This window comes from Streptomyces sp. NPDC056373 (assembly GCF_042262425.1).
Classification (GTDB): domain Bacteria; phylum Actinomycetota; class Actinomycetes; order Streptomycetales; family Streptomycetaceae; genus Streptomyces.
On sequence record NZ_JBHJPX010000012.1, the window covers coordinates 56,176 to 101,912 of the forward strand.

Consider the following 45,737-nt stretch of genomic DNA (forward strand, 5'->3'; position numbering starts at 1 on the left):
GCGGCCGGGTTGTCTGGCGCGTGGTTGAGCGGTGGGTCCCCCCCCTCCCCGCTCCCGGGGCCCGCACCGGGCGCGGGCTCCCCGCCACTCACGGGAGTTCGCCTACCGCGCCTACTTCGGCTGCGGCTTGCGCACCGACAGGTGCAGCTCCTTCAGCCGGGCCTCGTCCAGCTCGGTCGGCGCGCCCATCATCAGGTCCTGGGCGTTGCCGTTGAGCGGGAAGGAGATCGTCTCGCGGATGTTGGGCTCGTCGGCGAGCAGCATGACGATGCGGTCGACACCCGGGGCGATGCCACCGTGCGGCGGGGCGCCGAAGCGCAGGGCCCGCAGCATGCCCGCGAACTTCTCCTCGACGGTCTCACGGTCGTACCCGGCGATCTCGAAGGCCTTGAGCATGATCTCCGGCTCGTGGTTCCGGATCGCGCCGGAGGACAGCTCGACGCCGTTGCAGACGATGTCGTACTGCCAGCCCAGGATGTCCAGCGGGTCCTGGGTCTCCAGGGCCTCCAGACCACCCTGCGGCATGGAGAACGGGTTGTGCGAGAAGTCGATCGCGCCGGTCTCCTCGTCCTTCTCGTACATCGGGAAGTCGACGATCCAGCAGAACCGGAACACGCCCTCCTCGAAGTGCCCGGCGCGCTTGGCGGCTTCCACCCGCACCGCACCCATGATCTTGGAGACCTCGTCGAACTCGCCCGCGCCGAAGAAGACCGCGTGGCCGGCCGCGAGCGACAGACGCTTGGTCAGCTCGGCGACGTTCTCCTCGGTGAGGAACTTGGCGATCGGGCCGGTCAGCGAGCCGTCCTCGGCGACGCGGACCCAGGCCAGGCCCTTGGCGCCCTGGGAGACCGCGAAGTCACCGAGCTGGTCGAAGAACTTGCGGGGCTGCGCGGAGACGTCCGGCACGGGCAGGGCACGGACGTGCTTGCCGGCGAACGCCTTGAACTCCGAGCCCTCGAAGATGTCGGTGATGTCGACGAGTTCGAGCTGGGCGCGCAGGTCGGGCTTGTCGGAGCCGTACTTCAGCATCGCCTCGCGGAACGGGATCCGCGGGAAGGGGGAGGTGACCTCCCGGCCGCCGCCGAACTGCGTAAACAGCTCGGTCATGAGCTGCTCGATCGGCTGGAACACGTCCTCCTGCTCGACGAAGCTCATCTCGACGTCGAGCTGGTAGAACTCGCCCGGCGAGCGGTCGGCACGCGCGTCCTCGTCCCGGAAGCAGGGCGCGATCTGGAAGTACCGGTCGAAGCCGGAGATCATCAGCAACTGCTTGAACTGCTGCGGCGCCTGCGGGAGGGCGTAGAACTTGCCCGGGTTCAGACGGGAGGGGACCACGAAGTCGCGGGCGCCCTCGGGGGAGGTCGCCGAGAGGATCGGGGTCGCCATCTCGTTGAAGCCGAGAGCCACCATCTTCGAGCGGATCGAGGCGATCACCGAGGAGCGCAGCATGATGTTCTTGTGCATGCGTTCCCGGCGCAGGTCGAGGAAGCGGTACTCCAGGCGCCGCTCCTCGTTGACCCCGTCCTCGGTGTTGATCGTGAAGGGCAGCGGGGCGGCCGCGCCGAGCAGCTCGACCTCGCCGACCTCGACCTCGATCTCGCCGGTCGGCAGCTCGGGGTTGATGTTCTCGGCACCCCGGGAGACGACCTTGCCGTCGATGCGGACGGTCGACTCCTTGGAGAGCTTGTCGAGGGCCTCGTAGGCGGGGGTGCCGGGACGGGCCACGAGCTGCGTGATGCCGTAGTGATCGCGCAGATCGATGAAGAGGATGCCGCCCAGGTCGCGCCGATTGTGCAGCCAGCCACTCAGCCGGACGTCGCTGCCGACGTCAGAGGAGCGGAGCTCGCCGCAGGTGTGGGACCTGTACCGATGCATCGTCGTTCATCCAGTCTTCGCTGATCGGGGTCTGTATTTCACGTGAAACGCCTCCCCAGCGTACCGGGCAGGCGAAGATCGACTCTCCCCAGTTGTCGATCGGGCACGCGGTCACCGCCGTTCGGGCCCGTGTCCCTATCGGTGGCAGCGTTCGAGCGTGTCTTCTTAAAGTAGGTCAATGCGCACTGGCGAGCCTCTGCCCGCCGTGGGGGAGGCCCTTGCCGCCCTCGCGACCGGCCTGTGGCACTGGGACACCGCCACCGGGCTGGTCACGGTCGATGCCGAGGCAGCCCGGTTGCTCGGGCTGCCCGCCGAGCAGGCCAGCCTCACGGAGGCCCAGGCACGGGCCCGGCTGCACCCCGTCGACTGGAACGAGATCACCGGTGTGATCCAGCTGGCCGTCGCCGAGGGCACCCTCGCCGAGGTCCGGATCCGGATCATGGACGAGCAGGGCCGGGTCGTCCGGGTCGTCCGCAGCCGCTCCAAGCCGTCCTTCGACCGGGCCCTCAAGGCGTACCGGATGATCGGCACGCTCCAGGAGGTCACCGAGCCGACACCCGGCACCCCGGCCGGGCGCAGTGCGGTGACCGGGGACTGGCGGCGCTCCCGGGAGGCGTTCCTGCTGGACGCGGGCCGGGCGCTGGCCGAGGCACGTTCCACGCAGGAGGTCCTGCGGGTCACGGCGAACCTGTCGATGCCCGGGTTCTCGCCGGACGGCCTCGCGGTGTTCGGCGTCTCGGGCGATCGCCTGACGGTCATCGGCCACCACGGGCAGCAACGGGGCACCGAGAACCCCTTCGCCGAGATGCCGCTGGACACCGACTACCCGGCCGCCGAGGTGGTGCGGACCGGCCGGGCCGTGTATCTGTCCTCCGCCGAGCAGTACAGGGCCCGCTACCCGCTGACCTGGCCGCTCGCCGAGCGCTTCGGCCGGCGCTCCTGGGCGTTCCTGCCGCTGACCGTGGCCGGGCGCACGATGGGGGCGTGGATGGCGGCGTTCACCTACCCGGTGGCGTTCACCCCGGACGAGCGGTCCGTGCTGGCGACGGTGGCCCGGATGCTGGCGCAGGCCCTGGCCCGGGCGGGCCTGGCCGAGAGCGAACGGGCACTGACCGACGGCCTCCAGCGCACGATGCTGCCGAGGCTCGGACCGCAGCGCATCCCGGGCATGAGCGTCGCCGCCCGCTACGTCCCCACCGGCGGCGGACTCCAGGTCGGCGGCGACTGGTACGACGTGATCCCGCTGCCCAGCGGGCGGTTCGCGCTGGTCATCGGTGATGTGCAGGGCCATGACGTGCAGGCGGCGGGCATCATGGGCCAGCTGCGGATCGCCCTGCGGGCCTATGCGTCGGAGGGCCACCGCCCGGACGCGGTGCTGTCGCGCGCCTCCCGCTTCCTGCACGGCATCAGCGACGAGGACCCGGCCGATCCACGCTTCGCGACGTGCGTGTACGTCGAGGTCGACCCGGCGACGGGGGTGCTGGACATCGCCCGCGCGGGGCATCCGGACCCGGCGATCCGGATGGCCGACGGCACGGTGCTGACGCGGCCGACATCGGGCGGGCTGCCGCTGGGCATCGACCCGGACGGCGACTACCCCACGACCCGGCTCACCCTGGAACCCGGCGAGACCATGCTGATCTGCACGGACGGCCTGCTCGAGACCGGTGGCCACGACCTGGAGAGCGGCTGGCGGCGGCTGCGCCTGATCCTGGAGGAGCACAAGGGTGATCTGGAGGAACTCGCCGACACCCTGGTGCAGGCCGTGCACGGACCCTCCTCGCACCACACCACCGGCCCGCTGGCGGACCGCCGCGAGGACGACATCGCGATGCTGCTGCTGAGCCGGGAGGGCGGGGGCTGCGGCTGCGGCGACGCGATGACCGTGCGGCCTCCGGTGCGGCGCTCGGTGCTGACCGTGGCGCAGGCCGAGCCCGAGCGGGTCTCGGTCGCCCGCCGGCAGCTGCGCGAGCTGCTGCACGACTGGGTCTCGCGCGACCAGGTCGACTCGGCGGTGCTGCTGCTGTCCGAGCTGCTGACGAACGTCCTCGTGCACACCGACTCCGACGCGCTGCTGGTCGCCGAGATGACAGGCGAGGTGGGCGGGCGGCGGCTGCGCATCGAGGTCACGGACGCCGGCGACGACCTGCCGCACCGGCGCAGCCCCGGGGAGCTGGCGTCCTCCGGCCGCGGCCTGGTCCTGATCGAACTGCTCGCGCACGCCTGGGGGGTGGAACCGCGCGGCGAGGGCAAGAGCATCTGGTTCGAACTCCACGAGTCCCCGGACGACCCGGTCGACAACTACCGGTCGCTATGACGGTCCCGAGTCCTCCGGGGCGTCCGGGCCGCCGTAGCGGTCGCGTCGCCTCGGGGGCGTCCGGGCCGCCGTAGCGGTCGCGTCGCCTCGGGGGCGTCCGGGCTGCTGCGGCCCCGGGCGGCGGCTCGCGCCCTGGACGATCGCGCCTCCGCCACAGCGGCCGGGACGGCGGCACGCGGACTCCGTGGGCTCACTCCTCACTCCTCCCCCCGACGCCGGCCCGGGCGGCAGCGGCTCCTGGCCGGCGCAGCGGTCACGCCTCCCGCGAGGGCGGCCCGGGTGGCGGCTCCTCGCCGTAGCGGGTGCGCAGTTCCTGGATGATGCCGAAGGCCGCCGCCGTGAGCGGGACGGCCAGCAGCATGCCGAGGATTCCGGCGACGGAAGCCCCGGCCGTGATCGTCACCATCACCACCGCCGGGTGCATCTGCACGGTCCGGCTCTGGATCATCGGCTGGAGCACGTGCCCCTCCAGCACCTGCACGGCGAGGACCACCCCGAGCGCCCACAGCGCGATGACGAACCCCCGGTCGGCGAGCGCGACCAGCACGGCCAGGGCTCCCGAGATGAACGCCCCGAGGTAGGGGATGTAGGCGCCGACGAAGACCAGCGCGCCCAGCCCGGCCGCACCCGGCACGTCCAGGACGAGCAGCCCGACCGTGATGCAGAGCGCGTCGATGAGAGCGATGAGGGTCGTGCCGCGCATGAAGCCCTCGACGGCCCTCAGGGCCCGCCGCGCCATGGCCTCCAGGGTGTCGGCCGCCCCGCGGGGCGACAGCGAACGCAGCGTCCCGGCGGCCTTGTCGGAGTCGCGCAGGAAGAAGAAGACGAGCAGCAGCGCGAGGACGGCCATGGCGATGGACTCGCCGACCACGCTGACGCCGCTGATCACCCCGGAGGCGGCCGTGCCGCCGAACTTCCCCAGCAGTTCCCGGGCGTTGGAGGCGAGGTCGTCCAGCGAGGTGCCGGCCGCCCCGAAGTGCTCGGAGACGCCCCGGGCGGCCTCCTTGAGCGAGGCGACGATCTCGTCGCCGGTGTCGATGAGCGCGGCGACCACGATGTACACGGCCCCGCCGACCACGGCGACCACCGCGACACAGGTGAGCCCGGCCGCGACCGACCGGTGCACCCCGGCCTTCACCAGCCGCCGGTGCAGCGGCCCGAGCAGCGCCGTCCCGAGCAGCGCGAGCAGCACGGGCACGACGGCGGTACGGAACTCCACGACGAGCCGGATCCCGACGTACACGACTCCGGCGAGGAGCAGCAGCACGGCACACCAGGCGGCGAACCGCCGGGCGGCTTCGGGGAGCACCGGGGTGGAGTCCTGCACGGTGCCAGCCGATCATGCCCGGGCGGCAATGTCGTGCGCGGGCGGCCACTTGGATGACTGCTGGTCACCTCATGTGCTACGAGTTGGATGCATGGTCACGGGGGAGTCCGATCAGGAAGAGTGCCGCGCGGTCGAAGGCAGGATCACCGACGCGCTGTCCCGGCTCACACGTTCACGGAAGGTGGCGGGTGATGACGTCTCCCCACCCGCCTACGTACGCCGCCACGCTGTGGAACACGCCGCCGCGGCGGGTGGCGTTGACCAACGGTTGATCACGTCTGACTTTCTGCCGTACATCGACGCCGAACGGCTGCGTTCACTCAACCCCACCGCCACGAATGCCTAGACCTCTGCCCTCCTGCGGCTGTGGCGGCAAGCGGCCCACGGATGGGAATGGGACGCGCCGGAAGCCAACGCGAGCGCCCTGGCGTTCTGGGCGCGATGCGCTGACACCCCGTTGCCGCCGGCCGGGCCGTCCAGGCATTGGAGGCCGCTGTGGGCGCAGTGGCCGTTGGGCAACGGGGAAATCCTCGCCCGGCTTCCCGCTGCGGTGGGCGCGGTTGCGACCGTGGCTCTGCCCGATGGCCAACTTGTCGTGGTGGTCAGCAGTGACGACGGAAAGGTACGGATCTGGGATCTGATCACCGGTCATCCGATCGGCGAACCGGTGACCGTCGGTGAGTCGCATGCAAGGCCGGTCGCCACAGCCGTGCTGTGGGACCCGGCCGAGGGCGGCCCGTCGGGTGAGCCGGTGGGAAGCGCTGTGGCTCCGGCCGTATCGCTGGTGACGACGATCCTGCCCGATCGGCGGGTCGTGGCGATCGTCGGAGACGTGATGGGGCGGGTGCACTTCTGGGACATCACGACTGGCCGGCCCGAGGCGTCTCCGCTCCTGACGCTGCAGGTGCACAACGCACCGGTTTCCCGTCTCTGCACCACCACCCTGCCGGACGGGCGCGCCGTACTGCTCTCCCGGACTCACCGGATGACCGTCTGCGTGTCGTGCACCTCCTACGTGCGGCGGCCTTCGCCTACGGGCGAGGACTACCGTGGCTGGGGATATGGCCGACGGTAGCGGACGTAGTGGCCGACGATCCGGCCCGGACCTACGGTGACGCGGACATCGCGTGGCTTCTCGGTTCCCGCCTCGGGGGCTATCTGATCACCGACCAGGAAGACGGAACCACCGTCTACCGGCTGTTCCATGACGCGCTTCGCATGGCCTTGCGTGAACAGTGGCGCGATCTATTGGCGAGGCCCGATCCTGGCATGGCAGGAGGGTGAGAGCTCGACCCCGCGCAGAATCGATGCGTCTGTCCACTATCGAGTGAACACCCTTGCCGCGAACGCAAAGTTACTTCACCTGCTGCCTAGCTTCCGGTGCGGAGGTGATGCTCGATGTACGAGCAGAACAACACGCGGCCGGACCCGTCGGCGCCACTGCGGCAGGACGCAATCGACATCAACGACTTCGTTTTCGCGGCTACGGGAGCCCGGGTGCGGAGGCTGACGACGCCGGACGGTGAGTACTGGTTTCCGGCAGTGGACGTGGCGCGGAACCTGGGGTACGCCAACACCCGCCAGGCCCTGCAGTTGCATGTTCCTGAAGACTGGCAGAAACGCCTGAGTGAGTTTGCGCGAGGTGTCTGTACAGCAGACACCTTGGGCAGACTTGCAGCTCACAGGCTGCAGAAGTCGATGAGGATGGTGAACCTGAAGGGGCTCGTCAGCCTGATCAACAGTTGCACCAAACCCGAGTGCGAACCATTCAAGGCCTGGGTGTGCGAGGTCATCCAAACCATCCAGACCGACGGCTCATACGCCCTCGACCCCGCCCCCGTGCAACCGTCCCCCACAGGCAATACCGCCTACGTCATGCCGCGACAAGTGGCTGAAGCCATCGTGCGGCTGGAAGAGCGCAACATTCGTGCGGACGAGCTTCTCGTGGCTTTCCAGGAGGAGAAGAACGACCTGCTGCGTCAGATCAGCCGCAGTCAGAACATGATGGCCGAGGCACTCCGGGACATCGCCCGTGCCCTCCGACGAACCACCGACCATTCCGGCCCCTCAGCGGACACAGGTGTGATTCCCCATCAGCTCCTTGCGATGTGGAGGGCGAAGAACCTCGTCGTCACCGAAGACGTACACGCGGTGGCGGCCTACCTGGCCCCGGCCCTTCTCCGGGGCGGGGCCAGTTACCGCGTGGAGGAGATCGCCGCTCGCACGGGGCTGTCACAGGACCGTGTCCATGACTGCCTGCGGATGCTGCTGAAGCGGGGATGTGTGCGACAGGCCGGATGCACCTCAGCAGGCGCCCCGGCTCTACGTGCTGCCGTAACGCCTCAGCCAAGCCCCAGGGACAGGCCCGAAGCCGCAATACGAGGTTGCGGCTTCGGGCCTCACAGCACCGTAGCGGTCTCCGTACGCACCGTCACCCACCCGCTGAACCGGTCAACAGCACGGGGACCGCGGCCGGGCGACGCCGCGCCCGACGACACACACTGAGACGCGGACGGCTTGGTACCGGGATCAAGCCTCCGGACCGCTCGCGGTCATCCCGTGCACCGCCGGAACCGTGCCCAGGCGGCCCTTCTGGAAGTCCTCGAAGGCCTGCATGAGCTCGTCCTTGGTGTTCATGACGAACGGGCCGTAGTGGGCCATGGGCTCGCGGATGGGCTGTCCGCCGAGCAGGACGACCTCCAGGTCCGGCGTGTGCCCGTCCTGCTTCTCGTCCGCGCGGACGGTCAGCGAGGAGCCCGCGCCGAAGACCGCGGTCTGGCCCATGTGGACCGGGCGCCGCTCCGCACCCACCGCACCCTTGCCCGCCAGGACGTACGCGAGGCCGTTGAAGTCCTCGCGCCACGGCAGGGTCAGCTCCGCACCCGGCGCGAGGGTCGCGTGGACCATCGTGATCGGCGTGTGCGTGATGCCGGGACCCTCGTGGCCGTCCAGCTCACCGGCGATGACGCGCAGCAGCGCACCGCCGTCGGGGGAGGTGAGCAGCTGGACCGAGCCGCTGCGGATGTCCTGGTAGCGCGGGGCCATCATCTTGTCCTTGGCCGGGAGGTTCACCCACAGCTGCAGACCGTGGAAGAGCCCGCCGGAGACGACGAGATGCTCGGGTGGGGCCTCGATGTGCAGCAGGCCCGAGCCCGCGGTCATCCACTGGGTGTCCCCGTTGGTGATGGTGCCGCCACCACCCTGCGAGTCCTGGTGGTCGAAGATGCCGTCGATGATGTAGGTGACGGTCTCGAAGCCGCGGTGCGGGTGCCACGGCGTACCCTTGGGCTCGCCCGGCGCGTACTCCACCTCGCCCATCTGGTCCATCATGATGAACGGGTCGAGGTGGCGGTAGTTGATCCCCGCGAACGCCCGGCGCACCGGGAAGCCCTCGCCCTCGAAACCGCTCGGAGCGGTCGTGACGGCAAGTACGGGACGGGCCACGGCGTCGGCCGGCGCGGTCACGCGGGGCAGCGTCAACGGGTTCTCGACGGTCACTGCAGGCATGTCGGTTCCTCCTCGTGTACGCCCAGTTTAGTTGAGCGTTGAACTTTCTGCCACCCTGAACGGAGAAATTCGGGAGGACATTCCCGCCCCGGGGGACGGCGCAGCGAACCACGGGAGACCGGCACGGCGAAAGGCCGTCACCCCGCGACGGGGTGACGGCCTCGGGTGCCGGGGTCAGGCGACCGGCTCGCGCACTTCGCTCGCGGCGCCTGCGGGAGCGGGCGCCTTGCGGTCCCGCATCACCAGCGTGGCGACGGCCGCCGCTGCCAGGACCCCGAGCGCGCTGATCGTGAAGGTCGTCGACATCGAGGCGGCGAAGGCCTCCCGGGCCGCCCGCACCAGCTCCGTGTCACCGCCGGCGACGGCCAGCGCCCCGCCGATGGACTCGCGGGCCTGCTCAGGGGCCCCGGCCGGCATCTCGTCCGCGTAGCCGCCGGAGAGCAGGGAGCCGAGGATCGCGATGCCGAGGGCGGTGCCGGACTGCTGGATGGTGTCGTTGAGGGCCGAGCCGACGCCGGCCTTGTCCTCCGGGATGGTGCCCATCAGGGCGGCCACCGCGGCCGGCATCGCCAGACCGGCGCCCAGGCCCAGGATCCCCAGCGCCACGGCCGGGACGGTGAAGCCGCTGTCGGCGCTGAGCGTGGTCAGCAGCCCGAAGGAGGCGGCCATCAGCAGCATCCCGCCGAGGATGACGAACCGGTTGCCCGCCCTGACGGCGAGCTGCGCCCCGGCCGTGTTGCCCGCCAGCGCGGCGACGGCCAGCGGCAGGAAGGCCAGGCCGGCCTTGACCGCGGACCAGCCGAGGACGAACTGGAGGTACTGGGTCAGCACCAGCAGCAGGCCGGCGTTGCCGATCTGGACGAGCGCCAGGGAGAGGGAGCCGCCGCTGAAGTTGCGGTGCTTGAAGAGGACGAGCGGGACCATCGGCGAGGGGGTCACGTTCTGCCAGGTCACGAAGCCGGCCAGGGCGAGCACCGCGACGGCCAGGACGATCAGGGAGCGGCTCTCGAACGCGCCGTGCTGCGGGATCTCGATGATCCACCACACCAGGGCCGTCATGCCCACCGCCGACAGCACCGCACCCAGCGGGTCCGGCTTCTGCCAGGGCGCCTTCGACTCCGGCATCAGCAGCACACCGGCCAGCAGGGCCAGGCCTGCGATCGGGACGTTGATCAGGAAGATGGCCTGCCAGGCGAAGTGGTCGATCAGCACGCCGCCGAGCACCGGGCTGCCGACCAGCCCCAGCATCGACACCGAGCCCCAGGCGGCCATGGCCTTGGGCCGCTCGTCCTCGTCGAAGACGGTGATCAGGATCGACAGGGTGGAGGGCATGATCAGCGCGCCGCCGACGCCCATCGCGATCCGCACCGCGATCAGCTCACCCGGCGTGGAGCAGAACACCGCCCCCAGCGAGGCCGCCCCGAACAGCAGCAGCCCGATCAGCATCACCCTCCGGCGCCCGAACCGGTCCCCGAGGCTTCCCGAGGTCAGCAGCAGCCCGGCGAAGACCAGGGTGTAGGAGTCGAGGATCCACTGCATGTCCTGGGCGCTCGCGCCGAGGTCCTCGGTCAGCGTGGGCACCGCGACGGTCAGCGCCATGTTGTCGACGACGAGCACCAGCGTGCTCAGGCACAGCACGATCAGGATCCACCAGCGGCGTGGATTGCGAGCTCCCATTTCCGTTCCCCTCCCGCGAACACCGTTCCTTCGATGCGAACACTGTACGCACAGCGGAACAGTGTGCGCAAGCCTTGAGTTCTGTACGCTGACTGCGCACGCCGTTCGCACGCAGACGTTCAACAGGAGGGACCCTGATGAGCAGGGCCAAGGACACGACCCCCGTCCCGTCCGTCTGGACCCGCGAGCAGCGCCGGGCCGACCAGCCCGCGCTCAGCCGGGCCGCGATCGTGCGCGAGGCGATCGCGATGCTCGACGCGGAGGGCATCGAGGCGCTCTCCATGCGCAAGCTCGGCGCGCGCCTGAACGCGGGCGCGACCTCGCTGTACCGGCACGTGGCGACGAAGGACGAGCTGATGGAGCTAGCGGTGGACGAGGTCGCCGCCGAGATCCACGTCCCGCCGGCCGGTGACGCCGACTGGCGCGCGGCGGTGACCGAGGCGGCCGGGTCCTTCCGTACGACGGCGCTGCGGCACCCGTGGCTGACCCTCGTCCTGGGGCAGGCCGGGCTCGCCTACCTGGGGCCGAACTACATGAGCTTCTCGGAGCGGCTGGCAGCCCTGTTCACCGCCGCGGGATTCCCCGAGCCGGGCCGGGCGATCGACGCCGTCTTCTCGTACGTCATCGGCATGAGCACGACCGAGGCCGCCTGGCTCACCACGGTCGCCCGCTCCGGCGAGAGCGAGTCGGAGTTCGTCGCCCGCCTGCTGCCCGCGGCCCGGCAGGCGTCGGCCGGCTACGACCACCTGGCGGCCGCCGAACCCGAGAGCAGCGCCCGGGCGGCCGACCCGGCGAAGCTGCGCGACGACAAGTTCGCCTACGGCCTGGAGGTCGTCCTCGACGGCCTGGCGCTGCGCCTGCCGGAGTGACTACGGCCTGGTCTCCACCGCCGTCCGAACAGCAACGGCGGCCGGCCGGCCGCGCAGCGACGGCGTCTAGCCATACATCCGGCGCATCGCGAACTCGACCATCTGCTCCACGGCCTTCGCGTCGAACACCATGCGGTGCTCGCCCTCCATGTCGAGGACGAAGCCGTAGCCGGTCGGCAGGAGGTCCAGCACCTCGGCACCGGTGATCACGAAGTACTTGGACTCCTTGCCCGCGTACCGGCGCAGCTCCTTGAGCGTGCTGAACATCGGGATGACCGGCTGCTGGGTGTTGTGCAGGGCGAGGAACCCGGGGTTGTCGCCGCGCGGGCAGTACACCTTCGACGTCGCGAAGACCTGCTGGAAGTCCTCGGCGGCCATCTGCCCGGTGGTGAAGGCGCGCACCGCGTCCGTGAGGGAGGGCGGGGACGGCTCGGGGTACAGCGGCGGCTGCTGCCCGTATCCGCCGGACATCGGCTGCTGCGGAGGGGCGTACTGCCCTTGCGGGCCCGCTGTCTGGTCGTAGCCGTACATGGGCGCAAGCGTACCGAGAGCGGACGTGCCTGCGGGCCGGTACGCCGGTCGCGGCAAACCGACAGCGAGTCGACAGCGCCCGGTCTGTGGATCGCCGGGGCGGGGGCTCGTAGCGTCGTGCCATGAACGGACGCCATGACGAGGGCCCGCCCGAGCACGGAGGCCTCTCGCACGACCTGCCCGTCCTCGCCCGCCGCCGGATGATCGGGCTGATGGCGGGCGCGAGCCTGGTCCCGCTGGTGGGCTGCGCACCGGAGGGGAAGACCTCGGCGTCGCCCGCCTCAGCGTCCGCGGGGTGCGCGCGGATCCCCGAGGAGACGGCCGGGCCCTTCCCGGGCGACGGTTCGAACGGCGTGAACGTGCTGAAGGAGAGCGGGGTCGTCCGCAGCGACCTGACCCGGAGCTTCGGCGACTTTGCGGGCGGCAGGGCCGAGGGCGTGCCGCTGACGATCAGGCTCACGGTGGTGGACGCGGCATCCGGCTGCGGGACGCCGAAGAAGGGCGCGGCCGTCTACCTCTGGCACTGCGACCGGGAGGGCGCCTACTCCCTGTACTCCGAGGGCGTCACGGAGGAGAACTACCTGCGGGGCGTGCAGGAGACCGACGACCGGGGCCGGGTCACGTTCACCAGCATCTTCCCGGGCTGCTACCCGGGCCGCCGGCCGCACCTGCACTTCGAGGTCTACGGCAGCCTGGCCGAGGCCACCGCGGCGGCGTCGATCACGAACACCTCGCAGCTCGCCTTCCCCCAGGACGTGTGCGACGCGGTGTACGCCACGGACGGCTACGGGGCGAGCGTGAAGAACCTGTCCGGCCTCTCCCTGGAGGACGACGGTGTCTTCGGCGACGGCCACGACCGGCAGCTGGCCACGATGACGGGCAGCGCGGCCGACGGCTACACCGCGGCGCTGACCGTTCCGGTGTGACCTGTCACAGATGACGGATCGGGGTTGCTTCTTATTACCGACGGGTAGCATCATCGTAGCTACTTGTTGGTACGTGAACTAGCGCGAGGATCCAGTGCCTCGCCGATCTCTCTACGGAGCCGGGAGCCGTCGCCATGGGGCACTACAAGTCGAATCTCCGCGACATCGAGTTCAACCTCTTCGAAGTACTCGGGCGCGACAAGGTGTACGGCACCGGCCCGTTCGAGGAGATGGACGTCGAGACCGCGAAGAGCATCCTGGAGGAGATGACGCGCCTCTCGGAGAACGAGCTGGCCGAGTCCTTCATCGACGCCGACCGCAACCCGCCGGTCTTCGACCCGCAGACCAACACCGCGCCGGTCCCCGCGTCCTTCAAGAAGAGCTACCAGGCCTTCATGGACTCCGAGTACTGGCGCCTGGGCCTGCCCGAGGAGATCGGCGGCACCACCTCGCCCCGCTCCCTGATCTGGGCCTACGCCGAGCTGATCCTGGGCGCCAACCCGGCCGTGTGGATGTACTCCTCGGGCCCGGCGTTCGCCGGCATCCTCTTCGAGGAGGGCAACGAGGTCCAGAAGCACATAGCCAAGGTCGCCGTGGAGAAGCAGTGGGGCTCCACGATGGTGCTCACCGAGCCCGACGCGGGCTCCGACGTGGGCGCCGGCCGCACCAAGGCCGTGCAGCAGGAGGACGGCTCCTGGCACATCGAGGGCGTGAAGCGCTTCATCACCTCCGGTGAGCACGACATGTCGGAGAACATCCTCCACTACGTGCTGGCCCGCCCCGAGGGCGCCGGCCCCGGCACCAAGGGCCTGTCCCTCTTCCTCGTCCCGAAGTACCACTTCGACTTCGAGACCGGCGAGCTGGGCGAGCGCAACGGCGTCTACGCCACCAACGTCGAGCACAAGATGGGCCTGAAGGCCTCCAACACCTGCGAGATGACCTTCGGCGACCAGCATCCCGCCAAGGGCTGGCTGATCGGCGACAAGCACGACGGCATCCGCCAGATGTTCCGCATCATCGAGTTCGCCCGCATGATGGTCGGCACGAAGGCGATCTCCACGCTCTCCACGGGCTACCTCAACGCCCTGGAGTACGCCAAGGAGCGCGTCCAGGGCCCCGACCTGGCGAACTTCATGGACAAGACCGCGCCCAAGGTCACGGTGACCCACCACCCCGACGTGCGCCGCTCGCTCATGACGCAGAAGGCCTACGCCGAGGGCATGCGCGCCCTGGTGCTCCACACGGCCTCCGTCCAGGACGAGATCCAGGTCAAGGAGGCCGCCGGCGAGGACGCCTCCGCCCTGGAGGCCCTGAACGACCTGCTCCTGCCCATCGTCAAGGGCTACGGCTCCGAGAAGGGCTACGAGCAGCTCGCCCAGTCGCTGCAGACCTTCGGCGGCTCCGGCTTCCTCCAGGAGTACCCGATCGAGCAGTACATCCGGGACTCCAAGATCGACACCCTCTACGAGGGCACCACGGCCATCCAGGGCCAGGACTTCTTCTTCCGCAAGATCGTCCGCAACCAGGGCGCCGCGCTGAACTCCCTCGCCGAGGACATCAAGAAGTTCCTGGCGCTCGGTGAGGGCGGCGAGGAGCTCGGCGCGGCCCGCGAGCACCTCGCCAAGGCCGCCGTCGAGCTGGAGGCCATCGTCGGCCTGATGCTCACCGACCTCGCGGCCACCGAGCAGGACGTCAAGAACATCTACAAGGTCGGCCTCAACAGCACGCGCCTGCTGATGGCCTCCGGTGACGTCGTCGTCGGCTACCTGCTGCTCAAGGGCGCCGCGGTCGCCGCCGCGAAGCTGGAGACGGCCACCGCCAAGGACAAGGCCTTCTACACCGGCAAGATCGCCGCCGCGAAGTTCTTCGCCGCCAACGTCCTGCCGGGCGTCACCCTGGCCCGCAAGGTCGCCGAGGGCGTCGAGCTGGACCTGATGGAGCTGGACGAGGCCGCGTTCTAGATCATCACGTCCTCCGTCCGAAGGCCCGTTCCCTTACCTCGGGAACGGGCCTTCGTCCGTCGTTAGAGTGAACCCATGACCGAACGAGCCCGCTTCGACCGCGGCCACACCGACGACCTCATGACCTTCCTGGCGGCGAGCCCCTCGCCGTACCACGCCGTGGCCACGGCCGCCGAGCGACTGGAGAAGGCGGGCTTCAAGCAGGTCGCCGAGACGGACGCCTGGGCCGCGGGGAGCGGCGGCAGGTACGTGCTGCGCGGCGGCGCGATCGTCGCCTGGTACGTGCCGGAGGGCGCCGCGCCCCACACTCCGTTCCGGATCGTCGGCGCCCACACCGACTCCCCCAACCTGCGCGTCAAGCCGCTCCCCGACACCGGGGCGCACGGCTGGCGCCAGGTGGCCGTGGAGATCTACGGCGGGCCGCTGCTCAACTCCTGGCTGGACCGCGATCTCGGCCTCGCGGGCCGGCTGACCCTGCGCGACGGCTCGACGCGCCTGGTCGACGTCGACCGGCCGCTGCTGCGCGTTCCGCAGCTCGCCATCCATCTGGACCGCTCGGTGACGGCCGACGGCCTCACGCTCGACAAGCAGCGGCACATGCAGCCGGTCTGGGGCCTCGGCCGCGACGTCCGCGACGGCGACCTGATCGCCTTCCTGGAGGAGACGGCCGGCATCCCGGCGGGTGAGGTCACCGGCTGGGACCTGATGACGCACTCCGTGGAGCCGCCCGCCTACCTGGGCCGCGACCGCGAGCTGCTGGCCGGCCCGCGGATGGACAACCTCCTGTCGGTGCACGCCGGCACGGCGGCCCTGGCAGCCGTCGCCTCGTCGTCGTCGCAGCCGGCGTCCATCCCCGTCCTTGCGGCCTTCGACCACGAGGAGAACGGCTCCCAGTCGGACACCGGCGCGGACGGGCCGCTGCTCGGCAACGTGCTGGAGCGCTCGGTGTTCGCCCGCGGCGGCTCCTTGGAGGACCGGGCCCGCGCCTTCGCCGGCAGCGTCTGCCTGTCCTCCGACACGGGCCACGCCGTCCACCCCAACTACGCGGAGCGGCACGACCCGACGCACCACCCGCGCGTCAACGGCGGCCCGATCCTCAAGGTCAACGTCAACAACCGCTACGCCACGGACGGTTCGGGGCGGGCGGAGTTCACGGCGGCCTGCGAGGCGGCCGGCGTGCCCTTCCAGTCCTTCGTCTCCAACAACTCGATGCCCTGCGGCACCACCATCGGCCCGATCACGGCCGCCCGGCACGGCATCAGGACCGTCGACATCGGCGTGGCCATCCTGTCGATGCACAGCGTGCGCGAACTGTGCGGCGCCGACGACCCGTTCCTGCTCGCGGGCGCGCTGGCGGCGTTCCTCGAGAGGTAGAACGGGCCGCCACCGCATGGGTGTTCCCTTCGGGGGTACCCGGTGTTCCGGGACCGGAACGACCGGACCGTACAGGGAGGCGACACACATGGGCCTCGGCGGATGCATCATCCTCATCGCCGTGGGAGCCATCCTCACGTTCGCGACCGACTGGGACATGCAGGGGGTCAACCTCGACCTGGTCGGCATCATCCTGATGATCGTCGGACTGATCGGCGTCACCACGTTCAGCAGCATCGCCAGGCGCCGGCGCGTGGTGGTGCCCCCCACGACCCCGGTCGTGGAGGACCCGGCGGTGCACCACCACCGCCGTGACGGCTACAGCGACGGCTACGGGGTCTGACCCCGCAGGCGCTCGGGTGTCCGTCGCATCACGGAGAGCGGAGATCTGCGGCACACCCTCCGGTACGGAAGGGTCGCGTTCGAGGGCGCGGGGCTATCGAGTCCCCGCGCCCTCTTCGTTGTGCGCTTCAACCCCCGTTCACCGCCTGGAATTCGAACGTAGATTTCAGACATAGAACGCATGAGCTACTGCTTTTTGCATATCTGCATTAAATAGATGATCTTGCTGCAAGGTGTGCCAAAATCAAGCCACGATCGGCACGAGGCGGGGGAGCCACCATGTCAGCACAGGCCCCGACGTTCGGTGAGGAACTGCGCCGGCGGAGGAACGAGTCCGGCAAGTCGCTGACAGACATGGGACGGCTCGTCCATGCGACGAGGTCGCACCTGAGCAAGATCGAGCGAGGCCACCGCAACCCCAGCATCGAACTCGCCCGCGCCTGCGACGCCAAGCTGCGCGCGGACGGAGAGCTGCTCGCCCTGGTCCCCGCCGCGGCACGGACACCCGAGGAACACCCCGCCCCGCGCGGCGACGACGGCGCACCCTGGTCACTGAGTCTGTCCGCCGACGGCGGCAGCAGCTTCACGGCCTGTGCCGCCGGGACCCCCGCGGACGGCCGCACACCGGCGGTCACGGCGCACTGGGCCGTCGCACCGGGCCGCCCTGACGCCGTCTCCGCGCAGGCGTCGCTCCCCGCGTTCCACGCCGTGTTCGACGAGTACCGACGGCTCGGCCAGTGCTCCGGCCCCGCCCTCGTGATCCCGCTGAGCAGCACGGCCACCGGGGCGCTGCGCGGCCTCGCCCACGCCGCCGCCCCCGCGAGCCGCACCGCCGTGCTCCGGCTCGCCGCGCGCTTCGCCGAGTACACGGGCTGGATGTGGCAGGAGGCCGGCGACGACCGGGCCGCCCGCTGGTGGACCGAGCAGGCGGCGCAGCTGGCCGCCTCGTGCGGCGATCACGAGATGGCCGCCTACACGCTGCTGCGCCAGGCCGAGCTCGCTCTCTACCAGGGTGACGCGCAGACCACCGTGGACCTCGCGGAGGCGGCCGGGCGACAGGCCCGCGGTCTGCGGACCAGGCAACTGGCCGCACAGCGCGAGGCCCAGGGATACGCGCTCATGGGCAGCGAGACGCACTGCCGGCGCGCCCTGGACCGCGGCGCCGAACTCATGGGCACCGCCCGGAGCGGGACGGACGACACCCCCGCCCTGGGCAGCACCCACCTCCCCGACCTCGCCGCCTTCGTCGCGGCCTGGTGCCTGCGGGAACTCGGCGAGTCCGAGGCCGCCGTCACCCTGCTCGACACGGGCCGGGACAGCATCGCTCCGCACGCCCTGCGGGCCCGCGCCCGCCACGGAGCCCGGCTGGCCCTGGCCCTGGCCGACGCCGACGAGGTCGACCGGGCCTGCGCGGTGGCCCGGTCGGTCGCCCAGGACGTCCGGGTCACCGACTCCGCCACCGTACGGGCCGACTTGAGGCAACTGAGGTCGTCGCTGGCCACCCGGCGGAAACATCCCGCGGTCCGCGACATCCTGCCGGTCATCGCAGCGAGCCTGCGCGGGGACCGCACGACCTGAGGGTCCCGTACCACCACGCCCGGGCAGCGTCGGCCGCCCGGGCCGACTCCGGATGCCGCTCCCGGCCGTCTGTGTCCTGTTGGCACCGGAAGTGTCAACAGGCAACGCGTTGACCGCCCTTACAGCGGCTGAAAACGTCGATTTCACTCACCGCCGGCAGTGCCCGGCGGTCGTCTCCCACCGTCCGCGGAGCACAGGGCTCCCGGTTTTCCGTCCCGCCCACCCGGACCTTCCGGGTGCGTGCCCTCTCGAAGCGAGGACCCATATGGCGCCCCGTATCTTCGTCAACTTCCGTCGCGCGGACACCGGTCCGACCGGTCCGCATCTCGACACCGCGCTGCGGCGGGAGTTCGGCGAGCAGGAGGTGTTCCGGGACCAGCGGTCGATCCGGAAAGGTGCTCACTTCCCCGCGGAGATCACGGGGGCTCTGCGCAGGTGCGATCTGCTGCTCGCGGTGATGGGCCAGCGGTGGGCGTCGGTGACCGACGACGAGGGCCGCCGCTGCATCGACGACCCGGAGGACTGGGTCCGCAAGGAGATCGCGATGGCCCTCACCCTGGGCATCACCGTGCTCCCGGTCCTGGTCGACGGCGCGGGACTGCCCGACGCGGCCGAACTCCCCGCCGAGATCCGGAACCTGACCGGCCACCAGGGTGTGTTCTTCCGGCCGCATCAGGAGCACATCGACTTCCCGCCACTGTTCGAGGCCGTCCACAAGGCGGTCCCCGACCTGCGCCGCAGGCGCCCGCGCCGGCCCCAGGGCGACGGCGGCGGAGCGACGAACCACATCGAGAACTTCCACCACGGCTCGGCGACTTTCGGTGGCACCGGCAACACGGCGAACACCTTCAACGACCCCGAGGACTACGACGGGAACGCCCATGAGCACGACTGACGACCTCCCCGCGCCCGGCGGCGCTCCGGAACCCGGACCCGCCCCCGAGCCGAGACACGAGGCCCCGCCCGCCGGCCACGACGAGCCGCCCCCGCCGCACAGCGCCGGCCCGGACGGCTCCGACGACGCCGCCCCCGGCCCGGACGGTGACCGCGGGCACGACGAAGAGCCCGGCGAGGCGGCCGACTCCCCTCCGGACGACGAGACCCCCCGGCCCGCCGAACCCCGGGCGCGCGATGCCGAGGACAAGTACCAGGCCGAGGCCCTGTCCGTCGCCGCCTTCAACGAGACGTTCAACAACGCCATGGCCTTCGGCGGAAACGCCTACACGCTGAACGTCGGCACGGCCAAGGGCGCCGAACTCCAGCTCATACGCCTGAACGCCACGGAGACGGCACGGCAGCACCAGCTGCACCACCCCGTCGCACAGCAGGACCGGATGGCCCAGACCCTGCGCGAGCACCACCTCGTCGCCCTGGCCGGGCCGACGGGCAGCGGGCGTGAGGGCACGGGCACCTTCCTGCTGGCCGACCGGTGCGGCAGCGACCACGTCGCCGTCCTGCACAGCGCGGAGGCCGACGTTCTGCAGGCCCTGATCGCGCAGGCCCGCCGCTTCCTGAAGCCCGGGGAGGGGGTCCTGGTCGGCCTGGGAGCCCGGCTCCCCGGCCAGAGCACGCTCAAGGCGCTCGGCCTGCTCGCCCGCGAGATCGGGGCGTACGTGGTCCTGGTCGTCAAGGAAACCGGCACCGACGACGACCTCCCGGCCCCGTACTCCTTCCGGCACCGGCGTGCCGAACTGAGGCCGGTGCTGGAGGCGCACCTGCGCTCCGCGCTCGACGTGCACCGCGCCCGGTGCACGGACCGCGACCGCTGCGACCGTGCGGGACTGCGCCGGTTCGCCGACGGGGTGCTGGACGACGCCCGGGTGAGCGGCAAACTCGATGCCGCCCGCACCGTCGACTGGGTCACCTCCTTCGCCCGGAACATCGCCGCGTGCCTGCACGGACCCGAGGACGCCCTGGACGTCCTTCTCGACACCCCGCACGAGGACCTGCGGAGCCTCGCCAGGCGGTTCCTGAAGCTGTCGGAGGCGCAGGACACCGACGAACCCTCCGCCTCGGAGGCCGAGACCCACCACCAGGCCGTGCGGATCTCGTACGTTCTCGGCCACGACCTGCCGCTGTCCGACGTCCTGCGGATGGGCACCCGGCTGAGCGCCGAGATGCTGCGCGCCGAGTACCGGGAGTCGGCACCCGCCCGCCCCGTCTTCGAGCTGGACCTGGACCGGCTGGTGGCGCCGGGCATGGGCATCGCCGCCGAACCCGGCGCCCACCTGGCCGACAACCCGCGCCGCGCCCGCCTCACGGACCCGGAGCTGATGCCGGCGGTCGTCGAGGTGATCTGGCACGGGTTCGGCTGGCTGCGCGATCCGCTGGTGGCATGGCTGCGGGCCATGGCCGACGACCGTCTGGAGCGGGTCGGCACCCGGGCCGCCGTGATCGTCGGCCACCTGCTCCGGCACGACTTCGACGGCGCCTACCGGGATGTGGTGAAGGACTGGGCGCGCAGCCCGTCGGTGCGGGACCGCCGCTACGCCGCCACGGCGCTGTCGGTGGCGATGGCGGCCGGTGACCCGCGGCTCACGGCCCAGGTCGCCCGTCAGGTACGGGACTGGGCCGGCAGCCCCCGCCCGCAGCTCCAGGACAGCGCCGCGCGGGCCTACGGGACGCAGGTGGGGACCCAGGACGTGCCGGGCACCCTGCGTGCGTTGCGGGACCTGGCCGGCAGGCCCGCGCTCGACCCCTACGCGTCCGTGGCCTACTCGACCGCGACGTTGTTCCTCGCGAAGGACGGCGCGGAGCCCGTCACCGAGGCGCTCGGGCAGTGGATCCGTTCGGACGACGGCCACCTGCCCCGCCACGCGGTCCGCACGCTGCTCGTCCTCGGCCCCTTGGCCGCGGGCCCCGAGCTGCTGTTCCGCTCGACGCTCGCACACCAGGCGATGGGGTCGCCCGCGCGTGAGGAGACGCTCCTGCTGCTGTGGCAGCGGGCGCTGATCGACCCGGCCCACTCGGGTCAGGCGTGGCACCAGTTGCGCGACTGGCTGGTGGCGGCCGACGAGGACCCGGAGCTGTCCCTGTTCCTGGAGAAGTTCGCCCTCAGGGTCTGGCAGCCGCGCGTTCTCAGCCGCCGTGCGGTCTTCCACCTGAGCATCTGGGCGCGCCAGCAGCCCGGGGCCCGGCTGGTGGCGCAGCTGCTGCGCGCCCTGCGCGGCCGGTGAGCCCGGCACACCCCGGCCCCTCTTCTCCCACCCACACCACCCGGCCCTCGGCACACGACACCCGAAACGGACAACCCCTCAGGAGGATCGACATGGCACGGCGCAAAGGACTGTTCGCCACGCTGCGCGAGGCGTGGCGCACCTGGCGCAGGAACCGGTACGACGACGGCTTCGAGGAGGAACCGGAGACCACCGGCTCCGACGACGGGGAGGGAACGGCTTCCCAGCCCCGCCGCAGGAAGGTTTTCGTGCAGTCCCCGCCCCCGGAGACACCGCTCGCCATGGCGGCGCGGGACGACGTCTTCTCCTACGAGGTGTTCCCGACGTTCCAGTGGAACAGCTCGGCGATGTCCCGGGAGACGCTGAAGGAACGCGTCGTCCACCACGAGGCGACCGCGCGTGAGGAACTGCTCAGGGTCGGCTGGTCGGCCGCCCGCGACTGCGACCCGGCCGACCCGGTCGCCGCCGAGAGCGCGATCAACAAGAAGCTGTCGATCGACGGCAACTGGTGCTTCGACGACACCGAGGGCCTCATCCGCTGCACGCCCTCGGTCCGGGTCCGGGTCGACCCCGCCCTGCGCGAACACGTGCTGCCGCACCGCCTGCACGAGCTGACGCTCCGCGAGACGCAGCGCCTGGGCCTGATCAGGGCCGAGCGGGCACGGGAACTCACCGAGGCCTGGCTGAAGGTCATCAGCGATCTGGAGCTGATCGGCGAGCTCGACGCCCATCAGCGGCGCCTGCTGGTCCCGTTCGCGGCCACCCTGGCCGACCAGGACTTCCGCAAGGTGATGGAGGGACTGCGCAGGCAGCGCCGTACGAGCGTCGACGCGCTGATCACGACACTGGAGGGGGCACGCGGCGCCCACCAGGAGGCCGGGCTGTTCGAGTTCGCCGACGCCTACGACAAGGCGATCAGCGCGTTCCGCCGGGAGATGGGACTCAGCGAGTCCTCCCTGATCGAGGACGCCATCGCGCCCGAGGGACCGGCCCGATGAGCGCCGCACGCGGTGCCCGGCAGCGGCACCGAGACGATCCCGCGGCCCTGTCCGCCCGGCCGCGGGCGCCGTACCGCCGTGGCCGCCGGCTGTCCGCCGCCGTCGCGGTGGTGGGGGTCCTGACGGCCGCCGCCACACTGACCGGATGCGAGGAGGAGGACGAGAGAGCCGGGTGCGCCTGGACGAAGACCCAGGCGCCCACCGCGGCCGCCGGGAGCACCGTCGTCCTCGTCGACGGTTCGGCGTCCGTGCACGTCAAGAAGGCCGGGGTCCGGGGCCCCGACTACGGGCTGACGATCAAGGACCTGCTCGCCAAGGAGGACGAGCAGGGGGAGACCGTCTCCATAGGCACCTTCGGCGGACCCGCGGGTGACGTCGTGTGGACGGTGCAGGACCGGCCCGGCGACTGGAAGGAGAGCAACGACAACCCCCGCAACCAGGAGCTGAACCGCCAGGCCGCGAACGGCTGTCTCCGCGACGACCTCGCCACCGCCCAGCGGACACCGCCCGTGGACGGGGGCACCGACGTCCTCGCCGCCCTGACGGCGGGGGCCGAGTTGCTCAGCGGCGCCGAGGGAGAACGGCGGCTGCTCGTGCTCAGTGACGGCCTGTCCACCGCGGGCTGCGCCGATCTGCGGGGGGCGCGGTTCGGCTCGCCGCAGGACCTCAAGTCCATCGTCTCGGTGTGCGCCGCGCAGGGGGAGTTCAGCGAGCTCCCCCCGCTGTCCGGGGTGAAGGTCACCTTCGTGGGCCTGGGGCACTCCGCGGGCGGGCAGCCCTCGGCCGACCCGACGCAGCGCCGCTGGCTGCGGAAACTGTGGACCACGCTGTGCGAGCGGGCCGGCGGCACGTGCGACGCCCGGGACGCCTCCGTCATGGCGGCCTCCCCCGCCCCGGCCCGGCCGGGTTCCCCGGGCGAGCCGGTGGTGCGCTACGGGACCAGCCGCTCACGCACGATCACACTGCCGGGCGCCGCCCTGTTCGACACCGGCTCGCCGCGGCTGCGGCAGGCGGCCGGCGGCACGCTCGCCGATGTCGCCGCGACCGCACGCACCACCCCGGCCCTGGACCGGGTCGTGGTCAGCGGCTACGTCGACCCGCGCGGCGGCACCGGCAACGACCGCGAGCTGTCCCAGGACCGTGCGGACGCGGTGCGGGAGGTCCTCGTCGACCACGGGGTGCCCGCCTCCCGGGTGACCGCGCAGGGCCGGGGCCGGTCGCCGGGCTGTCCCGAGACGGAGGAGAAGTCCGCCGAGGACATGACCCGGGAGCAGCGGTTGCAGTGCGACCGCCGCGTGGACATCGAGATCATCCGGAAGTGAGGCGAGGCACCGCCATGAAAGTGAACGGCAGCAACGGTTCACAGCACGGGGGCGCCCGCGAGGCGCCGATACCCTGCCCCAAGTCGTTCCTCCCCTTGGTGACTCCCGGCGGGCCGGGGTCCGCCGGGCGCCCGGCCGATCCGGTGGACAGCCGCGAGCGCGCCGTGCTGATGAGGGCCTTCGCACAGGCCAACACCGGCCTGGCGAAGGCCCAGAGGCACCTCGGGGAGCTGGGCACGGCCATGGTCGAGACGTTCCAGTCGGCGCTGACCGCGATCGACGCCGTGGAACGCTTCACGATCGGCCGGACCGCGGACGAGGCCCGGAGCCGGGTCGGCGTGGTACGGGCCCGGCACACCGCGGACGGGCCGGAGGGTCTGCGCCGCAGCCGGAAGCCGTGGTCGTGGCTCCAGTGGGTGATGCTGGGGCTGAGCGGCCTGTTCGACCTGCCCTTCGTCGGCCAGGCCACGGCACAGGCCCTGAGCGTCGGCCCGGGCGGCCTGTGGCAGAACGTGGTCTACGGCCTCTCCTTCCTCGTCGCCCTCGGGGTGTCCACCCTCCAGTTCGCGCTGAGCTGCTGGCTGGCGCGATCGCTGTTCCGGCTGCGGGTCCGCGCCGCTCACCGGACCGAGCGGGTGCGGCGCGCCCCGTGGCCCGCCCTGCGGCACGCGCTGCGGCTGGACGGCCCCCGCACCGAGACCCGGCGGCCGGACGACCTGCCCTGGTCGGCACCGGTCCTTCCGGTCCTCGCCAACCTGCTGCTGCTCGGGCTGCTCGCCACGACCGCCTACACGCGGGCGGACCAGAGCAACCCGCTGGCGTTCGACACGGCCGGCACGGTGATGGCGATGTTCCTCATCGTCTCGCTCGGCCTGGCCACGTCGGCGACGGCCGTCCTCGCGCACAACCCCTACGCCGAGGCCGACAAGTCGGCGGCGGCCACGGCGTCGGACGCCGAGGAGAGCGCGGACCGGCTGGTGTCCGAGGCGAGGCAGCGGGTCGTCGCGCACAGCACCTCCTGGCACCGGCTGCGCTCCGCTCTGGAACAGGCGGAGGCCGACGCGCACCGCGCCGTGGACGACGCCTGCGTCCTGATCGTCGAGGAGCGGGCCGACAGCGGCGTCGCCGGCAGCCTGGAGCTGCCGTTGCGCGGCTACGCGTGGCCGGCCGGCACGGACCGGGACCCGGCGGGGGCGGACGGCAGGTCCGGCCTGCCACGCCTGCGGCTGGAGATCCTGGAGCACGGCGACGGACTGCTGGACCGTTACGCCCCGGATCTGCTGGAGAACTGGCTGGAGGACACCGTCGACGAGCTGAACGCGCAGTTCGGGCAGCCGGACACCGAACCTCCGGCGCCCCCGGCACCCGAGGAAGCGCCCGGCGACCACGCGACGGGGGAGGACCCGCCCGGCCCCCTGCCGGAGCCGGACCGGGCACCGCCCGGGACCCGGGCGACAAGGGAAGCCCCGCCCGGGCCGGACCAGGCACCGCCCGGAACGCGGGCCGGAGGGGAGGACCCGACCCCGCCGGACGAGGCGCCCTCCGCATGAGTGGCGGCCCGGTCCTCGACGAACAGCGCCTCAAGCACCTTGAGCTGCTCCAGAACGTGATCGCCCGGCTCGGCAACAACTCGTTCCTGATCAAGGGCTGGTGCATCACGCTGAGCGGCGTGCTCGTGGCCGTCGCGGACCGGAGCCCGGGCCGCGAGACGATCCCCGTGGCCCTGGCCCTCGCCGTCGGCTTCTGGCTGCTCGACGGCTACTACCTCAGGCAGGAGCGCCTCTTCCGCGCCCTCTACGAGAGGGTCGTCGGCGACGGGGAGGACCCGCCGCCCCCGTTCACCATGGACGCCGAGCGCTACGGCGGGCCGGTGTCCTGGTTCGCCGTGCTGCTGTCCCGGCCGACGCTGTTCTGCTACGGCGTGCTGGCCGCCGCCAACTGCCTGCTGCTCGTGTTCACGCACTGACACACCGGCCCCTCCGGCCGGCCCGCCCTCAACCACTGACACGCACAGCGGCCCCTCCGTCCGGCCCGCCCTCCCCCGCTGACGCGCGCCGCGGCCCCCGCCTGCTCACCGGCCGGGCGGGCGGACCGACCAGGGCCGCCGGTCCGGGCCCGGTCGGCGGGTGCCGCCCGCGGCCCGTGGCGTCCAGGGCAGCGAAAGGCCGTCGCCATGGTGTCTGGGCACCAGGTGGACGTGCAGGTGCGGCACCGTCTGCGTGGCGGCGGCGCCCCGCGACGTGATGACGTTGCAGTCGCCCATCTCACCGGCGAGTTCCGCGACGCGCCGCATCGTCGCCGCGGACACCAGCGGGTCCGCCGCCACGTCCGGGACGTGCGTCTTGGGCAGGACCAGCACGTGCCCCGCCGTGACGCCCCCGCCCCGGGGCAGGATCGCCAGCGCGTCGGGCCAGTCGCGCAGCACCTCGGCGGGTGCCAGCCCCCGCACGATCCGGCAGAACGGGCACGAGCCCCCGACGCGCGGTCCGCCCGCGTCCGGCTCCTCGGGAAGATCGTGATCCTCTGCGGCCCGGTGCATGGTCCCCTCCAGGGTGCGGACGCGGCGGCTGTTCCCCCGTCACCGTACGGTCGGGCCGGCAAAGCCGGGCCGGGGGCGGCCACGGTGGCGGACGGGCCTCGGCCCTTCGGCCTATCGGCGGCGTTTCACCACCGGCCGCGGGGAAGCCCTGGTCTCATGAGATTCCTCGTGTACGACCGGCTCCTCGGCTTCGGTGACGACTACTGGATCGAGGACGAGCGCGGCAGCAAGGTGTTCCTCGTCGACGGCAAGGCCCTGCGGCTGCGGGACACCTGGGAGTTGAAGGACACCCAGGGGCGCGTCCTCGTCGACATCCACCAGAAGATGCTCGCCCTGCGCGACACCATGGTGCTCCAGCGCGGCGGGGAGCCGCTGGCGACGATCCGCAGGAAACGGCTGTCCCTGCTGCGCAACCACTACCGGGTGTCCCTGGCCGACGGCAACGAGCTGGACGTCAGCGGGAAGATCCTCGACCGGGAGTTCGCCGTCGAGTACGACGGCGAGCTGCTGGCCGTGATCTCCCGGCGATGGCTGACCCTGCGGGACACCTACGGCGTGGACGTCGTCCGCGACGACGCGGATCCGGCGCTGCTGATCGCGGTGGCCGTGTGTGTGATCCACCTGGCGGAGAAGGAGCGGGAGGACTGAGCCGCCCGGGCGTTCACCCGCGGAGGGGGCCTCAGGGCCTGCGCGGCGGCTCGAGCCCCAGCAGCCGGTCCTTCAGTGCCGGGAACTGCTCGCGGGTGGTGGCGACCTTCCCCGGGTCGAACTCCACCGTGAGGACCTCCTCGCCGGCACCGGCCTGCGCCAGCACCTCGCCCCACGGGTCGACCACGATCGAGTGACCGGCCTGGGGAACTCCGGCGTGCGTCCCGGCCGTTGCGCAGGCCAGGACGAACGACTGGTTCTCGACCGCCCGTGCCCGGGCCAGCAGCGTCCAGTGGGAGCGGCGGCGCTCCGGCCAGCCCGCCGACACCACGAGCGTCTCGGCACCGGCGTCGACCAGGCCGCGGTAGAGCTCGGGGAAGCGGAGGTCGTAGCAGGTGGACAGGCCCAGGGTCGTCTCGGGCAGACGCACCGTCACCAGCTCCGCGCCCGCGCCCATCAGCACGGCCTCGCCCTTGTCGAAGCCGAAGCGGTGGATCTTGCGGTAGGCGGCGGCCAGATCGCCGGAGGGGGAGAAGACGAGGGAGGTGTTGTAGAGCGGCCCGTCACCCGCGGCGGAGCCGCTGTCGGACGCGGTGCGCTCCGGGATGGAGCCCGCGTGCAGCCACACGCCCGCGTCGCTCGCGGCCTTCGCCATCGCCTCGTACGTCGGTCCTTCGAGCGGCTCGGCCTCGCGCCCGAACTCCTCGTAGGCGAAGGCGCCGGTGGTCCACAGCTCCGGCAGGACGACGAGATCGGCTCCGGCCTGATCCCGGACCAGCGCCGCCACGCGTCGGCGGCGCGCTTCGACCGATTCGTCCTCGTTCACGGCAATCTGGATCACAGAGGCGCGCACACTACCACCGTCCTGGCATTCGAGCCGTCCACACGGGCCTACGATCGTCACACGAAAGCACTGCCGGGGTGCCTCACAGCAGCGTAACTTAGCTCGCGAGACGCCCGCCGACAGCCGCCACCTCCCACTGGCAACGCCGCCACCACCTGCCCGTGACCGAACCGCCGAGGGGTCCCGTTCCGTGAGTCTGCATCCCGCCCTCCAGCCCTACGCCGACGCCTGGACCCACTCCATCGAAGCGATATCCGAGCTGCTCCAGCCGCTCCCGGAGGCCGAGTGGAACCGGCGGACGCCATGCCCCGGCTGGTCGGTGCGGGACGTGGTCTCCCATGTCATCGGTCTGGACTGCGAGATGCTCGGCGACCCGCGGCCCATCCACAGCCTGCCGCGCGACCTCTTCCACGTCACCAACGAGCACCAGCGCTACATGGAGATGCAGGTCGACGTCCGCCGTCACCACACGGCACCGGAGATGACCTCCGAGCTGGAGTACGTGATCATCCGCCGCAACCGGCAGCTGCGGAACGAGTCGCGTGACCCGGGCACGAAGGTGCGGGGGCCGCTCGGCAGCGAGCTCACCCTGGAGGAGTCGATGCGGCGGCACGCGTTCGACGTGTGGGTGCACGAGCAGGACCTGCGCACGGCCCTCGGCCGCCCCGGCGACCTCGACTCCCCCGGCGCGCTGGTCGCCCGTGACGTGCTGCTCGGGGAACTCCCGCGCGTGGTGGCCGAGGACGCGCAGGCCCCGCGCAGCTCGGCGATCGTCTTCGACGTGCACGGACCCGTCGAGTTCCTGCGCACGATCCGCGTCGACATCCAGGGCCGCGGCACCCTGGAGACGGCCCCGGCCCTCGGCCCCGCCGCCACCCTCACCCTCGACTGGGAGACGTACGTCCGCCTGGCCTGCGGCCGGGTGACCCCGGAGTCGGTCTCCGACCGCCTGAAGACAGAAGGCGACCCGGAGCTGACGGCAGCGATCCTGAACCACTTCACGGTGACGCAGTAAGAGCCGGCTACGACTGCCCGGCCGCTCTCGCCGGCGGGCACGCGCGCCGCTGGGGACGGCACGGGTGGGCGCAGCGCACCCCGCTACGCCGGGCCGCGGACCCACCCGACCCCAGCGTCGGCCCCCAGGGCCGGAAAACCCCATGCCCCGGCCCCGCCCCCGCCTCTAGCGTCCTACGCATGACCCCACCCCACCGCACCCGCCTCACCTTCCACGGTCCCCTGTCCGAGCCGAGGGCGGACGCCCTCGTACGACGCCTCACCCGTCACCGCCCCGCCGGCGTCCTGGACATCGGCTGCGGCTCCGGGGAGCTCATGCTCCGCGTTCTGGCCGCCGCGCCGGAGGCGACCGGAACCGGCCTCGACCTGGACACCGACGATCTGGCCCGAGGGCGCCGGGCCGCAGCGAACCGCGGCCTGGCGCCCCGGGTCCGCTTCCTGGAGGAGTCCGCCACCGGCACCACCCGTGGCCCCGCCGACCTCGTGCTGTGCGTGGGGTCGAGCCAGGCCCTCGGCGACCGGCTCCCCGAGGTGCTCGCCGAACTCCGCCGCCTGGTCACCGACCAGGGCCGCGTCCTGCTCGGCGAGGGCTTCTGGCAGCGCACCCCCACCCCTGACGAGCTGTCGCGGATGTGGCCGGACGCAGCCGTCACCGACCATCCCGACCTCGCGACGCTCATCGGCCTGACGGTCGACGCCGGGTTCCGGCCCGAGTGGACGGAGACCGCGAGCCTCGACGAATGGGAGGAGTTCGAGTCGGGGTACCTCGCGGACACCGAGGTGTGGCTCGCCGAGCACCCCCGTCACCCCCTGGCGGAAGAGACGCGGCAGCGCCTGGACCGGCACCGTGCCCGGTGGCTCGCCTACCGCGGCGTCCTCGGCCTCGCGTACCTCACCCTCGTACCGACCGCCTGACGAACGGCCGCGCCGGCCGACCGCCCGACGCACATCGCGCCGGACCGCCACCCGGCGAACGTCACGCCGGCACGTGCACCGTCTCCACTCGGCTCGCCACCAGCCGCTCCCGCTCCCGCCGTTGCGCCCGACCGCGCAGCCGCAGGATCTGGGAGAGCCCGACCGCCTGGAGCACGAACACCGCCGAGAAGGCCAGGGACCAGTCGTCGCCGGTGGCGTCCAGGAGGACGCCGATCGCGAGCAGCGTGGTCATGGAGGCCACGAAGCCGCCCATGTTGGTGATGCCGGAGGCGGTGCCCTGCCGTTCGGGCGGGTTGGCCGGGCGGGCGAAGTCGAATCCGATCATCGACGCCGGTCCGCACGCCCCGAGCACCGTGCACAGCACGATCAGCAGCCACATCGGGGCGTGCGGGCCCGGGTAGGCGAGGGTGGCCGCCCACAGGGCCGCCGTCGTGCCGACCGTGCCGAGCGCGAGCGGCAGCCGGGCCCCGTGGTGCCGGGCGACGATCTGGCCGTAGACCAGGCCCACCACCATGTTCGACAGGACGACGAGGGTGAGCAGTTCACCGGCCACCGCCCGGGACAGCCCCTGCGCCTCGACGAGGAACGGCAGCCCCCACAGCAGCAGGAACACCATCGCCGGGAACTGGGTGGTGAAGTGCACCCACAGGCCGAGCCGGGTCCCGGGCTCCCGCCAGGAGGCGGCGATCTGCCGACGTACGTAGGCCGCGCCCTGGTGCGGAAGCGGATCGGGCTCCTGCCCCTCCGGATGGTCCTTGAGGAACAGCAGCACCAGGACGAGCACCACGGCCCCGGCGGCCGCGCTGCCCGCGAACGCCGCCGTCCAGCCGATGCCGTGCAGCAGCCGGGCCAGCACGAGCGTGGACACGAGATTGCCGGCCATGCCGACCAGTCCCGCGAACTGGGCGACCAGCGGCCCGCGCCGGGCCGGGAACCAGCGGCTGCCCAGGCGCAGCACGCTGATGAACGTCAGCGCGTCACCGCAGCCGAGCAGCGCCCGGGAGGCGAGCGCCGTGCCGTACGACGGGGAGAAGGCGAAGCCCAGTTGCCCGGCGGTGAACAGCACCGCGCCGAGCGCCAGCACCTTCTTGGTGCCGAGCCGGTCGACCAGCAGGCCGACGGGGATCTGCATGCCCGCGTAGACCAGCAGCTGGAGGATGGAGAAGGTCGACAGGGCCGAGGCGTTGACGTGGAAGCGGTCGGCGGCGTCGAGGCCGGCCACGCCCAGGGACGTGCGGAAGATGACCGCGACGAAGTAGACCGAGACGCCCGTGCCCCACACGGCCAGCGCCCTGCGCCCGCCCGGCGGCTCACCGGGTATCGCGGTGGCGCTCATCGGACCTCTCCCCGGGCCAGGTGCGAGAACCAGCCGATGTGCCGCCGGACGAGGCCGACGGCCGTCTCCGCGTCGTCGGAGCGCAGCGCCTCGAGGATCTCCTCGTGCTCGGCGAGGGTCTTGGCGAGGCGGTCGGGGTGGGAGTGCATGATGGCGACGCCCATCCGGAGCTGACGGTCGCGCAGCTGGTCGTAGAGGCGGGAGAGGATCTCGTTGCCGCCGCTGCGGACGATCTCGGCGTGGAAGCAGCGGTCGGTGACGGCGGCGCCTGCGTAGTCCCCGGCGGCGGCCTGCTGCTTCTGCCGGGCGAGCAGCTCCTCCAGACGCTCGATGAGACCGGCGGGCGCGGGCACGGCCTTGCGCGCCGCGTGCTCCTCGACGAGCAGCCGCGTCTCGATGACGTCGGCGATCTCCTGCGCCGAGACGGGCAGGACGAGGGCGCCCTTCTTCGGGTAGAGCCGGATGAGTCCCTCGGCCTCCAGCCGGAGCAGCGCCTCGCGGACCGGTGTGCGCGAGACTCCGACGGCCTCGGCGAGCTCGCCCTCGGTGAGGAGGGCCCCGCCCTCGTACCGGCGTTCCAGGACTCCCTGTTTGACATGGGCGTAGACGCGTTCGGCGGCGGGCGGTTGCTTCACGGCCAGGGTCATGCGGACAGCATAGATACAACAGGTACGCATGGATGGATACGTCCAGTATGCGGACTTGAATGTCACACATCCGTGGCAAAGGGGGGATCCCCCTCGGCAACAGCACAACCACGTGTGCTAGTTACGAGTCAGACACGTGCGGCCCCTTTCCCCTCGTCCTCAACTCGGCCGCACCGTTGAGGCATTCGACGCAATCGGGGTACTTCACTTGATAACCGGCATTAAGGGCACTCGTCTCCGCAGAGCCGCGGCCGTCGCCGTCACCACCGGCGCCATGCTCGCGACCGGTGCCCTCACCGTCGCGCCGGCGCAGGCCGCCTCGGCGCCCTCCATCGCCGCCAAGGGCGGCTTTGTGATGAACAACGCGACCGGCAAGTCCCTGTACACCAAGGCGGCCGACACGCGCCGCTCGACCGGCTCGACCACCAAGATCATGACAGCTCTGGTGGTGCTGAAGCAGTCGAACCTGAACATGGACAGCAAGGTCACGATCCAGAAGGCGTACAGCGACTACATCGTCGACAACAACTACGCGTCCAACGCGAAGCTGATCGTCGGCGACAAGGTCACCGTCCGCCAGCTGCTGTACGGGCTGATGCTCCCGTCCGGCTGCGACGCGGCGTACGCGCTCGCCGACAAGTTCGGCTCGGGCTCGACCCGCGCGGCGCGCGTGAAGTCGTTCATCGGCAAGATGAACACCACCGCCAAGAACCTGGGTCTGAAGAACACCCACTTCGACTCGTTCGACGGCATCGGCCACGGCGCCAACTACTCCACGCCGCGCGACCTCACCAAGCTCGCCAGCGCGGCGATGAAGAACTCCTCGTTCCGTACGGTCGTCAAGACCAAGAAGTACACGGCGAAGACGACCACCAAGTCCGGCGGTACGCGGACGATGGCGCCGTGGGAGAACACCAACCCGCTGCTCAGCAGCTACAGCGGCGCGATCGGTGTGAAGACCGGCTCCGGCCCGGAGGCGAAGTACTGCCTGGTCTTCGCCGCCACCCGCAGCGGCAAGACGGTCATCGGCACGGTCCTCGCCTCGACCGGCCTGGACGCCCGCAAGGCGGACGCGACGAAGCTGCTCAACTACGGCTTCACCAGGTAAGGCAGCACCAGCAGGACGACACAGGGGGGCTCCGCCGCACACCGCGGCGGAGCCCCCTTCGTCATGCGGTCGCCTTCGTCATACGGAGGTCATGCCGCGGTGCGCTGGCGGCGCTCCAGTGCCCGGGCCGCCTTGCGCCGGGCGCCCGACAGCACGTTCACCGGGGTTCCCGCACCGGCTCCCGGATCCAGCTGCCAGCCGCGGATCCGCGCCGCGACCCGGACCAGCCGCTCGTCGTCCGGGCGTACGTCGATGCCGAACAGCGACTCGTCGGGCGTACGGTCGTCGCCGCCCCAGCGGACCACGCCGTCGAGCTCGGCGAGGATGTCGCGGATCACGACCTCCTGCTGCGGGAAGAAACCGCCCCGGGCGCCGCGCGGGAAGAAGCCGGGCCGGATCCGCACGGCCGTGCCGGACGCCAGGTTGGACTCGGGCCGGCTCCTGGCGAGGCCGGCCGGGTCGTGCCATCCGACGACGTCACCCCGGCGCAGCGGGTCGACCTCGTAGTGGAACCGGCGCACCAGGTGCACGAGGACGGTCTCCACGTCGCCCATGCGCACGGCGACGCCGGTGAGCGGGGTGCCGGGAACGGGGCGGGTGTAGACGGTGCCGCCGTCGTCGGCGACGTTCTCCATCTCCCAGCCGTTGTGGGAGCGCGAGCCGGCCAGCACACGCCGGGTCCGGTCCTGCGCGCTGCGCAGGGCGTCCCGTACCCGGGCCGGGATCGGGTTGTTCGCGTCGGCGTACGCCTGGGACAGGAAATGCGACAGGGGCAGGGCCGCGACGCCCACGGCACCGCCGACGGCGGCGACACGGCCGAGCAGGGCGCGGCGGGACAGGCTCCTGCGGTGCGCGGCGCCGGACGCCGACGGTCTGCGGGAAAGGCGGGGGAGGTGGGGGAGGTGGGGGAGGCTGAGCTTCAACGGAGTCTCTTCCTGAAGTCTTGTCGCGCGCACGCGCTCAGGCGTTGCGGAGGATGCTGTTGTACTTCTCGAAGATCTGGTAGACGGCCAGGCTCTGGTGCGTCTGGGACTCCACGTCGGGGTCCCAGGCCCGGTAGCGGCGCAGGAGTTCGGTGATCTCGAACTCGACGAGGTCGAGGCGCATGGACCGCGGGGTGGTGACGCGGTTGCCGGGGGGCAGCTGCCCGCCGGGCCTGCCGCGGGTGCCCCAGAGGTGGATCAGGGCCGCGGTGCGCACGCTGAACGCGTTGTCCTTGTTCAGCTGTTGCCACACGGTCCACAGGTCGGCGTCCTTGGCCGGGTCACGGCGGTCGCCGTCGGCGAAGCCCCAGCCGATGCAGTGGTTCCAGGCCTGGATGGCGTCGGCCGCGCTGATCTCTCCGATGCCGGTGTGCGAGTCCCTGACCGGGCCGGAGCCGCCGAGGTGGTGGTCGGCGACCTGCTGGTCGGTGGACTGGTCGGAGAGGTCGTAGTCGCGCATGGCCCAGTAGACGGCCGTCTGGATCAGCGCCTTGCGCATCGAGTAGGTCTTCGACAGCTCGGTGATCAGCCCGTCCTGGTCCTGGATCGCCGCGACCGCCTGCGCGTTGGTGTAGAGCCGCGCGTCAGCGCCGATGCCGCCCGTGTCCGGCCGGCCGATCGAGCGCATGTAGCGCGCGAGGTCGGCCCGCAGCGCCGGCACCTGACGCGCGTCGAAGGCGACGTCCGGGACGGCGGGCCGCGGCCGGTCGAACGCGCCCTGCCCGGTGTCCCGCCCGGAGGCGTTGTCGGCGTCGATCTCGAGCTGCCCTTCCCCCGAGCCGAGGGTGCGGACGACGAACTGGTCGTAGGCCCAGTCCCCGGGCAGCGGGTGCCCGGCGTTGCCCTCGAAGCCCGCGGACATGCCGGCGACGAAACTCGCGGTCGAGCAGCCGGCCTCGCCGACCCGTGCGCACACGTTGCGGGAGCCGTAGACCCCGATCTCGTACGGGTGGCCGGAGTCCGCCATCGCCTCTTTGACGCCCTTGAAGTGGGGCAGGACGTTCGCGGTGATCTCGGCGTCGATCGCGTCGAAGTCGACGGCGAAGAAGATCCGGGTCCCGCGCCGGAAGCCGTGGTCGCGGGCGGCGTTGACCGCCGCGTACCCGGCGGTCCGCCCGGCGACGTAGTCGAAGTCCGAGGCGTCGCCGTTGACGGTCTGGTAGATCGGGAAGCAGCGCAGGCCCTGCTGGGCGAAGGTGTCCAGCTCGCCCGGCTGGATGGCCTTCTCCGGCAGGGACGTGGCGCTCGGGTTGGTGAGGTAGCGGCCGACGTACGCGATCCCGGCCGCCTTGAGCGACGCCGCCCGGGCCGGGGTGATACGGGTGGTGGTGTCGCATGCCCTGGCGGGACAGGACTGGTCACCGAAGGAGGCCAGCAGGGAGGCGAAGGTCGCGAAGTCGCCGTCGCCCGTGGCCGGGAGCGCCGCGAAGGTCTGGAAGGCCCGGACGGCAGCGGCGAGGGAGGAGTCGAAGGTGTCGGTGAGGGCGGCAGGGCGCCGGTTGAGGACCATCCCGGCGGAGAACAGCTGGACGAAGACGCCCTTGTCCCCCTGGGTCACGGGATGCGCCTTCAGTCCCGACTGGGTGCCGGGCCCGAAGTTGCCGTTGGCGGTGCCGTCCGCCATGCCCAGCTCGTACTGCACGCCGAAGAGCAGCGCCTTGGCGGTGTCCCGGGACACGAGCCCGTCGCAGGCGGTGACGAAGAAGTCCTGCCGGTTCACATAGCGGCCGTTGAGCCACTGCTGGACGGCCCGCACCTGCCCGGTGCCCGGGGCGCCGGGGGCGTACGAGTCCATCGTCAGCAGTGCCTTGAAGACCTTGGGCGTCAAAGCGGCCCCCGGGTAGACCTGTTCCACGCCCATGTCGGTCTTGAGCCGGGTGACGGCCTCCCGCACCCGGGTGCCGTAGGTGCCGTCGAGGTCGCCGCCGTCATAGCCCTTGCAGTACAGGCCGGACTGGATGATGCGGCAGAAGTCGGACGAGGGGACGGTGTCGGCGTCGAGCTTCGGGTACGTGGCGGTGAGGGTGCTGAGCGTGGTCGGGCCGAAGTTGTCGGAGAACGCCGTGATGCCCAGCTCGTACTGCAGGGCGCGGGTCAGGGCGTACAGGGTCGCCCAGTCGGCCTCGCCGGTCTCCTTGACGGTCGTGCCGGTACGGCTGCCGTAGACGGAGTTCACGAATCTCTGGGCCTTGAGCACCATAGCGTCGCGCATGGGGGGTTCACTCGCTTTCGAGGGAGTGACCGCGCCCGTCGCAGCCCGGAACCGGACTCCCCCGGGACGCCGGGCGAGTGGTCGATCTCGTGGTGAGCTTGATCGTATGTCCGGATAAACCGCTTACTGTGCGGTACTTGGGCGGGTTCCAGGAGATTGTTGTGATCGTCTGCGAACCGCCGGTTCACCTCCGCACAAACGCCGGCGGCCCCCCGCCCACAAGGGGCAGGGGGCCGCCGCAGTCGGCTCACGCCCAGGTGATCAGGCGCTTCGGCTGCTCCAGGATCGCCGCCACGTCGGCCAGGACCTTCGAGCCCAGCTCGCCGTCGACCAGGCGGTGGTCGAAGGACAGGGCCAGGGTGGTGACCTGGCGGGGCTTCACCTTGCCCTTGTGGACCCAGGGCTGCGGCTTGATCGCACCGACCGCGAGGATCGCGGACTCGCCCGGGTTGAGGATCGGCGTGCCCGTGTCGACGCCGAAGACGCCGACGTTGGTGATCGTCACCGTGCCGCCCTGCATCGCCGCCGGGGACGTCTTGCCGTCCCTGGCCGTCGACACCAGCTCGCCCAGCGACTGCGCCAGCTGTGGCAGCGTCTGTGCGTGAGCGTCCTTGATGTTCGGCACGATCAGACCGCGCGGGGTCGCGGCCGCGATGCCCAGGTTCACGTAGTGCTTGACCACGATCTCCTGGGCGGCCTCGTCCCAGGCCGCGTTGACGTCGGGGTTGCGCCGGATCGCGACCAGCAGCGCCTTGGAGATCAGCAGCAGCGGGTTCACCCGAAGGCCCGCGAACTCCTTGTCGGCCTTCAGCTCCTCGACCAGCTTCATCGTGCGTGTCACGTCGACCGTCACGAACTCCGTGACGTGCGGCGCGGTGAACGCCGAGCCGACCATCGCCGCCGCCGTCGCCTTGCGGACCCCCTTGACCGGGATACGGGTCTCTCGCGTGGTGTCGTACGACGCCGGAGCCTGGGCCACGGCGGGGGCGGACGCGACCTGCGGCTCGGGGGCCGCCGGCACGGAGGCGGCGACCGCCGCGTGCACGTCCTCGCGGGTGATGATGCCGTCCGGGCCGGTCGGGACGACCGTCGTCAGGTCCACGCCCAGGTCCTTGGCGAGCTTGCGGACGGGCGGCTTGGCCAGCGGGCGCTCCCCGCCCGCCGGAGCGGCCGGAGCCGCCGGGGCGGGAGCTGCCGGGGCCGCCGGCGCGTGGCCGTTCAGCTCGGTCTGGATCGCCGTCGAGACCTGCGGGACCGGGACCTCCGGGCCCTTGCGGGGGCGGCGGCGGGTGGACGAGGTCGCCACCCCGTACCCCACCAGAACCGGCTGGCGGCCGGAACCCGCCGCCTTCGGCTCCTCGGCGGGAGCCGCTGCCGCGGGCTGAGCGGCCGCGGGCTGCTCGGCGGCGGGCGCGGGTGCGGCGCTGCCGCCGCCGACGTCCACCGCGATGATCGCCGTGCCCACGTCGACCGTGGTGCCCTCGGGGAAGTGCAGGTCCCGGACCACGCCGTCGTACGGGATGGGCAGCTCGACGGCCGCCTTCGCCGTCTCGACCTCGCAGACCACCTGGCCGTCGGTGACCGTGTCGCCGGGCTGGACGTACCACTTGAGGATCTCGGCCTCGGTGAGTCCCTCGCCCACGTCGGGCATCTTGAACTCGCGCACGGACGCTTCCGTCATCGTCGTCACGACCCTCTCCTCAGTACGCCAGCGAGCGGTCGACGGCGTCGAGTACCCGGTCCAGGTTCGGCAGGTACTCCTCCTCCAGGCGGGCCGGCGGGTACGGCGCGTGGTAGCCGCCGACCCGGAGCACCGGGGCCTCCAGGTGGTAGAAGCAGCGCTCCGTGATCCGCGCGGCGATCTCCGCGCCCGAGCCGAAGAACACCGGGGCCTCGTGGACGACGACCAGGCGGCGCGTCTTCTCCACCGACGCCTGGATGGAGTCGAAGTCGAGCGGGGAGACCGAGCGCAGGTCCAGGACCTCCAGGTTCTTGCCCTCCTCGGCGGCCGCGTCGGCGACCTCGTGGCAGAGCTTCACCATCGGGCCGTAGGCGGCCAGGGTCAGGTCGGTGCCCTCGCGGACCACCTGGGCCTTGTGCAGCGGGCCCGGGATCGCCTCCGCGTTGACCTCGCCCTTGTCCCAGTAGCGGCGCTTGGGCTCGAAGAAGATCACCGGGTCGTCGCTCTGGATGGCCTGCTGCATCATCCAGTAGGCGTCCGACGCGTTCGACGGGCTGACCACCTTCAGGCCGGCCACGTGCGCGAAGAGCGACTCGGGGGACTCGGAGTGGTGCTCGACCGCGCCGATGCCGCCGCCGTAGGGGATGCGCACGACGACCGGGAGCTTGACCTTGCCCAGCGAGCGGGCGTGCATCTTCGCCAGCTGCGTGACGATCTGGTCGTACGCCGGGAAGACGAAGCCGTCGAACTGGATCTCCACCACCGGGCGGTAGCCGCGCAGGGCCAGGCCGATCGCCGTGCCGACGATGCCCGACTCGGCGAGCGGGGTGTCGATGACGCGGCTCTCGCCGAAGTCCTTCTGCAGGCCGTCCGTCACCCGGAAGACGCCGCCGAGCTTGCCGACGTCCTCACCCATGATCAGGACCTTGGGGTCGGACTCCAGGGCGCGGCGCAGCGACTCGTTGATCGCCTTGGCCAGTGCCATCTTGTCGGCCATCTCAGTTACCCCCCTCGTCGGCGAACGACGCCTGGTACGCGGCGAACTGGGCGCGCTCCTCGTCGACGAGCGCGTGGCCGTCCGCGTAGGCGTTCTCGAAGATCGCGAAGTGGTCCGGGTCCGGCATGGCACGGACCGCCTCGCGCACTCGTTTACCCAACGCCTCGGACTCGGCCTCCAGTTCCGCGAAGAATCCCTCGTCCGCGTGGTTTGACGCCTCCAGGTACCGGCGCAGGCGCAGGATCGGGTCCTTGGCCTCCCAGGCCTGGCGCTCCTCGTCGCCCCGGTAGCGGGTGGGGTCGTCGGAGGTGGTGTGGGCGCCCATGCGGTAGGTGAACGCCTCGACGAGGGTCGGGCCCTCGCCGGCGCGGGCCCGCTCCAGGGCCCACCGGGTGACCGCGAGGACACCGAGCACGTCGTTGCCGTCCACCCGGACACCCGGGAAGCCGAAGCCCTGGGCGCGCTGGTAGATCGGGACGCGGGACTGCTTCTCGGTCGGCTCGGAGATGGCCCACTGGTTGTTCTGGCAGAAGAACACGACCGGGGCGTTGTAGACCGCGGAGAAGGTGAAGGACTCGGCCACGTCGCCCTGGCTGGAGGCGCCGTCGCCGAAGTAGGCGATCACCGCGCTGTCGGCGCCGTCCTTGGCGACGCCCATGGCGTAGCCGGTGGCGTGCAGCGTCTGGGAGCCGATGACGATCGTGTACAGCTGGAAGTTGTTGCTGTTGGGGTCCCAGCCGCCGTTGTTCACGCCGCGGAACATGCCCAGCAGGTTGGCCGGGTCGACGCCGCGGCACCAGGCCACGCCGTGCTCGCGGTAGGTCGGGAAGACGTAGTCGTCCTCCCGGGTGGCCCGGCCGGACCCGATCTGGGCGGCCTCCTGGCCGAGCAGTGACGCCCACAGGCCCAGCTCGCCCTGGCGCTGCAGGGAGGTGGCCTCGGCGTCGAAGCGGCGGGTGAGCACCATGTCGCGGTAGAGGCCGCGGAGCTCTTCCGGAGTGATACCGGCGACGTACGTGTCGTACTCGGCGTTCTTGACGCGCTTGCCCTCGGGCGTCAGCAGCTGCACGAGCTGGGGCTCGGTGCTCTTGGCGTCCTTCTTGGCAGGCGTGCGGGTGGTGCGCTTGGTGCCGGTGGTGCCGGCCTTGCTTCCGGCGCTGCGTCGCGGTGTGCGCGCGGCAGTGCTCTCCACGGTCACGTGTGCTCCTCCGTCGGTCCGGCCCCCGGGGTTGCCGGTAGGCCAGTGCGGCTCACCTGTTCTCGACCCACGGGGCACGGGGTGGGTGCCGCTCGGCCGGGTACAGGCGTTGCAGGTGCCCCGGCGAGCGCCCTGCAGAAAGCACGTTACCCAGTGCGCCACATTTCTGTGAAACCCCACCTGACCTGCGATTTTGCTTGGATTTCCAAGTAAATCGGGAAGGCTGGGAAGGGGCCCTGGTCACAGCCTTGCAGGAGGCCGGAGCAACCGCACGTTAACCCGGTGACCCAGGTCACGGGAAGAGTCCTCTTTTCGGCGTGCCCGAACGGCACGCGCGCGTGGGCCCCGTCGCCGGGTCCCACGCGCGCGTGGATCATGCCGTTGAGCAGCGGGATCAGCCCTGGCCGCCCGCGCCTCCCACGATGCCCTCCGTGGTGTTGCCACCGTCGGCACCGCCGGTGTCGTCGGTCGGGGTGCCCGGGTCCGTGGGCTCCTCGTCCGTCGGTTCGCCGGTCGGCTCCGCGCTGGTCGGGTCGCCCGTCGGCTCGCCGGTGGGCGAGGCGGGAGTGGTCTGCGACGGCGTGGGGGACGGCTTGTAGGTCGGCGTCCAGTTGCCGTTGCCCGAGCCGGTGCCGGTGCCGGTGTCCGTCTGCGTGTCGGTCGGCTCGCCGGTGTCGTCGTCGCTCGGGGTCTCGCTGGGCGTTTCCTTCTCTTTGGTCTGCGAGGCGGTCGGCTTCTGCTCCTTGCTCGGGCCGTCCTTGCCGCCGCCGGTGTTCTGCAGCGCCAGGGCGACGCCCGCGGCGATGGCGATCACCGCGAGCACGGCGAGGATCCAGAGCTTGCCCCGGCCGCTGCCCCTGTTGCCGTGGCCTTCGAAGCCGCCGTCGTCCCCGCCGCCGTAGCCGCCGGGCAGGATCGGCGAGGGGATCTGCGCGGTACCGGAGACGTCCCCGGGGTGTCCCATCACGGCCGTCGCACCGGCGAAGCCGCCCGACGGGGTGTTCCGGCCCTCGTGCGTGCCGACGGGGCCGGTGTTCCAGGTGCCGGTGTGGCCGCCCTGGTCGTAGAGCATCTGGAGCGCGTACTGGACCAGCCCGCGCATCTCCTCCGCCGTCTGGAAGCGGTCGTCGGGCTCCTTGGCGAGGGAGCGCATGACCATGCCGTCCAGCTCGGGCGGGCAGGCGTCGGAGGCCTCGGACGGCGGCGTCGGGATGTCCTGGACGTGCTGGTAGACCACGGACAGCGGCGTCTCGCCGGTGAAGGGCGGACGCAGCGCGAGGAGTTCGTAGAGCAGGCAGCCCGTCGCGTACAGGTCGGAGCGGTGGTCGACGGCCTTGCCGAGCGCCTGCTCGGGGGAGAGGTACTGCGGGGTGCCCATGACCATGCCGGTCTGCGTCATCGTCGTGGACGCACCGTGCAGGGCGCGGGCGATGCCGAAGTCCATCACCTTCACGGCGCCGTTGTGCGTGATGATGACGTTGGCGGGCTTGATGTCGCGGTGCACGATGCCGTGCTGGTGCGAGTAGGCGAGCGCCTCCAGGACGCCCGAGACGATGATCAGTGCCTGCTCGGGGCCGGGCGCCTCCGCGTTCAGCAGGAGGTCGCGGATGGTGCGGCCCTCGACGATCTCCATGACGATGTACGGCACGGACTGACCGCCGACGAAGTCCTCGCCGGAGTCGTACACGGCGACGATCGCGTGGTGGTTGAGACCGGCCACCGACTGGGCCTCGCGCGTGAAGCGCGCCTTGGAGACCGGGTCCTCGGCGAGGTCGGAGCGGAGCAGCTTGACCGCGACGGTGCGTCCGAGACGGACGTCCTCGGCTGCGAACACCTCGGCCATGCCGCCCCGGCCGAGTCTGCGGGTCAGCCGGTACCGGCCGTCCCCGACCAGTCCGCCGTTCCCCCAGGACTCCGGCGCCTCCGACATGCCGCCGCCAGTGCCCTCGGGGTCGGACGGGCCCTGAGCGCGCTGCTGCTGTGCCATCAGTCCTCGCCGTCGTTTCTGCCCGCGGTGCGCGCGGTGTTGTTACGGTCTCCGTCGGCCACGCTACAGCCTCCGCGCAAGCCTCCGGCCCGAGAAGGGGCACCGGGAGCGGCACGAGACGGACCGGCCATGAAACCTTCACTCCTTACCGACGTGCAAATTCTGTGTCCCGCCCGTACGCCCCCGGTAACGCTTCCGCGACGCTTCTTTCGCGTACGGTCACGGAACGGGCACCGAGCTTGACGTGTCGGTGCCCTGGGGCAGACTTGGCCGGGAATGGCGGTTTGGATCAACGACGGACCAACGACGGATCCGCGGCGGATCAGCGCAAGTCGGCGGCGCCTCAAGGGCTACGGGGGAAACGGGACATGAGCCAGGACGGCGCACAGGGCCAGTACGCGGGGCGGGCGCTCGCCGGTGGCCGCTATCAGCTGCGTGACCTCCTCGGCCAGGGCGGCATGGCCTCGGTGCACCTCGCGTACGACAGCGTGCTCGACCGGCAGGTCGCCATCAAGACACTTCACACGGATCTCGGACGGGAACAGGCCTTCCGCGAGCGGTTCCGCCGCGAGGCCCAGTCCGTGGCCAAGCTCACGCACACCAACATCGTGTCGGTCTTCGACACCGGCGAGGACACCCTCGACGGCATGACGACGCCGTACATCGTCATGGAGTACGTCGAGGGCCGCCCGCTCGGCTCGGTCCTCGACGAGGACGTGCGGCAGCAGGGCGCGATGCCCGCCGACAAGGCGCTGAAGATCACCGCGGACGTGCTGGCCGCGCTGGAGATCAGCCACGAGATGGGCCTGGTCCACCGCGACATCAAGCCGGGCAACGTGATGATGACCAAGCGCGCCGTGGTCAAGGTCATGGACTTCGGCATCGCGCGGGCCATGCAGTCCGGCGTGACGTCGATGACGCAGACCGGCATGGTCGTCGGAACCCCGCAGTACCTCTCGCCGGAGCAGGCCCTCGGCCGCGGGGTGGACGCCCGCTCCGACCTGTACTCGGTCGGCATCATGCTCTTCCAGCTGGTGACCGGGCGGCTGCCGTTCGAGGCGGACTCGCCGCTGGCCATCGCGTACGCGCACGTCCAGGAGGAGCCGCCGGTTCCGTCCTCGGTCAACCGCTCGCTGCCCCCGGCCGTGGACGCGCTGATCGCCCGTGCGCTGAAGAAGAACCCGAACGAGCGCTTCCCCAGCGCCGAGGCCATGCGCGACGAGTGCCTGCGGGTGGCGGCGTCCTTCCAGGCCGCACCGCCGAGCATCGTCCCGGGCACCCAGGCGCCCAGCGGCGCGGGCGTCGGCTCGGCCGTGTTCCCGCCGGTCGACCAGGCGACCCCGGCGCCCTCGGGCCAGGTGCAGACGCCGTACCAGCCGACCCCGCCCCCGAACCCGTACGGCACGCCCGCCCCGACGGGGCCGTCCCCGGCGTACGGCTACCCGCAGCAGGGCGGCTACCAGACGCCGTCCCCGGCGGGGTACTCCCCGCAGCCCGGCCCGTCGACCCCGCCGCCGTACAACCTGTCGCCCCACACCACGGCCGCCCCCTCGGGCGGCGGCCGGAACAACAAGCCGGTGATCATCGGCTCGATCATCGTGTCCGTCGTCGCGGTCGGCGGCCTCGTCACGGCGCTGCTGCTGAACGGCGGCGGCGAGGACGACAAGGGCGGCGGCGGCAACCCGAGCGCCTCGGCCTCCGCGGAGAAGAAGCCCGGCTACCGGGGTCCGGACACCTCGAAGACGATCGACACCGAGGAGTGCACGGAGCCGCGGGAGTCGTACAACGACCCCGACAAGATCCAGATCCCGGACTTCAAGTTCAAGAACATCAAGTCGGTCAAGGCCTGTCTGCAGGCGGCCGGCTGGGAAGTGAACGAGAAGAAGGTCGACGAGAACACCTACGGCGACGGCACGGTCATGAACCAGTTCCCGTCCGCCGACACCGACGTCGACCCGAAGGACATGCCCGAGATCGAGCTCAGCGTCTCGACGGGCAACCCGCCCTCCTGAGGTCCCCCGGCGTGCGGAAGGGCCCGGCGAGACCGCCGGGCCCTTCCGTCTTTCCGTACGACTACAGGTAGGGGCCGCCGGACCGGCCGCCCGGGTGCTGCTCGTCCATTCCGTCGCCGACTCCCGGCGGGAGGGCGCGGCGCATCTGCTCCAGCTGGGCACGTGCCGCCATCTGCTGGGCGAACAGCGTGGTCTGGATCCCGTGGAAGAGCCCCTCCAGCCACCCGACGAGCTGAGCCTGCGCGATGCGCAGCTCCGAGTCGCTGGGGGTCGTCTCGTCCGTGAAGGGCAGGGAGAGCCGCTCCAGCTCCTCGACCAGCTCGGGCGCCAGACCGTCCTCCAGCTCCTTCACCGAGCTGGCGTGGATGTCCTTGAGCCGGACCCGGCTGGCCTCGTCGAGGGGAGCCGCGCGCACCTCCTCCAGCAGCTGCTTGATCATGCTGCCGATCCGCATGACCTTCGCGGGCTGCTCCACCTGTTCCGTGACCGGGGTCTCGCGGGAGTCATCGTCTGCGCTGCCGCCACCGAGCGCCATGCCGTCCTGGCCCACGACCAGGATCTGCGGGTTCTCCGACGACCGTTCGTTCCTCGGCATCTCCATGTCGCCATTCTGTCGCACGCCTGCACCTCACCTCCGTGGTGCCCCCACAGGAGGCTGATCCACCGCGTTGGAGGAGACGAGTCGGTCACGCTTCGGGTTGCTCGGGCGGGGGCGGTCGCTCCTGGCGGGTGGACCGCTCGATCGCCGGCTCTCGCGCGGCGGGCCGGCCCGTTGCGGGGCCGGCGGCCCGTGGCCTGCCGGCATCGCCGGATCGTGCAGCGATTCCGTTCGCCGGATCGTGCAGCGATTCCGTTCGCCGGATCGTGCAGCGATTCCGTTCGCCGGATCGTTCAGCGATTCCGTCCGTCGGCCGAACCCGGAGTGCCGGGCGTGCGGGGCGGTGTGAGGCTTGCTGGCACGATATGACCGAACTTGCCGTTTATGCCCTACCGGGCACGGCGGGAGGGGGTCACCCCCGTGACTCCATGGCTACGCGCGCTGCGGGCGACGGGACTGGTCCTCGCCCTGGGGGCCGGCGCGGCCGTCTCACCCTTCGGATCCGTCCCGTCCTACGGGGCTGTCCACACGTACGACGAGGAGGCGGACACGGCGGACTCGGCGGAGCCGGAGGAGGAGGGGTCCGGGGACCTCGACACCCCGTCGCCCGGGCCCGCCTCATCGGCCCCGTCCGCCCCGCCCACTCCCTCCTTCCGCCCGACGGCCTCGTCCCGGACGGCTTCGCCGTCCCGGTCCACCCCATCGCCCCACGCTGCTTCGCCGGACCGGTCCGTCCCCTCACCCCTGGCCGCCCCGTCGGCCCGGGCGACCTCGTCGGCCGCGGCAGCGAAGGCGACCCCTTCCGACGCCGGTGAGCCCTCGCGGGCCGGGAGCAGGGCAGGAGAGGGCCGGGTGCGGCCGGGACGGGCGGAGGAGGCGGAGGAGGGGCAGGACCGCTCCGACGCCACCGGCCTCCCCGAGGAGCCGCGGGAGACCGACCCGGTGTCCGCGACTCCGCCGGAACGGTCCGTACGGGAGGCCGCGACCGCGCAACGCCCCGTCGGCCAGGTCCTGCGCATCCTGCCCCTGGGCAGCGGCCTGGTCCTGATCGGCCTGGGACTGGCCCTGGCCTTCGTGGCGCTGCGGCTGCGGCGGGTCTAGACCGCGCCCGCGACGTCCCGTCACCCGCCCGGGGCCCCGCGGGGTCAGGGAGTGCCCCCTGCCGCCGCGGAATCGATGGCAGGGGGAGAGCCTGCCTGCCTTCGCGGGGCGGGCGG

Annotated in this window: 39 protein-coding genes; 23 read left to right on the top strand and 16 right to left on the bottom strand. The window is 71.6% G+C overall.

From position 1 onward, the window contains the following. Positions 1–111: 111 nt before the first annotated feature. Positions 112–1,875, bottom strand: coding sequence for an aspartate--tRNA ligase (gene aspS, locus ACFCXS_RS25430; RefSeq protein WP_376645637.1), 1,764 nt, complete (start codon positions 1,873–1,875; stop codon positions 112–114). A gap of 178 nt (positions 1,876–2,053) precedes the next feature. On the opposite strand from aspS, the gene ACFCXS_RS25435 reads away from it, so the two are divergent. Further along, positions 2,054–4,192 (top strand): SpoIIE family protein phosphatase, encoded by a 2,139-nt coding sequence (locus tag ACFCXS_RS25435; protein WP_376645638.1) that lies wholly within the window; start codon positions 2,054–2,056, stop codon positions 4,190–4,192. Positions 4,193–4,445: 253 nt separating this feature from the next. Here ACFCXS_RS25435 and ACFCXS_RS25440 read toward each other — a convergent pair whose 3' ends face one another. After that, positions 4,446–5,519: an AI-2E family transporter gene (locus tag ACFCXS_RS25440; protein ID WP_376645639.1), complete on the bottom strand. Its 1,074-nt coding sequence runs from the start codon at positions 5,517–5,519 to the stop codon at positions 4,446–4,448. A gap of 91 nt (positions 5,520–5,610) precedes the next feature. Here ACFCXS_RS25440 and ACFCXS_RS25445 point away from each other — a divergent pair, with 91 nt between their 5' ends. The 4 genes from ACFCXS_RS25445 to ACFCXS_RS25460 all read left to right on the top strand — a co-directional run bounded on the left by ACFCXS_RS25445 (position 5,611) and on the right by ACFCXS_RS25460 (position 8,024). Next, entirely contained in the window at positions 5,611–5,865 is a 255-nt protein-coding gene (locus ACFCXS_RS25445; protein WP_376645640.1) for a hypothetical protein, read from the top strand. Between the two features lie 165 nt (positions 5,866–6,030). Next, complete coding sequence (locus ACFCXS_RS25450; protein ID WP_376645641.1) at positions 6,031–6,594, top strand: hypothetical protein; 564 nt, start codon at positions 6,031–6,033, stop codon at positions 6,592–6,594. Between the two features lie 8 nt (positions 6,595–6,602). Further along, complete coding sequence (locus ACFCXS_RS25455; RefSeq protein WP_376645642.1) at positions 6,603–6,803, top strand: hypothetical protein; 201 nt, start codon at positions 6,603–6,605, stop codon at positions 6,801–6,803. A 114-nt stretch (positions 6,804–6,917) separates the two neighbouring features. After that, a complete protein-coding gene (locus ACFCXS_RS25460) occupies positions 6,918–8,024 on the top strand; it encodes a BRO family protein (protein WP_376645643.1) in 1,107 nt (368 codons plus the stop codon). Between the two features lie 24 nt (positions 8,025–8,048). Here ACFCXS_RS25460 and ACFCXS_RS25465 read toward each other — a convergent pair whose 3' ends face one another. Next, on the bottom strand, positions 8,049–9,026 hold the full coding sequence (locus ACFCXS_RS25465; protein WP_376645644.1) for a pirin family protein: 978 nt from the start codon (positions 9,024–9,026) through the stop codon (positions 8,049–8,051). Between the two features lie 174 nt (positions 9,027–9,200). Further along, the gene (locus ACFCXS_RS25470; RefSeq protein WP_376645645.1) at positions 9,201–10,703 is read right to left on the bottom strand and encodes an MFS transporter; all 1,503 of its coding nucleotides are present in this window, start codon (positions 10,701–10,703) and stop codon (positions 9,201–9,203) included. 137 nt (positions 10,704–10,840) lie between these two features. On the opposite strand from ACFCXS_RS25470, the gene ACFCXS_RS25475 reads away from it, so the two are divergent. Next, the gene (locus ACFCXS_RS25475; RefSeq protein WP_376645646.1) at positions 10,841–11,572 is read left to right on the top strand and encodes a TetR/AcrR family transcriptional regulator C-terminal domain-containing protein; all 732 of its coding nucleotides are present in this window, start codon (positions 10,841–10,843) and stop codon (positions 11,570–11,572) included. A 66-nt stretch (positions 11,573–11,638) separates the two neighbouring features. Here ACFCXS_RS25475 and ACFCXS_RS25480 read toward each other — a convergent pair whose 3' ends face one another. Next, positions 11,639–12,103: an SseB family protein gene (locus ACFCXS_RS25480; protein ID WP_030846788.1), complete on the bottom strand. Its 465-nt coding sequence runs from the start codon at positions 12,101–12,103 to the stop codon at positions 11,639–11,641. A gap of 122 nt (positions 12,104–12,225) precedes the next feature. Here ACFCXS_RS25480 and ACFCXS_RS25485 point away from each other — a divergent pair, with 122 nt between their 5' ends. The 11 genes from ACFCXS_RS25485 (at position 12,226) to ACFCXS_RS25535 (ending at position 25,746) form a co-directional block, all read left to right on the top strand. Beyond that, positions 12,226–13,029 (top strand): intradiol ring-cleavage dioxygenase, encoded by an 804-nt coding sequence (locus ACFCXS_RS25485; protein WP_376645647.1) that lies wholly within the window; start codon positions 12,226–12,228, stop codon positions 13,027–13,029. Between the two features lie 134 nt (positions 13,030–13,163). Next, the gene (locus tag ACFCXS_RS25490) at positions 13,164–14,990 is read left to right on the top strand and encodes an acyl-CoA dehydrogenase (protein WP_376645648.1); all 1,827 of its coding nucleotides are present in this window, start codon (positions 13,164–13,166) and stop codon (positions 14,988–14,990) included. A gap of 75 nt (positions 14,991–15,065) precedes the next feature. After that, entirely contained in the window at positions 15,066–16,364 is a 1,299-nt protein-coding gene (locus ACFCXS_RS25495) for a M18 family aminopeptidase (RefSeq protein ID WP_376645649.1), read from the top strand. A gap of 88 nt (positions 16,365–16,452) precedes the next feature. Further along, positions 16,453–16,707 carry a DUF6458 family protein gene (locus ACFCXS_RS25500; RefSeq protein WP_352096478.1) on the top strand — a complete coding sequence of 85 codons (255 nt, stop codon included), beginning with the start codon at positions 16,453–16,455 and terminating at the stop codon, positions 16,705–16,707. A gap of 278 nt (positions 16,708–16,985) precedes the next feature. Next, positions 16,986–18,284: a helix-turn-helix domain-containing protein gene (locus tag ACFCXS_RS25505; RefSeq protein ID WP_376645650.1), complete on the top strand. Its 1,299-nt coding sequence runs from the start codon at positions 16,986–16,988 to the stop codon at positions 18,282–18,284. Positions 18,285–18,549: 265 nt separating this feature from the next. Beyond that, on the top strand, positions 18,550–19,179 hold the full coding sequence (locus ACFCXS_RS25510; protein ID WP_376645651.1) for a toll/interleukin-1 receptor domain-containing protein: 630 nt from the start codon (positions 18,550–18,552) through the stop codon (positions 19,177–19,179). Next, on the top strand, positions 19,166–21,460 hold the full coding sequence (locus tag ACFCXS_RS25515; RefSeq protein WP_376645652.1) for a hypothetical protein: 2,295 nt from the start codon (positions 19,166–19,168) through the stop codon (positions 21,458–21,460). The genes ACFCXS_RS25510 and ACFCXS_RS25515 overlap by 14 nt, the downstream gene beginning before the upstream one ends. A gap of 92 nt (positions 21,461–21,552) precedes the next feature. Further along, on the top strand, positions 21,553–22,458 hold the full coding sequence (locus ACFCXS_RS25520) for a hypothetical protein (RefSeq protein WP_376645653.1): 906 nt from the start codon (positions 21,553–21,555) through the stop codon (positions 22,456–22,458). Next, positions 22,455–23,780, top strand: a complete 1,326-nt coding sequence (locus ACFCXS_RS25525) for an OmpA family protein (protein WP_376645654.1) — start codon at positions 22,455–22,457, stop codon at positions 23,778–23,780. The genes ACFCXS_RS25520 and ACFCXS_RS25525 overlap by 4 nt, the downstream gene beginning before the upstream one ends. A 143-nt stretch (positions 23,781–23,923) precedes the next feature. Beyond that, positions 23,924–25,330, top strand: coding sequence for a hypothetical protein (locus tag ACFCXS_RS25530; protein WP_376645655.1), 1,407 nt, complete (start codon positions 23,924–23,926; stop codon positions 25,328–25,330). Further along, entirely contained in the window at positions 25,327–25,746 is a 420-nt protein-coding gene (locus tag ACFCXS_RS25535) for a hypothetical protein (protein ID WP_376645656.1), read from the top strand. The genes ACFCXS_RS25530 and ACFCXS_RS25535 overlap by 4 nt, the downstream gene beginning before the upstream one ends. 105 nt (positions 25,747–25,851) lie before the next feature. Here the strand turns inward: ACFCXS_RS25535 and ACFCXS_RS25540 are convergent, their stop codons facing one another. Then, positions 25,852–26,319, bottom strand: coding sequence for an HIT family protein (locus ACFCXS_RS25540; protein ID WP_376645657.1), 468 nt, complete (start codon positions 26,317–26,319; stop codon positions 25,852–25,854). A gap of 156 nt (positions 26,320–26,475) precedes the next feature. Between ACFCXS_RS25540 and ACFCXS_RS25545 the strand changes: the two genes are divergently transcribed. Further along, positions 26,476–26,967 carry an LURP-one-related/scramblase family protein gene (locus ACFCXS_RS25545; RefSeq protein ID WP_376645658.1) on the top strand — a complete coding sequence of 164 codons (492 nt, stop codon included), beginning with the start codon at positions 26,476–26,478 and terminating at the stop codon, positions 26,965–26,967. A 31-nt stretch (positions 26,968–26,998) separates the two neighbouring features. Here ACFCXS_RS25545 and ACFCXS_RS25550 read toward each other — a convergent pair whose 3' ends face one another. After that, positions 26,999–27,820, bottom strand: a complete 822-nt coding sequence (locus ACFCXS_RS25550) for a carbon-nitrogen family hydrolase (protein ID WP_376645659.1) — start codon at positions 27,818–27,820, stop codon at positions 26,999–27,001. A gap of 181 nt (positions 27,821–28,001) precedes the next feature. On the opposite strand from ACFCXS_RS25550, the gene ACFCXS_RS25555 reads away from it, so the two are divergent. Both ACFCXS_RS25555 and ACFCXS_RS25560 read left to right on the top strand, forming a co-directional pair. Then, on the top strand, positions 28,002–28,826 hold the full coding sequence (locus tag ACFCXS_RS25555; protein ID WP_376645660.1) for a maleylpyruvate isomerase family mycothiol-dependent enzyme: 825 nt from the start codon (positions 28,002–28,004) through the stop codon (positions 28,824–28,826). Between the two features lie 179 nt (positions 28,827–29,005). Further along, positions 29,006–29,740, top strand: coding sequence for an SAM-dependent methyltransferase (locus tag ACFCXS_RS25560; RefSeq protein ID WP_376645661.1), 735 nt, complete (start codon positions 29,006–29,008; stop codon positions 29,738–29,740). A gap of 61 nt (positions 29,741–29,801) precedes the next feature. Here ACFCXS_RS25560 and ACFCXS_RS25565 read toward each other — a convergent pair whose 3' ends face one another. Further along, positions 29,802–31,097 carry a nitrate/nitrite transporter gene (locus ACFCXS_RS25565; RefSeq protein WP_376645662.1) on the bottom strand — a complete coding sequence of 432 codons (1,296 nt, stop codon included), beginning with the start codon at positions 31,095–31,097 and terminating at the stop codon, positions 29,802–29,804. After that, a complete protein-coding gene (locus tag ACFCXS_RS25570; RefSeq protein WP_376645663.1) occupies positions 31,094–31,744 on the bottom strand; it encodes a GntR family transcriptional regulator in 651 nt (216 codons plus the stop codon). The genes ACFCXS_RS25565 and ACFCXS_RS25570 overlap by 4 nt, the downstream gene beginning before the upstream one ends. Before the next feature lie 208 nt (positions 31,745–31,952). On the opposite strand from ACFCXS_RS25570, the gene ACFCXS_RS25575 reads away from it, so the two are divergent. Beyond that, positions 31,953–32,852, top strand: a complete 900-nt coding sequence (locus ACFCXS_RS25575) for a D-alanyl-D-alanine carboxypeptidase family protein (protein ID WP_376645664.1) — start codon at positions 31,953–31,955, stop codon at positions 32,850–32,852. A gap of 89 nt (positions 32,853–32,941) precedes the next feature. Here ACFCXS_RS25575 and ACFCXS_RS25580 read toward each other — a convergent pair whose 3' ends face one another. The 6 genes from ACFCXS_RS25580 to ACFCXS_RS25605 all read right to left on the bottom strand — a co-directional run bounded on the left by ACFCXS_RS25580 (position 32,942) and on the right by ACFCXS_RS25605 (position 41,910). Next, positions 32,942–33,775: a twin-arginine translocation signal domain-containing protein gene (locus ACFCXS_RS25580; protein WP_376645665.1), complete on the bottom strand. Its 834-nt coding sequence runs from the start codon at positions 33,773–33,775 to the stop codon at positions 32,942–32,944. A gap of 37 nt (positions 33,776–33,812) precedes the next feature. After that, a complete protein-coding gene (locus ACFCXS_RS25585) occupies positions 33,813–36,047 on the bottom strand; it encodes a glycoside hydrolase domain-containing protein (RefSeq protein ID WP_376645666.1) in 2,235 nt (744 codons plus the stop codon). Positions 36,048–36,294: 247 nt separating this feature from the next. Then, complete coding sequence (locus ACFCXS_RS25590; RefSeq protein ID WP_376645859.1) at positions 36,295–37,728, bottom strand: dihydrolipoamide acetyltransferase family protein; 1,434 nt, start codon at positions 37,726–37,728, stop codon at positions 36,295–36,297. 19 nt (positions 37,729–37,747) lie between these two features. Then, positions 37,748–38,725, bottom strand: a complete 978-nt coding sequence (locus ACFCXS_RS25595; protein WP_376645667.1) for an alpha-ketoacid dehydrogenase subunit beta — start codon at positions 38,723–38,725, stop codon at positions 37,748–37,750. Position 38,726: 1 nt separating this feature from the next. Continuing rightward, positions 38,727–39,923: a pyruvate dehydrogenase (acetyl-transferring) E1 component subunit alpha gene (gene pdhA / locus ACFCXS_RS25600; RefSeq protein WP_376645668.1), complete on the bottom strand. Its 1,197-nt coding sequence runs from the start codon at positions 39,921–39,923 to the stop codon at positions 38,727–38,729. 394 nt (positions 39,924–40,317) lie between these two features. After that, a complete protein-coding gene (locus tag ACFCXS_RS25605; protein WP_376645669.1) occupies positions 40,318–41,910 on the bottom strand; it encodes a protein kinase in 1,593 nt (530 codons plus the stop codon). Positions 41,911–42,278: 368 nt separating this feature from the next. On the opposite strand from ACFCXS_RS25605, the gene ACFCXS_RS25610 reads away from it, so the two are divergent. After that, positions 42,279–43,922, top strand: coding sequence for a protein kinase (locus ACFCXS_RS25610; RefSeq protein ID WP_376645670.1), 1,644 nt, complete (start codon positions 42,279–42,281; stop codon positions 43,920–43,922). A 61-nt stretch (positions 43,923–43,983) separates the two neighbouring features. Here the strand turns inward: ACFCXS_RS25610 and ACFCXS_RS25615 are convergent, their stop codons facing one another. Beyond that, positions 43,984–44,523 carry a bacterial proteasome activator family protein gene (locus tag ACFCXS_RS25615; protein WP_376645671.1) on the bottom strand — a complete coding sequence of 180 codons (540 nt, stop codon included), beginning with the start codon at positions 44,521–44,523 and terminating at the stop codon, positions 43,984–43,986. 417 nt (positions 44,524–44,940) lie between these two features. Between ACFCXS_RS25615 and ACFCXS_RS25620 the strand changes: the two genes are divergently transcribed. After that, positions 44,941–45,621, top strand: coding sequence for a hypothetical protein (locus ACFCXS_RS25620; protein ID WP_376645672.1), 681 nt, complete (start codon positions 44,941–44,943; stop codon positions 45,619–45,621). The last annotated feature ends 116 nt before the right edge of the window (positions 45,622–45,737 follow it).

Excerpts from the sequence above, each read along its gene's own strand:
- ACFCXS_RS25480 (WP_030846788.1), bottom strand. The coding sequence starts at position 12,103 with ATGTACGGCTACGACCAGACAGCGGGCCCGCAAGGGCAGTACGCCCCT.
- ACFCXS_RS25460 (WP_376645643.1), top strand. The coding sequence starts at position 6,918 with ATGTACGAGCAGAACAACACGCGGCCGGACCCGTCGGCGCCACTGCGG.
- aspS (WP_376645637.1), bottom strand. The coding sequence starts at position 1,875 with ATGCATCGGTACAGGTCCCACACCTGCGGCGAGCTCCGCTCCTCTGAC.
- ACFCXS_RS25495 (WP_376645649.1), top strand. The coding sequence starts at position 15,066 with ATGACCGAACGAGCCCGCTTCGACCGCGGCCACACCGACGACCTCATG.
- ACFCXS_RS25535 (WP_376645656.1), top strand. The coding sequence starts at position 25,327 with ATGAGTGGCGGCCCGGTCCTCGACGAACAGCGCCTCAAGCACCTTGAG.
- ACFCXS_RS25445 (WP_376645640.1), top strand. The coding sequence starts at position 5,611 with ATGGTCACGGGGGAGTCCGATCAGGAAGAGTGCCGCGCGGTCGAAGGC.
- ACFCXS_RS25605 (WP_376645669.1), bottom strand. The coding sequence starts at position 41,910 with ATGGCACAGCAGCAGCGCGCTCAGGGCCCGTCCGACCCCGAGGGCACT.
- ACFCXS_RS25475 (WP_376645646.1), top strand. The coding sequence starts at position 10,841 with ATGAGCAGGGCCAAGGACACGACCCCCGTCCCGTCCGTCTGGACCCGC.
- ACFCXS_RS25520 (WP_376645653.1), top strand. The coding sequence starts at position 21,553 with ATGGCACGGCGCAAAGGACTGTTCGCCACGCTGCGCGAGGCGTGGCGC.
- ACFCXS_RS25615 (WP_376645671.1), bottom strand. The coding sequence starts at position 44,523 with ATGGAGATGCCGAGGAACGAACGGTCGTCGGAGAACCCGCAGATCCTG.
- ACFCXS_RS25470 (WP_376645645.1), bottom strand. The coding sequence starts at position 10,703 with ATGGGAGCTCGCAATCCACGCCGCTGGTGGATCCTGATCGTGCTGTGC.
- ACFCXS_RS25540 (WP_376645657.1), bottom strand. The coding sequence starts at position 26,319 with ATGCACCGGGCCGCAGAGGATCACGATCTTCCCGAGGAGCCGGACGCG.
- ACFCXS_RS25565 (WP_376645662.1), bottom strand. The coding sequence starts at position 31,097 with ATGAGCGCCACCGCGATACCCGGTGAGCCGCCGGGCGGGCGCAGGGCG.
- ACFCXS_RS25585 (WP_376645666.1), bottom strand. The coding sequence starts at position 36,047 with ATGCGCGACGCTATGGTGCTCAAGGCCCAGAGATTCGTGAACTCCGTC.
- ACFCXS_RS25510 (WP_376645651.1), top strand. The coding sequence starts at position 18,550 with ATGGCGCCCCGTATCTTCGTCAACTTCCGTCGCGCGGACACCGGTCCG.
- ACFCXS_RS25545 (WP_376645658.1), top strand. The coding sequence starts at position 26,476 with ATGAGATTCCTCGTGTACGACCGGCTCCTCGGCTTCGGTGACGACTAC.
- ACFCXS_RS25560 (WP_376645661.1), top strand. The coding sequence starts at position 29,006 with ATGACCCCACCCCACCGCACCCGCCTCACCTTCCACGGTCCCCTGTCC.
- ACFCXS_RS25590 (WP_376645859.1), bottom strand. The coding sequence starts at position 37,728 with ATGACGGAAGCGTCCGTGCGCGAGTTCAAGATGCCCGACGTGGGCGAG.
- ACFCXS_RS25490 (WP_376645648.1), top strand. The coding sequence starts at position 13,164 with ATGGGGCACTACAAGTCGAATCTCCGCGACATCGAGTTCAACCTCTTC.
- ACFCXS_RS25500 (WP_352096478.1), top strand. The coding sequence starts at position 16,453 with ATGGGCCTCGGCGGATGCATCATCCTCATCGCCGTGGGAGCCATCCTC.
- ACFCXS_RS25595 (WP_376645667.1), bottom strand. The coding sequence starts at position 38,725 with ATGGCCGACAAGATGGCACTGGCCAAGGCGATCAACGAGTCGCTGCGC.
- ACFCXS_RS25505 (WP_376645650.1), top strand. The coding sequence starts at position 16,986 with ATGTCAGCACAGGCCCCGACGTTCGGTGAGGAACTGCGCCGGCGGAGG.
- ACFCXS_RS25610 (WP_376645670.1), top strand. The coding sequence starts at position 42,279 with ATGAGCCAGGACGGCGCACAGGGCCAGTACGCGGGGCGGGCGCTCGCC.
- ACFCXS_RS25525 (WP_376645654.1), top strand. The coding sequence starts at position 22,455 with ATGAGCGCCGCACGCGGTGCCCGGCAGCGGCACCGAGACGATCCCGCG.
- ACFCXS_RS25570 (WP_376645663.1), bottom strand. The coding sequence starts at position 31,744 with ATGACCCTGGCCGTGAAGCAACCGCCCGCCGCCGAACGCGTCTACGCC.
- ACFCXS_RS25465 (WP_376645644.1), bottom strand. The coding sequence starts at position 9,026 with ATGCCTGCAGTGACCGTCGAGAACCCGTTGACGCTGCCCCGCGTGACC.
- ACFCXS_RS25435 (WP_376645638.1), top strand. The coding sequence starts at position 2,054 with ATGCGCACTGGCGAGCCTCTGCCCGCCGTGGGGGAGGCCCTTGCCGCC.
- ACFCXS_RS25485 (WP_376645647.1), top strand. The coding sequence starts at position 12,226 with ATGAACGGACGCCATGACGAGGGCCCGCCCGAGCACGGAGGCCTCTCG.
- ACFCXS_RS25515 (WP_376645652.1), top strand. The coding sequence starts at position 19,166 with ATGAGCACGACTGACGACCTCCCCGCGCCCGGCGGCGCTCCGGAACCC.